Source organism: Roseburia sp. AF22-2LB (assembly GCF_003461125.1).
Classification (GTDB): domain Bacteria; phylum Bacillota; class Clostridia; order Lachnospirales; family Lachnospiraceae; genus Roseburia_C; species Roseburia_C amylophila.
The window spans coordinates 115,343-163,608 of record NZ_QTWM01000008.1 but is presented as its reverse complement, the minus strand read 5'-3'; the positions used below and the strand labels follow the sequence as shown (position 1 = coordinate 163,608).

Genomic DNA, 48,266 nt, shown 5'->3' with positions numbered 1-48,266 from the left:
CTTATGTTGACCAAGAAAAACATAGATTTTCTGTAGTGACTTGAACTCCTAAGCGCTAGTTGTGGGTTCAATTCCCGCCGGGAACATCGATTTTTTGCAACAATGATCGTAAAAATTCATTGTTGCATTTTTATTTTATGGTGCTTGCGAGCACCGAAAAAAAATAAAAATGAGTAATTGGAGCACCGAAAAGACAAAACGGGCACCGAGAACTAAATCTATCCAAGCACCCAATGGAGATAACTAAAGTGTAGGATAAGATTTAGGTTGTCAATGAATGTAAAAATGGTTTTCTTGTTTGAAGAGAACAGGCCTGACGAAGCATCGCTCAGATTAGATTAAAAATTCTAGTCTGGGCGATTTTTTTCGTTCAGGGAAAAGGAGGAAGTGTCATTGACAGAACACTGATGATGAACATTGTGAATGATGAAAAACTGAATATAGAAAAGACAATCTTACACCATAAAGAAGGCGTAGACCTTATCCCAGCCAACATTGAATTATCAGCAATAGAGGTGTCTTTGGTAAATGCCATGAGCAGGGAACTGATTCTGAGATCTATGGTAGACAGGCTGAGAGAATTTTATGATTTCATCATTATTGATTGTATGCCTTCGCTTGGAATGATGACAATTAATGCATTGGCATGTGCAGATTCTGTATTGATACCGGTGCAGGCAGCATACCTTCCGGTCAAAGGTTTACAGCAGCTGATCAAGACAATAGGAAGAGTAGAGCTTCTGCATCATCCGGAACTTCGGGGAAGTATAAATATAGAAGAACGATATTGTGTGGAGTAAGAAATCTATGCAGTATCGTTTTTTTCGTTTCTTGTGAAAAAATTTGTAGTTATTTGTAAGAATTTGTCGAGAAGTGCCATGTATATAATGTAGGGAGGTTTTAACATGACTAAAGACGAAGAAATCAGAATGATAAATGAAAAACTGGATTTTTATGTAATGGGAGGTCGGAGTACATGAAAGAACTGTTACATGAACTGCAAAGTCAAGTTTCAGTCTTGCAAAATCTCTGGAAACCCATCTCGTACAGTTGAATAATGAAAGGGGATGTGCTACTATTGTATAAAGATGTCAATCACGGCAGCTTATTTAACGGATAAACTAGGGGGAGCTTTATATGGCCACACAAAAGCAACAAGGTATTAAAAAGCAACTGACGAAAGGATTTGTGAAAGTAGCAATAATCGGTGCGATTGCGGCAGTTATTGGAATCGTAGTACTACTGATCGCAGCGATACAGTATGAAAAGGCATTGAGCCGATACGGATTTACACAGGGAGATATCGGTAAAGCGGTCGCGGCATTTTCGGAGAGCCGGAGCGCATTACGTGCAGTAGTAGGCTATGATGACAAAGCAGTGATAGACAAGCAGATCGAACTGCATGACCAGAAAAAGGAAGCGTTTGAGGCTTACATAGATGAATTGAACCGCTCAATCAAATTCACCGAAGGCAGGGATGCCTATAATAAAATATTGCAGGAACTGGACGGGTACTGGGAATTGGATGCACAGGTATTGGAACTGGCTACTTCCGATGACGAGGACGGATATCTGAAGGCGCAGGATCTGGATATCGGAGAGCTGACCGCACAGTACGAACGGATATACGCGGAGTTTGTAGACTTGATGAATCTGTGCGTCGAAAAAGGAGATCAGGCGGAGGTAGATCTGCGTCATATGGAGCGTTTTATGCTGATCGCGATTCTGGTTATCGTAGTGACCTCTTTCTGGAGTTCTGTGGTATTAGGCAAGAAAATGGCAGGAAATATCGAAGAACCGATGATAGCGCTGGCAGATCGACTTCAGACTTTTGCACAGGGAGATCTGAATAGTGCATTCCCGGACAGAAACACGGAAGATGAGATATCCTATATGATACAGGTCGCAAAAGGCATGGCTGCTGACCTGAATCTGATCATTACGGATGCAGGAGAATTATTGGGACAGATGGCGGAGGGTAATTATGCCATCGGTACTAAGATCGAAGAGAAATATGTAGGACAGTTTGTGGCACTGAAAGATGCCATGCGTAAGATGAACCGACAGATGAACAGTACCTTACAGCAGGTAGAAGAGGCCGCTAAGCAGGTATCTGCCGGATCGGAGAATCTTGCACAATCTGCCCAGGCGTTGGCAGAAGGAGCAACAGAGCAGGCAGGATCTGTGGAAGAACTGACGGCAACCATTACGAATATCACAGATGCCGTGTCACGTACAGCCGGCGAACTGCAGAGGACGACGGAAAAGGCTGAGAATTATGCACAGCAGGCGGATGCAGGGCATACGCAGATGAGGTCATTGATGGAGGAAATGGAGCGAATCAATGAAACATCTAAAAAGATACAGAATATTATTGCTGACATTGAAGATATTGCGAGTCAGACGAACCTGTTGTCTCTGAATGCGGCAATTGAGGCGGCCAGAGCAGGAGAAGCCGGACGGGGATTTGCAGTGGTGGCAGAACAGATCCGTAAACTGGCCGAACAGAGTGCACAGTCGGCAGTAGATACCAGAAGCCTGATCGAGGGATCGCTGCAGGAGATCGAGAATGGCAACCAGGCAGTGGAGGTAGCAGCGGAATCTCTGGAGCAGATCGTTACGGGAGTCAAGGAGATTGCGACAGATGCAAAACGATTGAGTGAAGAGTCTGCTGCGCAGGCACAGGCGATGCAACAGGCAGAACTTGGTGTGAATCAGATATCGGAAGTAGTGCAGTCGAACTCTGCGGGAGCAGAGGAATCGTCTGCTACCAGTGAGGAATTATCCGCACAGGCATATACATTAAACGATCTGGTAGGAAAGTTTACACTACGTCGGGATTAATTGCTAATTAAAAAATGAAATAAATACCGGTCTTAATAATCCGTAAATAGTGGAGAATTAAGATCGGTATTTTTTATAACATAAAACTTTCATTATAACTGAAATTTTCATTTCCGTATTATCTATTAGAATTGTAATGGTAGATATAGGAGGTTATATAAAAAATGTAATGAAGAAGAATCTGATAAATAAGTTTGCACCATTTCATGCATATGAAGGAACAGAAGATATTGATTTTGCTAAAGAATTGCATATAGTATCTGATAATATATTCATAAAATATAAAGGTAATGCATTTACTAATTCTGGACTTGATATATTGCTGAAAAAACACAATATTGAATATGTTGAAGTTGTGGGTGTAGATGGTGGGGCTTGCGTTGCACTGACAGCATTAGGTGCTATAAAAAATGGATATAAAGTAATCGTGAATGAAGCTGCAATCGGAACTATTGACTCCTACGCAACGTAATAGTTTACGATATGTTTATCGAGAGGAGGAAATGACAATGATGACAGTGAATGAGGTAAGTAAATTAACAGGAGTGAGTATACGCACTCTGCAGTATTATGATACCATTGGTCTCTTAAAACCTATTGAATATACAGAGTCAGGTTATAGGTTGTATGACGATACATCCTTGGAAAGGCTGCAACAAATTTTACTGTTTAAAGAATTGGAATTTCCGCTTAAGGAGATTAAAAAGATAATTGATGCCCCTAACTTTGACAGGAATAAAGCATTAGAGCAGCAGATTGAATTGCTTACTATGAAAAAAGAGCATCTTGAAAATCTTATTAGTTTCGCTCGAGGAATAAAAGGAATAGGAGTGAAATATATGGATTTTAAAGTATTTGATACAACAAAGATTGATGAGTATTCTAAACGAGCAAAAGAACAATGGGGACAAACCTCTGAGTATAAGGAGTTTGAAGAGAAAACAAAGAACTGGACGAAAGACGATGAAGCTACTGTTGCAAATGAGTTTATGCAATTATTTGTTGAATTCGGACAAATGAAAGAAATGGACCCAGAAGATGAACAGGTGCAGTTGCAGGTAAGGAAACTTCAGGATTACATTACAGATCATTTTTATACATGTTCTGATAAGATTTTATGCGGTCTTGGAAGAATGTATGCCGGTGGAGGAGAACTTACGGAAAATATTGATGATGTTGGAGGAGTTGGCACAGCAGAGTTTGCAAGTAATGCTATTGATATATTTTATATGAGTAGAAGGTAACTTCCTGTTTTTAAAGCTGTACATGAAAATGTATGGCTTTATTTTATAAAAACACATTGATAATTATCTATGTATATGTTAATCTAGACATATAGATAAATATCAATGCGAGGTAAATGAAATGGAACTAACAAATGTTGCATTAATCTGCAAGGCACTTGGAGATTCAAACAGATTAGAAATAGTGCAAATGTTGTCAGATGGCGAAAAATGTGGATGCAGGCTCTTGGAAAAATTTGAAATTACACAGCCAACCCTGTCTCATCATATGAAGATACTGGTGGAATGTGGATTGGTGAATGATCGCAAAGAAGGTAAATGGCATCATTACTCTTTGAATTGTGATACTTTATTAGAATTCAAGAATTTTATTGGCAGTTTGACATGTGGGTTATTCTATGCATGATCATCGATGTATCCATAGGACATTTTTTCCCGATGATACCCAATATATTAAATGAGTTTGAATATGCAGGGATATCTATTCCTATGGCTGTATTAATCTGGATTATGATTTATCCAATGATGATTACTATTGACATTAGTGCTGATATTTATGTTTCAGTCGGAAGTTATTCTGAAAAATCCTATACACATAATACTGATTGCAATACCTTTGATAATTCAGACATTTTTGATCTTTGGAATCGCATACGTAGCGTGTTATCTGTTAAAACTGCCACACAATATTGCAACACCTGCAGGAATGATAGGAGCATCTGATTTCTTTGAACTTGCGGTGGCAGTGGCGATTGCATTGTTTGGAACAACAAGTGAGGCTGCACTTGCTACTACTGTGGGTGTCTTAACAGAAGTTCCGGTAATGCTTATGCTTGTAAGAATTGCAAATAAGACGAAAGGAAGGTTTCTATGACAGTAAGAGAAAAAGCAGAACTGATTGTAAAAGATATAAAGAAAGAACAGGGAACAAATCCGGTTGTTATTTTTAAGCAGATTGCAGAGAAGGAATATATCAGCATTCATGGACCGGAACACCATATATTAGATGGTGCAAGTTTGCTAGTAGCCTACAAAAACGCAGGTGGAGAGATAGACTTAGAACAGGCATTGGACAGGCTGATGTCAGAAGGACTTCGGATGCCGGGAGCAATGTGCGGTTTATGGGGAATATGCGGAGCAATTACATCCATTGGCGCTGCACTTGCAATCATCGACGGAACAGGTCCGCTTTCAACAGATGGAACATGGGGAAATCATATGCAGTTTACCTCGAAAGCAATCGGAGAATTAGGAGCCATAAACGGACCAAGGTGCTGCAAGAGAGATGCAATGATAGCATTTAAGAATGGTATTGATTATGTGAATGCTCATTATGGAGTAACATTGCAATACGAACAAATGCAATGTGGATTCACAGATTTTAATGAGCAGTGTATAAAGGAGAGGTGTCCATTTCATGAGTAATGTAAAAGTGGCATTTATTTGTGTCCATAATTCCTGCCGAAGTCAGATTGCTGAGGCTTTTGGAAGACATCTGGCATCAGATGTGTTTCAAAGTTATTCGGCGGGTACAGAAACAAAACCACAGATTAACCAAGATGCTGTCCGTATTATGAAGGAATTATATAATATAGATATGGAAGCAGATGGACAGTTCAGTAAGCTGGTTAGTGATATTCCAAATCCGGATATTGCAATATCAATGGGGTGTAATGTGGGATGTCCATTTATAGGAAGACCGTTTGATGATAACTGGGGACTTGAAGATCCAACAGGAAAAAGTGATGAGGAATTTAAGATAGTCATTGAAAAAATCAGAAAAGATATTTTGAAATTAAAAAATGGATTGGATAAGAGGTAGACAGCATCAGATTCAAGTTTGCAGAACTAATAGAGAAGTAACATATAAAACAATAAATATGGTCAAAAAATCATCGACATCCAACCTACAGCACGTTATAATATAGCTAATCTAATAAGAAAATTATAACATTACTCTATAATGGTATTGCAAGACTGGTCAATATGGGAGCAGATATGGAAAATCTGTTTATGGCAGTAATTTACTATAGAACTGGACTGCTGTTTATGGTTATTGGAAATTATTTGCCAAAAGTGAAACAGAATAATACCATAGGAATAAGAGTTGTATGGTCTTTAATGGATGAAGAAAACTGGAATGCAACACATAGATTCAGCGGCAAATTATGGATGGCATCAGGTATTTTATGTATGATTTGTGGACTTTTTGGGGAAAGCATGGCTGCACTGGTTGTGTATATTATAAGTATTATGGCAGCTGCAATCATTAGCATTCTCTACTCCTACCTTTTTTATAAGAAAAAGCTGGCAACCGGAGAAGGCTTAAAAATTCAGTATAATAAAAAAAAAAGTGTGATATATCTGATCATCGCAATTTCCGTTATTGTGTTTACTATATGGACTTTGTTTTGGGGAAGCATTCAGATTCGTTGTAATGATCGTGATTTTAACATTGAAGCAAAAGGATGGAATGATTATACAGGGGAGTATTCGCAAATTGACAGCATTTCTTATGAAGAAAATGTATTGCAGAACGATAAAGATTACAGAACTAATGGTTTTGGAAACCTGAAGTATGCTATGGGAAACTTCAAAAACGATATCTTCGGAGATTATATCCGCTACACTCATGCCTCCTGCCATTCATATGTTGTCGTGAACATAGATGGAAAAATATTAGTTGTAAATGGGGAAAATGACGCAGAGACAAGGGAAATCTATCAGAGAATAAGTGAGAAGGTGTCAAAGGAAAGAAAATAGTTGTCGGAAACGCTGAGAAGAAATTATTCTCATCGTATCTTATCTCCTTATCGTTCAATCAATTATTTGCTACAAAAATCAGAAGCATTTCAATCAGTTCACCATGTCACTTTTATTTTGTGTTATACTGTTTTATATAATTTTTTTGGTCTCCGCTGCCGCTTCGGTCGGCACAGAGCAGAGGTCCACCGGACCTCTTGTGCCCTTGTATTTTCCCTTATCAGAGTTCGTAAACACTGGTGGGACGATATAACACAAGGGAAACAATAAGGGAAAGCTCACCTGCGACAAATCCAGTGTTTTCAATGGTTTGCGGAGAATTTATTATAATACTTATGAAAACCATCAGATCAGTGCAGTAGATATGCATGTAGAAAATCTGGATAGTGATAAAATGATTTGTTATCCAGTAATTCAAGGAGAAAGAATCAACTATCAAAATAAATAATGTTTTGAAATCAGGGATGAGGTAGAAAGGAAAGTTCCATGACAAAAGATGAAGTAAAAAAACTTAGGATGGACAGTCCGGAATCACTACAGTTTTTAAATAATGCTACAAAATTTTATAATTTAATGATGATGTATCGTTGTGCTATTCGGGAGATACAAACTAAACTTGAGGTTTTGGATGATGAATTTTCAGTTGAGAACAATCGAAATCCTATTTCTTTTATAAAAACAAGAATTAAGAAGCCCAATAGTATTTACGATAAACTGCAGAAGATGGGATATGAATTTACAACAGAAAATATACAGACATATCTCAATGATGTAGCAGGCGTTCGAATAGTTTGTGCGTTTATTGACGATATTTATATGATATCAGATTTGATTACCCAACAGGATGATATTAAAGTTATTGAAATAAAAGATTATATAAAAAATCCAAAATCGAATGGTTATCGAAGCTATCATATGATTGTTGAAATACCAGTATTTTTTGCTAAGGGTAAAACACCTATGCGTGTAGAATTACAGATTCGAACCAATGGTATGGATTTCTGGGCAACATTGGAACATCAACTTCGCTATAAAAAAGGAATTGAAGAAATGCCTGGCTATGATGAGATAAGTGAAGAATTACTTCATTCTGCAAGAGCTATCATTGAAGCAGATAATGAAATGCAGAGAATAAAAGACAAAATTGGTATGTTTCACGAAATTTAGGGAGAAAACTGAGCAAGTAGGAAGGTGGAATATATATGAAACAAGATACTTTAGAAGGCAAAGCAAAAACAAAAAATGGGGTAAAACGGCTGTGTTTTTCCATAATCTGCATTCTTCTGGAAGTGATTTTTATTATTACTATCGTAACACGCTTGAATGAATATGCAGAAATCATAAATTTATTTACAAGGATTTTGAGTGGGATCTTGGTTTTGGGATTGTACGCATCAAATAAGACATCCTCTATGAAAATGCCTTGGGTCATCTTAATTCTAATTTTCCCAATTATGGGTGTAGGCCTGTATTTGTTGATTGGTTTGAATGGTGGCACACATAAAATGCGTGAGCGATATGCAGAAATTGATAGCAAATTGTTACCAATGCTTCCGGACAGTCAGGAGTGTTTGAGCAGAATAAAAGAAACAATTCCGAAAGCAGGAAATATAGCAAGTTACATACAAAGAAATTCGCAGTATCCAATCTATCAGAATACGGATATTGTGTATTTTGATGAAGCAGTGAAAGGATTAGAGGCACAGCTTAAGGATTTGGAGAAAGCACAGAAGTTTATCTTTATGGAATATCATGCGATAGAAGACGCTGAAGCATGGCATAAGATTCAAGATGTTCTGGAAGAGCGAGTAAAAGCAGGTGTGGAAGTTAGAGTATTCTACGATGATATGGGTTCTATAGGCTTTATTAACACAGATTTTGTGAAAAAGATGGAGGCAATAGGAATTCATTGCCGTGTATTCAATCCGTTTATGCCAGGTTTAAATCTGTTTTTGAACAATCGTGATCATAGAAAAATAACAGTTATTGATGGAAAAGTCGGATTTACAGGTGGATATAATCTAGCAAACGAATATTTTAATTACACACACCCGTATGGACAGTGGAAAGATACAGGTATTCGTTTAGAAGGAGATGCTGTTCAGTCGCTTACGGTGACATTTTTGGAAATGTGGAATGCAGTAAGTGATAAGGATGCTAATGATTCTGATTTTAGGAAATACCTTTTCCAATATGATTATGCGGCACAGCAAACTGGGTTTGTTCAACCTTATGCAGACAGCCCTATGGATAATGAGCAAGTAGGAGAAGAAGTTTATATCAGTATGATAAATAAAGCTGAAAAATATTGTTGGTTTATGACTCCATATCTAATCATAACAGATGAAATGACGCATGCGTTATGCTTGGCTGCTAAGCGAGGGGTAGACGTAAGAATTATCACACCTGGTATCCCTGATAAAAAATTCATTTATAATATAACTCGTTCTTTTTATCATGGATTAGTTAAACATGGTGTTCGTGTTTATGAGTGGACTCCTGGTTTCTGTCATGCAAAAATGAGTGTGGCAGATGACTGTATGGCAACTTGTGGAACAATTAATCTGGATTATCGAAGTTTATATCACCATTTTGAAAACGGCTGTTTTATGGTAGATTGTCAGGCAGTTGTGGAAATAAAAAATGATCTGATAAGAACGATGGGAGAATGTCGTGATGTGACAGACCAATATCAAACCGGACGAAGTGCATATTTGCGACTGGGACAATTATTTATGAGATTATTTGCTGGATTGCTATAAGAATCTGATGAAACGACCTTTCAAAAAACAGTTGATTTAGAAGTTAACTGTTTTTGAAAGGTCGTTTTTGTTATATCTAACAGTCTGTTGTACAAAGAAGATTTTGCATGGATGAAAAAAACAAACCTTGTTGAGGTTAAATTGAGATTGACTTTGTATTGTATAAGTATGAAAAAAAGGAATCAGGTGATGTACAATGAAAAAGCATAAAATATGTAAAATCCTTCTTGTTATACTGACAATTTTTTTATGTGTGGCTTTTTATGAATTGCTCGGAATCTGCGTTGCATATAAAAAGCAGCCGGAAGTGTCCAATACAACCAAAAAAGAAACAAAAAATGGGTCATGGAACGAATGCAGTGAAAATACAGAACGGGCAGTAATCATAGAAAAGAATCCAGAAGCGCTTTTACAAAGAGTGCGTTTGATCAAGAATGCAAAAAAGGAAATTATTCTTTCTACTTTTGCATTTCAATCCGATGAAAGTGGAAAATTGATTTTAGGAGCACTGCATGATGCGGCAGACAGAGGTGTACATATTCGTCTGTTAGTAGATGGAATGGAGAGCTGGATTGATATGGAAGGAAATCCGTATTTCTATGGATTATCTTCCCATGAGAATGTTGAAATTAAACTATATAATAAGGCCAATCCGTTGAAACCGTGGAAAATGATGGGTAGAATGCATGATAAATATTTGATTGCAGATGGAAAGAGATATATTCTTGGGGGAAGAAATACATACAATTATTTCCTGGGTGATTTTCCGGGACATAAGAACTATGACAGAGACGTGTTAGTGGTTTGCGATGAACCTGAGAAAGAAAATTCAGTTAACCAGTTGTCAGAGTATTTTGAAACCATATGGAATCAGGAAGACAGTGGTTATTTTCATAACAATAAAAAACTGGCAAATAGAAAATCTGTAAAGAACGCAGTTTTAGAGCTGCAGAACGGCTATCAGAAATATTTTGAAGAGAATAAGGAAAGAATCTGCGATACCGATTACACGGACGAAACTTTTGAGACAGAAAAGATTGCATTAGTGTCAAATCCTATCCACACAGGTCCCAAAGAACCAGTAGTGTGGTATCAGTTGGGAGAACTAATGAAAAATGCAAAAGAGCGCGTGAAAATTCATACACCATATATTATCTGCAATGATATGATGTATAATACATGGAAAGAGATTGCGGAGAGAGTTCCGGAATTTTCTATCATGACCAATTCGGTTGCCAACAATGGAAATCCGTTTGGTTCTGCTGATTATGCGAGAAACAGAAACAGAATTTTAAATACAGGAATTGATATCTGGGAGTATGAAGGCGGCTATTCATACCACGGAAAAAGTATTCTGATTGACGATGATCTGTCTGTAATCGGTTCCTTTAATATGGACATGAGAAGTACATATCTGGATACGGAACTGATGCTTGTAATACGCAGTAAAGATATTAATAAACAGTTGGAAGAGGGCATGATGGAATATGAAAAAGTGTCCCGTCAGATATTAGAAGGCGGAACTTATAATGATCCATATCATGTAGAGCCAATCGAATTAACAAAGAAACGTCAGAGAAAAATATTTTTAGTACAGCATCTGCTTGGATGGGCAAGGTATCTGTTTTAATAAGGAGGAAGGAAAACGTGTTTCAAATATTGATTGTAGAAGATGATAAAGAATTAAGCCAGCTATTCCAAAAAGTGCTTGAGAAGAATGGATATCAAGTCAAAAGTGCATCGGATGGAGCACAGGCATTAGAAATATTGGATAAGGAATATATTGATCTGATCATTTCTGATATTATGATGCCGGTTATGGATGGTTATGAACTGGTGTCAGAACTTCGTTCAGCAGGATATCAGATACCGGTACTTATGATCACTGCGAAAGGTTCCTTTGATGATATGCGCCAGGGATTTCTTTCGGGAAGTGACGATTATATGGTAAAACCGGTAAATGTGAATGAAATGGTTTTAAGAGTCGGAGCACTGCTTCGCCGTGCACAGATACTGAATGAACACAAAATTGTGATCGGTTCAACAGAGTTTGATTATGATGCAATGACGGTTACAACTGATAAGGAAAGTCTTGTTTTGCCTAAAAAAGAATTCCTGCTTTTATATAAGCTTGCAGCTTCGCCAGGCAGAACATTTACAAAACAACAGTTGATGGATGAAGTATGGGGATACGAGACGGAGGCAGACCCACATACGATAGAGGTACATATAGGAAGAATCAGAGAGCGTTTTAAAGATAACCCTGATTTTGAAATCGTAACAATGCGTGGAATTGGATACAAGGTGGTGAAAAAATAATGAAACAAAAGAAAGAAAAAGGATTGCGGATCCGATCCTGTCTGACTGGTGCAATCTGGCTGGCACTTGTATTTTCAACAGTCATATCTGCTTTATTATTTGCTTTTTTGAATCATTTTTTTAATCTGCCGGACAGCATACCTGTGCTTGGCTGGCTTTTGATTTTCAATACATTGATTGCAGGGCTGATCACTTCTTTTATCAATGCAAAGTTACTGGAACCAATTACCAGACTTAGTAAAGCAATGAAGGAAGTTTCTCGGGGAGATTTTGAACAGCATTTGGAAACGAACAGCCGTATAGCAGAAGTTGGAGAATCTTATCAAAGTTTTAACGTTATGACAAAAGAACTTCGTGCAACAGAGGTGCTGCAGATGGATTTTGTATCTAATGTTTCTCATGAGTTTAAGACCCCGATTAATGCCATTGAAGGATATACAATGCTGCTTCAGGGAGAAGAACTGTCTCCGGATCAAGAGGAATATGTAGAAAAAATCTTATTTAACACCCAAAGACTTTCCGGATTGGTTGGTAATATTTTGCTGTTATCCAAGTTAGAGAATCAGAATATACCAATGAAAAAAACAGAATATCGTCTGGATGAACAGATCCGCCAGGCATTTCTTTCATTGGAAACAAAATGGACAGAAAAAGAAATTGGTTTTCAGGTAGAATTGGAGGAAGTTAAATATACTGGGAATGAAGGACTTTTTATGCATATCTGGATAAATCTTTTGGATAATGCGATTAAGTTCAGCCCTTCAAAGGGGACAATTACGATGTTTCTGAAACAAGAACAGGATTCTGTTAAGTTCATTCTGGAAGATGAAGGACCGGGAATAGAGGATGATGTAAAATCCAGAATATTTGACAAGTTCTATCAGGTAGATGGATCTCATAAAGCAGAAGGAAATGGCCTAGGTCTTGCACTTGTAAAACGGATTGTAGATAGTGCCGGAGGAACAATCAAAGCAGAAAACCGTGAATATGGTGGATGCAGATTTGTTGTAGAGCTTCCAATACAGAAAGATGAGGCCATATAAGTTTAAGAAAAACAGATAGAGGAGGAATTACATGACATTTTATCAGGAATTGCAGTTAAATCAGGCAGGTTCTAAAAACCTGTTGAAAAAGAGTGAAACACGAAAAGAAAAATTATATCATATGTGGGTATATCTGGTGAAGATAGCTGTTACAATGGCATTTTGTTTTTTATTTGTTACTATTTTCAGTATCTTATTTGGAAATGAGAATAGCATTGTAGGTGTAGTAGTCTTATTATGCCTTATGGTATTTCGGAATGCGGATCTGGGGATCCACACCGGACAATCTACGATGCTTTTGGCTTTGTTCTTTGTAATTATGACTGTATGTCCGCATTTAGCAAATCAGTTTTCACCGGTATTGGGAATGCTGTTAAATATTGCGGCACTGGCTGTGTTGATTCTGTTCGGATGCCATAATCCATTCATGTTTAATCAATCTACATTGGTTCTTGGGTATCTGCTGCTATATGGTTATGATGTTACGGGAAAAAGCTATCAGATGCGATTAGTCGGAATGGCTTTAGGTGCAGCACTTACCTGCTTCGTATTTTATCGAAATCATAAAAACAGAACTTATAAAAGAAATCTGAAAGATCTGATACAAGAATTTGATATCACTTCTTCCAGAACAAAATGGCAGATATGTCAGATTTTATGCGTACCGATTGTCCTTTGTATTGCAGAACTTTGTAATATGCCACGTGCAATGTGGGCTGGTATTGCGGCTATGTCAGCAATTTTGCCGTTTGTGGAAGACATGCAATACAGAGTCCGTAAAAGGATTGTCGGAAATATTGTAGGTGTTATATGCTTCACCGTATTATATTTTCTGCTTCCATCATCCATCTATGCTTATATAGGAATTCTTGGTGGAATTGGTGTAGGATTTTCAGCGCAATACGGCTGGCAGGCTGTATTTAATACCTTTGGCGCTCTCGCAATTGCTGCGGAAAGTTATGGATTAAAAGGAGCGGTTAGTCTTAGAGTGATTCAAAATGTTTTTGGTGTTGTGTTTGCTTTAGCATTTTGTGTTATATTTTATTGGTTTATGTCTAAAAAAAAGGAAAGTGCGCTATAATGATGGTCATATTGGTCGCTCTGTATATTATCCAGAATACCAGGACTCTTAAGGGAGAGACTGTATAAGCAATTTTATATTGCAATGACTAGAAAAATATTTAGGAGAAGATAGATATAAACAGTAAGTCAAACACACAAACTATGGAGTCTTTAGTCGGTTTAATAAAATTTTAGATAGAAAATAAATCATTCAATGTCATTTAGATAAGGTTTTTTATGACAAAAAGACAGATTGCTTATCTGCCTTATAATGCAGTATAATGGTAACGAGATTTATGCAACCCGATACATGAAATCCTTATTTCTCTTTGGACGGAGGTGGATAGGATATTTTCGATTGTACCTGACAGGTGTCAGATACTTTTGTATGAGAAGCATGGTCTCTGTTTCGTTACCACCATGTTTGAGATATGCCCTGCATATGTTTACTGCATTTGAAACGGATTTACTCTGCATCTGGAGCATAAACTGAATATACTCGCGGAAAGAAAGTTTGCGGTTCCTGGTAAAATCACTTTCCGGATTATGGCAGAACATGGAGTGAATTTCATCAAGTTCTGTGATGCAGTTGTCGAGTGTGGATTTTAAATTAGATAAGAAAAAATCAGCCATAATGAGCCTCCTTGAAATATGTTTATAATCAAGGCTTACGCAACATATATTGGCTTACTTGTCAACTGTTTTTTGTAATATTTTTAAAGTTTTTAGGCATAAAAACAGTGGCTTTCTATGACAGAAAACCACTGAAATGATGCTTAACTGAATGGCATTGCTTTATCACCACTTTGAAAATGGTTGTTTTATGGCGGATAGTCAGACAGTTTTGGATATAAGAGATGATCTTGGAGCAACAATGAATGAATGCAGGGAAGTGACCGAAAAATACCGCACAGGACGGAGTGCATATTTACGGATCGGACAGTTGTTTATGAGATTGTTTGCAGGACTATTATAGCAGAAAGAAGAGGTGTTCGATATGTGTACAGCAGCAACTTACAAAACAAAAGATTTTTATATGGGCAGAACGCTTGATTATGAATTTTCCTATGGGGAACAGATTACGATAACGCCAAGAAATTACGAATTTGATTTCCGGTTTGCCGGGAAGATAAAAAGCCATTATGCTTTGATCGGAATGGCATTTGTTGCAGAAGGTTATCCGCTTTATTATGATGCTGTTAATGAAAAAGGCCTTGGAATGGCAGGTCTTAATTTTGTCGGCAATGCGGCATATGAAGAGGCTTTGCCGGAAGATGAAACAGAAGTCAGCCAGGTGGCACAGTTCGAGTTCATCCCATGGATCCTTACACAGTGTGCTACTGTAGCAGAGGCGAGAGAGAAGCTGGCAGCAATGAGACTGACAGGTACAGCATTCAGTGAACAGCTGCCGACAGCACAGCTTCACTGGATCATTGCAGACAAAGACTCCTGTATCGTTGTTGAGTCTATGAAGGATGGGCTGCATGTATATGATAATCCGGTAGGAGTGCTTACCAATAATCCACCATTCCCGAGTCAGATGTTTGCACTTAATAATTATGCCGGAGTATCCAGAAAACAGCCGGAGAGTACTTTTGCAGGAGTATTACAGCTTGATGCATATAGCAGAGGAATGGGTGGAATGGGAATACCTGGAGATCTTTCCAGCCAGTCAAGATTTGTGAAAGTTGCCTTTACAAAATTAAATTCGATCTCCGGTGAAGAAGAGGATGAGAGTGTAAGCCAGTTCTTCCATATCTTAGGATCCGTAGATCAGCAGCGTGGATGCTGTGAGGTGACAGAAGGCAAATATGAGATCACGATATACACGTCCTGTTGTAATACAGCAAAAGGTATTTATTATTATACGACTTATGATAATCATCAGATCACAGCGGTTGACATGCATGCGGAAAATCTGGATTCAGATCAGCTGATCTGTTATCCGCTTCTGTCCAAGGGCGAAGTCAGATGGCAGAATAAATAATACGAAAATGCACGGAGAAAGCATAACGCAGAACAACAGGAGGAAAGACCATGAAAGAAGTTAAAACACCGAAAAAACCACTGGCATATTATTATGGGATTGTGTTAATAGTGCTGATCGTATTTAATCTGGTTGTCACACCAATCCTTATGGAGCATCAGGTGAAGGAAACGGATTATGGCACTTTTATGAGCATGATCGAGAAGAAGAATATTGGTGAAGTAGAAGTTAAGGACAATCAGATCATCTTTACAGATAAAGATCAAAAAAATATTTATAAAACAGGTCTGATGAACGATCCAAACCTGACGGACAGGCTATATGAATGTGGAGCAGTATTCGCAAAAGATATCGATAAGCAGATGTCACCGATCATCAGCTTCCTGCTGACCGGGGTTTTGCCATTGATCCTTTTTATCGCACTGGGAAATTATATGGCGAAGAAACTGATGGAGCATGCCGGAGGAAAAAATTCGATGGCTTTTGGAATGGGAAAAAGCAATGCGAAGATTTATGTGCAATCCAGTGAGGGAATCCGTTTTTCAGATGTTGCAGGAGAAGATGAGGCGAAAGAAAACCTTTCAGAGATTGTTGATTATCTTCACAATCCGAAGAAGTATACCGATGTAGGTGCGTCTATGCCAAAAGGTGTTCTTCTTGTAGGACCTCCGGGAACCGGCAAAACAATGCTTGCAAAAGCAGTGGCGGGTGAATCAAATGTACCATTTTTCTCAATGTCCGGATCAGAATTCGTTGAGATGTTTGTCGGTATGGGAGCTTCCAAAGTTCGAGATCTTTTCGGACAGGCAAAGGAAAAGGCACCATGTATCGTGTTTATTGATGAAATTGATGCCATTGGTAAAAAGCGTGACGGACAAATGGGCGGAAATGATGAGAGGGAGCAGACCTTAAACCAGCTTCTTACAGAGATGGACGGATTTGAAGGAAATAATGGTGTCATCATTCTTGCTGCAACGAACCGTCCGGAGTCGTTAGATCCGGCACTTACACGTCCGGGACGTTTTGACAGGCGTGTGCCGGTTGAACTGCCGGATCTTGCAGGCCGTGAAGCAATTTTAAAGGTTCATGCAAAGAAGATAAAAGCATCTGATGATGTTGACCTGCATACGATTGCACGTATGGCATCCGGTGCATCCGGTGCGGAGCTTGCCAATATTATAAATGAAGCAGCATTACGTGCTGTCCGTAGTGGAAGGACCGTTGTAAATGAATCTGATCTCGAAGAAAGTATAGAAGTGGTTATTGCAGGATATCAGAAGAAGAATGCGGTTCTTTCAGATCAGGAGAAGAAGGTTGTTGCATATCATGAGATAGGACACGCTCTGGTAGCTGCATTGCAGAGTCATTCAGCACCGGTCCAGAAGATTACGATCATCCCGCGTACCTCAGGTGCACTCGGCTACACTATGCAGGTTGAGCAGGGTGATAAATATCTGATGACGAAAAAAGAACTTGAGAATAAGATTGCTACATTTACAGGCGGACGTGCGGCAGAGGAGATCGTATTTGGTGAGATCACGACCGGAGCCTCCAATGATATCGAACAGGCAACAAAAATTGCAAGAGCGATGATCACCCGCTACGGCATGACAGATGAATTCGACATGGTGGCAATGGAAACCGTGACCAACCAGTATCTTGGCGACGATACGTCTCTTTCCTGTTCTGCAGATACCCAGAAGGAAATTGATGAAAAAGTCGTGCAGCTCGTAAAAGCAGAGCATGAAAAAGCAAGAAAAATCCTTGCTGAAAACAGGGAAAAACTGGACGAACTGGCTATGTACCTGTATGAGAAGGAAACAATTACAGGTGACGAATTTATGAATATTTTAGATAGAAAATAATGTAGTTAATTAGATAACCAATTCCACCCAAATATGATGAACAATTTTGGAATGAATTGTATTCATTTTTACAGAAACATTCTAACGAAGAGTATATTCTCATAGGAGATTTTAATACTATCAATAATAGAAACATGGAAGAGTTTAGAAAGATATTATATAATGCATATGATATTTGGTATCAAAAAGGAAACAGAGAACCTTTATCATGTATGCAGAGCCTTTTATCTCATCTGCTTTAGCTTTAGCTGCTTTCACAATAGCAAGTTCAGGATCATCCTTTTTAGGACGACCCTTGCCACATGGATTATCTTTTTTGACCTGCTTATATTCGCTGTAGGCATCATGCCAGATATTTTTTCTGACTTCATCGAGAACTGTCATAGCCCACTCGACTACGTGAAAGGAATCAACACAACGGGCGCAGTCAGGAGTGTATTCATTTACACACTCTGTGATCCATTTGGCACCATCACCTGTAACAACCTTGATGCTGGATAGCTGCTCTGGAGTAAGCTGTTTATAAAACTCCATGGCCTTCCGATGCCCATACCACTGTGTTGGTATCGTGATTAACAATTACTGTAATGTACTTGTGCCCCTTTTTGTAACTGGTTTCGTCAATGCCGATATTAACCAGACCATCAAGTCTTCTTGAGCGCTCCGGTTCTAAATCATGAAGAGCACGATTGACACAGCGGCCTACAGTTTCCCAGCCCCCTCCAAGTGGTTGGTCTGCTGGAATGTTTGTCATAAACAGGACATGACTTGTGACAGAAAGGGCAGTCATTCTCATGCCATTTATTAGGTCTGGCTTTGATACGGATGTGTTTCACGCCATCCTCATCAGAGTAAAGATTAAAATTTTCTATCAAGAGAATAAAGCATTGACAAAATTTTGTGGGGTGGGGTAGAATGATGCTAGAAAATTCCAAAACATAACGCATTGGTGCCTTTCGCAGAAAGAAGAAAAATAAACATGAAAAAGAGAAAGAACTTGGGAAAAAAGTTAGTAACAATGTTAGTGTCTGTAGGCTTTTTTGCAGTTTTGATTACAGTCTTGAATTTAATGGCATTACAAGCTATTCGAGGAAAGAATAATGTGCTTATAGAACAGTTTGAACAATATGAAGAAGCAGTGGAAAATAATGATACCGCGGTTTTTGAAACAGCAAAAGGAGAAGTGGCAGAAGCCATCAGACATATCAACTACAGAATAAATGGAAGCATCATTTTTGATCTTGCACTTGTGGTAGCTGATATTATTGTAATCGTACTTCTTTCGATTGTTATTAATAAGTCCATTGTTCGTCCAGCAAAAAGAGCAAAGAATGATTTGGATGATATCATTTTAGGTATAGAATCAGGACAGGGTAATCTTACGTTAAGAGTATTTGATGAAACCAGTGATGAAATTGGTCAGCTTGCAAATGGTGTCAACCATTTTATTGAAACATTACAAAATCTTATGGTAAAGATTCAGAGTGTATCAAAAGATATGAAAAAATCTTCCTATCTTGTACAAAATGAGGCGGAATCTTCAAATATGAGTGCATCCAATGTGAGTGCAACATCGGAAGAACTTGCAGCATCCATGGAAGAGGTATCTGCTTCTCTATATGATTTAGCCCAAGGATGTAATAATCTGCTAAAGAAAATGGAAGGCATGAATGAGGATGCTAAGAACTCTGCAATGAAGATGCATGAAGTGAAGCTTACTGCAGAAAATAGCTATAAAGAAGCGATTGCATCAAAAGAAAAAACAGTAGAAACATTTGATGGCATTCAAAAGGATGTCGCGGAGGCAGTAGAAGCATCTAAGTCTGTAAATGAAATTGCAAAACTTACAGAAAATATCTTAAATATCGCAGCACAGACAAATCTTCTAGCACTTAATGCATCGATTGAAGCAGCAAGAGCAGGGGAAGCAGGCAGGGGCTTTGCCGTTGTTGCAGATGAAATCAGACAGCTTGCAGATAGTTCACGTGAGACAGCAAACAATATTCAGGAAATCAGTGGAAAAGTTATTGAGGCAGTAAACAATCTGTCTGGAAATGCAACGGAAATGATTCGTTTTGTAGATGAAAAGGTAGCACTTGATTATGACAACTTTGTAAAAATTATTGGAAATTATGATGCTGATTCTGATCAGGCAAGTAATACATTTAACGAGTTTGCAGTTAAGTCAAAAGATAGCTTAGGTACAATGAATGATATGAATGAAGGTATCAATAACATTTCTATAGCGATTGAAGAATCTGCAAAAGGTGTTACAAACGTAGCACAAGAGATATCACAACTTGTAACAGCAATTTCAGCAATTACAGTGCAGGCGGACGAAAATAAGAACCTTTCGGAAGATTTATCGGATGAAGTAGCAAAATTTGAAAAAGTTTAACTAACAGATTTTTATTATGAGAAGAACTGTATTAGGTAAATAACCCGCACTAACTAAAAATGAATGCTAGAATAAGCACAAAGGCATAGCCCCATTACGGGTTCTATGCCTTTGCGTTTTCCGGAAGATTGTCATTAACTGCATCAAATTCAAGATTCTGTTCCCGGCACCATTCGACAGCATTCGAGATTCATTGAAATGCTGAAATATTATCCATTGGCAATGCCAAAGATTTATGTCAGCTTGTTTTGAGACTGTAAATATTATTATGAAGAGCCGTATGCGGGAAAGCCGCACGTACGGTTCTGTGAGGGGCTTACATTGTGAGGTGTAAGTCTACTCGACTGCTAAAGGAGGTGGTAAATATGTGGTGGTCTATTGGTGGTGGAATTATAATCTTTGCGTTAGGTATGTTTATCTTCTTAAAGCCGGGCTTAATATGGAAATTAACAGAAGAATGGAAATCTTATCGTGCAGATGAACCATCTGAGTTTTACTTGAAAACCACAAAAATAGGTGGTATTCTATTTGCCCTATTTGGAATTATTATGATTATGCTTCCGGTTATTTTGGAGTAATAAATTCAAGTTTGCAGAACTAATAGAGAAGTAACATATAAAACAATAAATATGGTCAAAAAATTATCGACATCCGACCTACAGCACGTTATAATATAGCTAATCTAATAAGAAAACCAAGTGATCATTGTTACGAAGCTGAATCGTAATGGTGGCCAACCGAGTGAACTCGATGGAACGGAATGGTTACATCCTCCGGGTGCTCCGAGTACCGGACGAGCACTGAAAGGTGCTTTACAGAGATGAAAACAGGCCTGACGAAGCATCACTCAGATTAGATTAAAAATTCTAGTCTGGGTGATTTTTTTCGTTCAGGGAAAAGGAGAAAATGTCATTGACATAAAAGACGGATAACAGAGATTCGGATATTTTTGTCAATCGGTAAGCTGCAGAGGAAGTTATCTATAGACAAGCCAGGATTATCACGTTAAGATATAGAAAAAGTAAGTAATACGAAAGAAGAAAACAGAATATGTAAAGGAGAAAATGAATGGAATACTCTGCAATTATCCATGATATGGACAAAAGATTCTGCTATGCAATAGATAAGGATTTATTTGTGATACGCATCCAGGTAAAAAGAGATGATATAAAGGAAATAATTCTTCATTATGAAGATAAGTATATACCAATGGAATGGAAGGATACGCGAAAGACAATTCCAATGAAGAAGGTTGCGACCTCACAGTTTCAGGATTATTATGAAGCGCAGATACAGATGCATTTGATATGTCTCCGTTATTTTTTTGAATTTACGGACATGCAGGGGGAAAAAGTATATTACGGCAATTATGAGTTTAGTAAGGAATGTATTACAAACAGAGACAGAATGTTTGACTGCCCGCAGAATCTACGGGAGGAAGAAATGTTTGTGGTGCCAAAGTGGGCAGAAAATAAGGTCGTATATCAGATTTTTCCGTCCCGTTTTGCATCATCACAGCCGGTAGACAAGGAAGTATGGTATAAAGCACCAGTTACGTCTATGGATAATCTGCATGGTGATCTCAGAGGAATTATAGAACATCTGGATTATATCCATAGTCTTGGAATTGATGTTTTATATATGACACCAATCTTTAAATCAAATTCAAGCCATAAATACGATACCATTGATTATTATCAGATTGATCCCTCATTTGGAACAGCAGAGGATCTTAAAGAGCTGGTACAAAAAGCACATGAATATGGAATGAAAGTGGTTATGGATGCGGTGTTTAACCATACAGGAAAGGAATTTTTTGCATTCGAAGATATTTTAGAAAAAGGAAATAAGTCTAAATATCTGGACTGGTATTTTATTGATGAATTTCCACTTAAAAGTGAAAGGGGAGAGATTCCAAATTTCAAATGCTTTGGTTATTATGGTGGAATGCCAAAATTAAATCTGAAAAATCCTGAAGTTGAAAAATTTATTACAGATGTTGCATGCTATTGGATCAGGGAATGCGATATAGACGGATGGAGAATGGATGTAGGAGATGAAATCAGTCATTTTTTCTGGAAGAATTTTAGAAAGGCAGTTAAGGCAGTAAAGAAAGATATGCTGATAATTGGAGAAATCTGGCATTATGCAGGAGATTTTCTTGAAGGAGATGAATGGGATACGGTCATGAATTATCCGTTTTATCTGAATATGATAGATCTGCTTGCAGATGAAAAGATTACGGTCAGCCAGTTTATACAGAATCTTGGATATTTGAAAGGACGCTTAAATAAGAAATGTTATCCTCTTATGTGGAATCTGATAGACAGCCATGATACAGCAAGATTTTTACATTTATGTAAGAATAATAAGAAAAAGCAGCATTTGGCAGCAGCTTTTCAATTGTTATTGCCGGGAATGCCAATGATTTATTATGGAGATGAGTATGCGATGCCGGGAGCAAACGATCCGGATTGCAGACGTGGCATGTACTGGGATGAAGAATACCAGGATAAAGAGATGTTTGAATGGTATAAACAGCTGTTGCAGGTTCGAAAAAAATATAAATGTATCGTAGAAGGTGAATTGATTGAGGCAATCACAAGGGATGAGGAAGAAACCATTGTTCTGATTAGAAAAAATGGTGAGGAGACCATGGCATTGATTTTTAACTGCAGCAGCAGTGAGAAGAGATTTAATGAGTATGAGGGAAAATATAATTTGCTTGGAGAAGAACTGTTTGACGGAAAAGTTGAGGGACTTGATGCCGTAGTAATAGTGCTTTAAAATAGTTACAGAGGAAGAAAATCATGTCAAAAGATGAATATTTAATTACAGATGCACCCCTTAAAGCACTGACTGTTTTTGCAATGCCAATGATTTTCGGAAGCTTTTTTCAACAAGTCTACAATATGGCTGATTCAATCATTGTGGGTCAGTTTGTTGGATCTTCTGCCCTTGCGGCTGTTGGTGCCTGTGCTGCCCTTACGAATGTATTCATTTGTATAGCACTTGGTGCAGGTGTAGGTGCAGGTGTACTTGTGAGCCGTTATTTTGGTGCCAGAGATTATAGTAAAATGAAAACAATCGTATCAACATCATTGATTAGTTTTCTGGTTCTTAGCATACTTCTGGGAGTTACTGGCTTTTGTTTTTCACGTTCCATGATGGACTTATTACAGACACCCGCTGATATACTGGAGGAAGCAGTACTATATCTTCGTGTTTATTTTGTGGGATTTCCGTTTCTGTTTATGTACAACATTCTTTCAACGATGTTTACTTCAATCGGTGAATCAAAGATTCCATTATGCCTTTTGATTTTTTCTTCTGTTCTGAATATTATGATGGATCTTTGGATGGTAGCAGGCCTTGGTCTGGGTGTGTTCGGTGCAGCCCTAGCCACGCTTATTGCACAAGGCATTTCGGCAGTATTTTCGTTTTTAATCTTTTTATACCGGATACGCCAGTATAAGAGTCCGGCTCGCTGGTTTGACGGGAGGGAATTACATTCCATGCTCCGCATTGCTGTACCGTCGGTCCTCCAGCAGTCAACAGTGTCAATTGGTATGATGATTGTACAGGCGGTTGTAAATCCGTTTGGTACACAGGCTCTTGCAGGTTATGCGGCAACGATGAGGGTAGAGAATGTTTTTTCACTGATATTTGTGTCCATAGGCAATGCAGTCTCTCCGTATGTTTCCCAGAATCTTGGCGCAAAGAAAATTGGGCGTATCAAAAAAGGATACCACGCTGCACTGGTGTTAGATTTATGTTTTGCAGTCCTTGCTTTTATAGTCATTGAAACACTGCATACACAGATTTCTTCATTATTTCTGGGTAAAGATGGAACAGCGCTGGCATATCAGGTGTCTGGAGATTATATGAGATGGCTCGGCTTCTTTTTCATTTTCATGGGTATCAAGATGGCAACAGACGGAGTTCTTCGGGGACTTGGAATCATGCGTCCATTTCTCATTGCAAATATGGTAAATCTTGCAATTCGTCTGTCAGTTGCTTTGATACTCGCACCGCGTTTTGGCATTGCATTTGTCTGGCTTGCTGTACCGGCTGGCTGGCTTGCAAATTTTCTGATTTCTTATGTGGCACTCAGAAAATCATGGCCAGACGATAAGATGGCTTTTGCTGCTATAGAAGATGGTGCGGCCGTTTTTTTAGAACAATACTGTAAAAAAAAATGACGAAAAACCAAAGTAGGAAGTGTTAAATTTTATAAGAAAAATAGAATCTGAAAATTAGAACTGAAAAATCATTGACTTTTGAAAAAATTCTGATATAACAAGGTCTGGAAAAAAAGAGAAATATAATAAAGAGAAAGGAAATAAGAATCAATGTTTTCACAAAAAGATAAAATGAAAGGGAAATTAGAAAACATGCATCTGCAGGAAAGGATAAACTATGGCTACAGAAAAGTCATTATTATGATGTTAATTTCAGGCTTGCTTTCTATAGTGGTCATAGGTGTTTTATTTGCTAATATGGTACATTATATAGAAAATGTTACTGTAGCAGATCAGGCAGTAAAAATATGTAGAATTAATGTGAATGCGGCAGCAAGAAATATCAGGGAAATGGCATTAGATGATGATACTTCTTCATATGTCAGTTATGAGAAAACAGTAGAAAAGCTGCTGAAAGAAGTTGATTCTGAACTGAAAAATTTAAAGGGAACCGGAATTATTCCTGACTCAGATTATGAGGAATATTCATCAGCCCTTTCGGATTGGGGAAATATTGGTTATTCCATTATAGAAGAAATTAAAAGTGGTGATAAGGAAGAAGCAGTTGATGAAATCATGAATGATTGCACACCTGCATTAAATAAAGCGGTGGAAATCGCAATAAAATTAGATGATATAACAGACCAGGAGAGCAGCAGGGCTGCCAGAACTACATTTATTTTTGCTGCAGCAGGAATTGTATGTATTATAGTGTGTTTAATTTTTGCATGGACACTGACAAAGAAAACAGGTAAAAAAGTCCTGGATACAATTCTTGAACCTTTACGGGCAGTTGAGGATGTCGCAAAGGAACTGACAGAAGGAAATTTACACAGTACGCTGGATTATCGTTCAGAAGACGAGATTGGAAGACTGGCACACAGTATGCGTAAATCAATCCGTATCCTGGGAAGCTATGTAGACGATATTGACCGTGCAATGAAATTGTTTGCAGCAGGAAATTTTGATGTTAAACCGGAAGTAGAGTGGCGGGGAGATTTTGTCGGAATTTTAAATTCTTTTATGCAATTTGAAAAAAGTATAGGAGAAACGATTAGAGGAATTCAAAATGTTTCCAATGAAGTTTCAAATGCAGCAGACCAGGTAGCATCAAGTTCTAATGATCTTGCAGATGGAGCTACAAATCAGGCGGCAGTAGTAGAGGAACTGACAGCAACAGTTGCAGGTGTATTTGAACAGGTAGAAAATAATTCAAAATCTGCAAAAGAAATTAGTGGAAGGGTGGATGAGCTTGGAAATGCCATTTTAGAAAGTAATGGTAAGATGCATGAAATGGTTGATTCCATGAATGAAATTAGTGAAGCATCAAAAGAAATTGACAAAATTATTGCAACAATTAATGAAATTGCTTCCCAAACAAATCTGCTTGCATTGAATGCTTCTATCGAAGCAGCAAGGGCAGGAGAAGCCGGAAAAGGATTTGCAGTTGTAGCAAATCAGGTAAATTCGTTAGCGGATCAGAGTGCCCAGGCAGCGAAAGAATCTGCAATGTTGATTGAAACCTCTGTGAAGGCAGTAGAAAAGGGTATGGTGATTGCAGGACAGACTGCGGCGCAATTGGAAGATGTTGCAGAGAACTCTAAAATAATTACAGAAGAAGTTACAAATATTGCGGAAACGTTAGAAACACAGACAACAGAAATCCAGCAGATTAATGAAGGAATTGAACAAATTAATGATGTTGTACAGACCAATTCTGCAACATCTGAGGAATGTGCAGCTGCCAGCCAGGAGATGAGCAGCGAATCAGAAAATCTGCGTGAAATGATTCGTAAATTTAAATTGGCAGAATCAGAAAAAACAGTATAATACGATAATGATTTCCAGCTATAATTTCTACCACAGAATAGAAAGTTTATCAGTATAAAAATTTTATAAGAAAGGCACTTATACTATGGATACAAACATACGCAGACTGCTCAAGGAAATAGGAGCAGAAGATTTAATAGAAGTATTTGCACCATGTATGGATGACTATCTTTATATTATAGATTTACAGAAAAATACCCTTATCATTTCACAGGCAGCGGTGAAGCGTTTTAAGATGCCGGGCAATTCATTTGATAATGCTGCCGACAGTGTCCGCTATTTTGTATATGAAGAAGACCGCCCGATGATTAGGGAACATTTACAGCGGATTGCGGATGGAAACGAAAAAAATCACAATCTGCATTACAGATGGCTTGATAAAGAAGGGATGCCGGTATGGATTAACTGCCGTGGAAAGGTAATCAATGATAACGATGGAAAACCTCATTATCTTATAGGCTGTGTAAACGAAATTGGAAATATACAGTGGGCAGATAATGTCAGCGGACTTTTGGGTGAAAGAGAAATGCATTCCTTTGTTTCTTCCCATATAAAAGACAGCTCGTCAGTATTTTTAATACATATAGGGATTGATGGATTTAATGCGATTAATGGTACATTAGGCGTAGATTATGGAAATTATGTGTTGAAAAGTGTTGCTGACGGTATCAAGGAATGTCTTTCTGATAACCAGCAGCTGTACCATCTTGTTGCAGATGAGTATATGATTGTTGATCTGGAAAGCCATACAAGAGATGATGTTATGCTATTGCAGAAGGAAATATGTAAAAAAATAGAAGATTTTATTATTTCTGAAAAATATAAGGTGGTTTTTACAGTATCTACCGGAATTATTCATGCAACGAAGCTTTTAAAATATTATGACGAGTATCGTAAAATAGCGGTTTTCTCTTTAAAACAGGCAAAATCCATGGGAGGAAACGGAGTATATTTTTTTGAAAAAGAAGATTATAAGTTATTTTTAAAAAAAGAGAAAATAAAAAGTGCACTTCGAGGTGCCGTGACAAATGAATTTGAAGGATTTGAAGTATACTATCAGCCGATTATAGATTGTTCCTTGGGAAATATAATTGGTGCGGAAGCGCTTATGAGGTTTTCCATGTATTCAGGTGGAAAAAAAGAAAGTATCTCGCCTGTGGAATTTATACCATTACTGGAAGAAACCGGGCTTATTATTCCGGCTGGAAGATTTGTATTAAATGAAGCTGCGGCAATGTGCCATGAAATGCGGCAGTATATACCGGGATTTAAGGTTAATGTAAATATATCTTATATTCAGATGATGAAAAGTGATATCTGGAAGGACATACTTTCGTCTATAGAACAATATAATCTTCCGCCGGAGAGCCTGTGTGCGGAACTGACAGAAAGCGGATATACGGATATGACACCGTATTTTTATACGCTTCGGAAGAAATTCGAAGAGAAAAAAATACAGTTTATTCTGGATGATTTTGGCACAGGTTTTTCGAATCTACATTGTATTGTAAACATGAATCCTAATTATGTGAAACTGGATAATCATTTTACAGCAAAAGCTATGAGTCAAACAAGGGATTTTGAGCTGTTAAAAAAAATAGTTGAACTGGTACATAGTGTAGATATCAAAATATGTATAGAAGGTATAGAAAAAGAAGAGTGGTATCAAAAGCTGAAAGAAATACATGCTGATTATCTGCAGGGCTATCTTTTTGGCAGACCATGTGATAAAAATCAGTTTTTAAATCAGTTCATATGTAAAGGTATCAACTAGCAAACTATCTTAATTTTCATTTCTATTTTGGAAAAGGCTTCTTGAAGGAAAATTCTACCTGTGATAAAATAAAATTAATTATACTTACAGGGAAAGTAAGTAGCCGGCTGCAGGACATATCCAGGGAACTGCCAGTATAGTGGCAGGTTTTTACGGTTTGCTCCTGCTATTTAGCGAAAAATAAAAAATCATGGAGGATTTTTACAATGGAAGAAGCAAAGCAGAACATCAAACAAAAGAAGGATTCTTACAATCTGAGAATTGTGACGGCTGTACTGGTATTAACAGTGCTGGTTTTAGGGGAATTATATGTGATGATTAACTATCCGTCCAATTATGTGGCATTGATTGTACTTACAGTTGTAGCACTGGCTGATATTTATATTCTGATTGCCAGTGCAATCCAGAAAAATTATAAGAAAGAGATTGACCAGTACGAACAGTATGATAATCTGTTTAAGTCAGAAAAAGCTTCTTATCTTGTAACCCGCAAATCTTTTGAAGATATTGCGGATCAGCTTGATCGTATCGAAGAGGCAGCCGGTTCACCGACAAAGGACATCATAGATGCACAGAAATCCATTGCCAAAGTTACCATAAGCCGTAACAAAGAAAATTCCGATGCATTGATGAATTCCAACGACAAATTATTAGAGCAGATATTTAATCTTTCCGACCGTCTGGATAATCTTGAGAAGAACGTGTTAGAGCAGCAGCGTATCATAGTTGAGAATGCCAATAAAGACCTTCTGCTAAAACAGCAGGAAATGGCAGCTTTCGTGAAAGAAATGGAATTATCCATCCACAATACCATATTAGCTGAAGTTGGAAAAATAAATGGTGCGCCAGCTGTTGCTTATACAGCAGCGCCGGTACAGCCATCATCAGCCGCACCAGTTGAGGAAGTAACACCGGAAGAACCGGAAGCACCAATCGACGAAGTGATGCCGGAAGAACCGAAAGCACCAATCGACGAAGTGATGCCGGAAGAACCGGAAGCCCCAATCAATGAAGTGATGCCGGAGGAACCGGCAACAGAACCGGAGACAGCTGCAGAGGATATGCCGGATTTAGCAGAAGATGATTTATTAAATATAGATGCTTTATTCGGAAATGACGAAGCAGCTGAAACTACAAAAGAAGTAGCAGAAGAAACCGGATCTGCAGAAGAAAACAATGAACCGGAACCAGAAGAACCAGTTGGTTTTGATGATACACTTGGATTTGCAGATGAAGAACCGGAAGAACCTGCATTTACAGAAGAAATGGTAAATACCATTGATGAACCGGTTATGGAAATGAATTCCGACCCGAATCATATGATGACACCGGAAGAGATTGCAGCTTTGATTGCAAATGCAGATTCAGCAGCTGAAGAAGCACCAGTTGTAACAGAAGATGCTATTTCAGAAGAATCTGAGCCGATAACGGAAGAGGAACCTGTGTCAGAACCGGTTGTGGAAGAACCGGCAGCAGAGCCTGTTATCGAGGCAAATTCTGCCCCGAATCATATGATGACACCGGAAGAAATTGCGGCATTATTTGCTAATATGTAATTTACAAAATTTTTAAAAAAAATAAAAAATTACTTGCAATTCGATAAATTCTATTATATAATAGTCCTTGCGTTAAGCAATGCGCCACTAGCTCAGCTGGCAGAGCACCTGACTCTTAATCAGGGTGTCCAGGGTTCGAACCCCTGGTGGCGCATGTAAAGTACCGATTTTGTGGACGTGGAGCCATGGGGTTGGTGCTTTTTTTTGTTATAAAAAATCCGTAAGAAGCTGCCCGTGGCAGGTTCTGTAGATGTAAATAAGGAATGATGAAGATATCGTTTATTTGTTCAGTATATTTTTTACTTCTTTCAAAGACCTTTGAATTGTAGTAAATTTAGTATGCAGGGCAGGCTTACGGTAGGAAAAAAGCAAAGCCTTTCTGGAAAAGCAGTTTGATTTGAATTTCATGAGGCATACCCTTTTTTAGATATTATATGCAAAAGGATATAGAAAAATATATAAATATAGAGGAAATCATTTGGAAAAGAAAATTCTGATTGCCTGTGCAATGCAGCAGGATGAAATTGAAAAGTACAGAAAACAATTAAATATAACATATCCTGTTGTATATCTGCAACGTGGATTGCATAGAAACCCGTCTGTATTAAGAAATCTGCTGCAGCAGGAGATTGACAGGCACCAGGATGTGGATATAATCCTGATCACCTATGGATTGTGCGGGCGGGGCACGGAAGGGATTGTGAGCTGGAATACCGAGCTTGTAATGCCACGTTTCCACGACTGCATCCACCAGCTTTTGGAGAATCATGTGGATAAGAATTCTCTTTATGCGACAAGAGCGTGGACAATTGACAAGGAGTCCATTGGAGGCCAGTGCAGTACCGTTCTTGCTGCTTATGGCAGAGAACGGGGGATGGAAGTTTTAGATACAATCTATGGCGGTTATGAGAAGATTACTTTAATAGATACGCAAAGCTATGATATAAAGAAAACCAAAGATGGACTGAAAAGACCTGCAGAACTTCTAAATAAGAAGCTGGCGGTGGAGCCATCCGACTGCAATATTATAAGAAAGCTTTTATCTGGAAAATGGGATTGTAATTTCGTTCATCTTGAAAAAGGAGAGCGTGTCACAGAAAGACACTTTATATAAGAAAACCGACGCCCTGACTTAGAATAAAATCTAATATCAGGAAGCCGGTTTTATGCTGTATGCTCTGCAGTTTATTATTTTTTCATTTCGTCCATATAGACAGCAATTTTTTTATCCATACCAATAATATGGTTGGATAACCAGCCCAGCAGGAACTGGATCAGTTCCAGAAGATAAGTCTGCTGGTTATTGTCCATATCGTCAAGTTCTGAGAGGTCAATTTCTACCAGGCGTTCAACGAAAGCAGTGTGGGCACGCTTCTGGGCAGCCAGTTCCGGATAGTGCATCTTCTCCATCAGCATTTCCTCATCAGCAAAATGAAATTGTGTATAATCCTTTAATTCCACTAAAAGCCGCATAATTTCATCATATTTGTCATGCAGCAGATCGTTTTGAATCAGGTCATTGGTCTCTTTTATAATCTCAAAGAGACGGCGGTGCTCTTTATCTACAAGGTCAATGCCGGTCTTGTATTTGTCCGTAAAGGCAAATGGGTCTTCGGAAGTCCCTTCAACTGCGGACATTTTTCCAATCATCATATCACTGCTTAAGATATGGTGGTACAGCCAGCGTACCAGATAGGAAAGCAGTTCTTCGAAAGATGCTCTGGCAGCCTCTTTTGAGGACTTATCTAAAATAAAGGAATTGATTTTCTCAGCAAATTCAGCATGTTCCTTTTTCTGAAGAGGAAGCTCCGGGTCATGAATCTGTTCCATATAAGCCTCTTCATGGGCGAAATGTGTATTCGCATAATCCTTCAGATGAAGAAGCAGGCTCTGGGCAATTCCGGAAATATCTTCGGTTGTTTTAACAAGGGAAAGAGCATCATTTATCATCTGGAATAATTTGCGGTGTTCCTCATCTATTTGTGGAATATGAATCATACAATCTTCTGTGAATTCGTACATGGTATACATCTCCTTACATTGTATCAATGATTTGTGCTACGATGTATTATAAACCCTCAGAAGATAAGCCACAATAAAAAAAGAAAAATTTATAAAAATTTCACTGATAAACCAACTCCGGATGCTCAGGCAAATGGTTCATCTCATGGGTCATGCATCCGGCAGTGTCCGTGCACTGGCACTATCGGAAAGGTCATAAAGGAATATTTCTGGAAGTAATCAGCTTGCAGATAGGATTTCCCCTGGAAGAGAATTTCTCTTCGTATTCGGTCATAATATTGCCTTCGTTCATGGCAGTATCATGGTGTAAATCCCTTGTAAATGCGTCCAGATTCCAGCCTGCAGCATCGATTTCTTCTAAGGAGAAGTCAAAAAGTCCTACGTTATCGGTCTTAAACTCAATCTGTCCGTCATCTTTTAAGACTTTGTCATAGCGCTCTAAGAACTGGCGGGAGGTCAGTCTTCTTTTGGCATGGCGGTCCTTTGGCCATGGGTCGGAGAAATTGAGATAAATGCGGTCTAACTCGCCCTTTTCGAAGAAGTCCGGCAGAAGTGCCGCATCTTCACACAGAAGGCGTAAGTTTGGCAGTGGATTTTCTTCCAATTTCTGGAGTCCGCGATACAATACGCTTTCGTAACGTTCCATGCCAAGATAGTTGATATCCGGATTCCGGGCAGCTAAGTCCATGATAAAGCGTCCCTTGCCCATGCCGATTTCAATGCGGATCGGGTGGTCATTTCCAAATATTTCATTCCAGTGTCCTTTATGGGAAGCGGCATCCTTGATACAGAGGTCACTGGCTTCTACAGCCGGCGCAGCCGCCGGGATATTGCGAAGTCTCATAATATGAAATCCTTTCTACTTATATATATCTTTCGAAAACAATTTATCATATTTATGGTTTAAAAGAAAGAGAATTGTGAATATTAATGGAAAGGTATTGCACCATGGAAATGGATTGATATATACTTAAAGGTAAGAATGATTTAGGAGCAGCAGAAAATGAAAAAGAAAAAGAGAATATTAAGTTTCGGACTGGCAGTGTGCTGTTTTGTCGGCTTATTGGGTATAAACACACAAAAGGTAAAGGCGGCAGAGTACTGGCCCCAGGACCCGGAAACCGAATCACCCAATGCGATTGTGATGGAAGAGAGCACAGGAACGGTTCTTTATGATAAGAATTCCACGGAGCAGCATTGTCCGGCAAGTATCACGAAGATTATGACCACGCTTCTGGCACTGGAAAATTGTTCGCTGGATGAGACAGTAACATTTTCCAAAGAGGCGGTTTATAACACCCATGGTTCCGGAATCTCCAGGGATGTGGGAGAGCAGATGACCATGGAGGAATGCCTTTATGCAGTCATGCTGGAGTCTGCCAATGAATGTGCCTATGCGGTAGCGGAGCATGTAGGCGGAACCGTTGAGAATTTCGTTCAGATGATGAATGACAAAGCGGCAGAGTTAGGTTGTGTGAATACACATTTTAACAATCCACACGGACTATCTGAGGGAGAGGATGCAACCCTTCACTACACCTGCTGTTATGATATGGCACTGATTGCAAAGGCGGCTTACCAGAATGAGACTTTCCGTGCGATTACAGCAACAAAGACCTATCAGATTCCACCAACCAACAAGCATGATGAGATCACCTATCTGCAGAATCATAATGAAATGATTCATGCCTTTAAAACCAGAGGACAGTATCTATATGAATACTGTGTAGGTGGTAAGACCGGATACACCACAGCGGCAAACAGTACGCTGGTTACCTTTGCAGAAAAGGACGATATGACACTTATCTGTGTCATTATGAATGCCCAGTCGCCAGCGCAGTGGACAGACAGTATTGCATTGTATAATTATTATTTTGAGAACTTTTCGCTATATAATGTAGCTCAGAATGAGACAAGGCTTGAAAATGGAGAAATGGATACAGGAATGCTCAATACCAATTCCTCCTTTGTAAAGATAGATCCGGCGGGAAATATCGTTCTGCCAAAGAGTGCAGAATTCAGTGAAGCTGCGCCGGCAGTAAGCTATGATAATACTTCGGATGATGTGTTGGCAAATATCAGATATACATTTGCAGGACATGATGTAGGCGGTGCGGATATTGTTTCCACCGGAGTAAAAGCAGATACGTTCTCTTTTGATAATGTAAAATCAGAAGAGATTTCTACGGAAGCAGGAACCAGGACCACTACGAAGCATAAGTTCCAGATAAACATCTTGAAAGTGTTATTGGGAATTCTCGGTATCGCAGCCCTTGTGGTCATAGCATTTCTGATTCGGAGATTTGCGGATAATTTCTATATTATCAGACACAAATATTTCTCAAAGAGCAGACCGGATAAGCGTTACAAAACTATAAAGAGAAACTATCGCAGCAAGAGAAGACGGCACAGAAGAAGAAAATAGTCTCGAAAATTGCTATAGAACAACTGAAAAAGACAAGAATAAAAAGAAACGACAATATTTAAATTTAAATATTGTCGTTTTACGTTATCTTGGACATTAAAGTTAGGACGAGATATATTCTGATAATTTGTGGATAAATCCATTATTATTCTGTTATCGTAGCAGAGTTATCCACACTATTTGGATAATTATCATCAATTTGTGGATAACAGAGTCTGGAGGTAGGAAAGGATACGGCTGCGCTCCCTGGTGTAGATAATGATACCATTATAAGCCTTTACCATAGTATCATAATGTCCCTTTAAGCTGATGGAAGAACTTAAAGTATACATCAGATAATCGGCAAGCTCGGTTGGTACTTCAATCAGTACCGGTTCGGATTCCTCCAGACTTTTTAAAGAAGCTTCACTGGATTGCAGCAGGCGGCTGATTTCTTTGTCCTGCTCAAATTGCTCGGATGTTTTATTTACAATAAAGTAACCTCTCTCATCCCGGGGCATATCCATTGCCTTGATGGCACGCTGCACCTGTTTGGTCAGTGCATCGGAAGCGGGGTACAGGGACTGGAAATATCCCATAAAATCTGAAGCTTGCCGGAAATGTTCATTGCAGCCCTTTTCTAATACTTCTGTGACCAGAATACGTTTGATAATCTTCTGGCAGGTTTCCCGGGAAGGGTTTTTTCGGGTAGTATTTTCTGTTTGCATAAATACCTCATTTATCAAAAACAAGCGTATATTCGAATAGACATATGCGACATTAAATATTGTTCCAAATAAATTATACGACAAGAAAATAACTTTTACAACGACAAATTAAAAAAATGGGACAAATTGCAACAGAAATTGACAAGCGGCAAAAATTAACTTATACTAGAAGAAAAATGCGAAGGAGCGATATCTATGAATGCGAAGCAGAAAGAGCAGACCATTGAAGAGATAAAGAAGCTTTTAGAAGAAAATAATGGCATTGTGAAAGCCGAAAAATTATATCCTTTGGGATTGACCTATAAAAGTATTCAGGGACTGGTGAAAGCCGGCATACTTGACCATGTAAAGAGTGGATATTATTCCATGGGGTATGAAGAGAAGCCGCAGGAAGAAATTATTCTGGGACTGTTTCCGGATGGGATCTTATGTATGGACAGCGCCCTTTACTATTACGGTTATATTGAGAAGCGTCCTTATGAATGGAGTATTGCCATCAGCAAGAATACTTCGAAGTCAAGGTTCCGCATGGAATACCCGGTGGTGAAACCATATTATACAGAGCCGGAAGTCATGGAGCTTGGTGTAACGGCCATTCCTTTTGCCGGTGGCGAGATGAAGATTTATGAAAAAGAGCGTCTTATCTGTGACTGCCTCAAGTACGAGGAACGTCTGGAGCGGGAGGATTTAAAGAAGGCGCTGCTGGCATTTATCAATGAGCCAAAGAAAGATATTGCAAAATTAATGGAATATGCCAGAGCCCGCAAGGTTGTGGCAAAGATTCAGAGCAGAATTGGAGTGTGGCTGTAGTGGCAGAGTGCATACTGAGAGAATCATTGATCCGGCAGAGAAGTGAGGACTTGCAAATCCCTTTTGTGGACCTGCTTCCTTCTGCAGTAACCGAGTATTTTCTATATCAGATAAGTAAATCAACATTTGCAGAGAAGCTTTATCTTAGAAATGGCAGCAGCCTCGGTGTGGAGAATTACCGCCGGAAGAGAGTCTTTTCCCTTTCCTATTATTATCAGGTGGTAAAGGATGAGCATTTAACGGAAATGCAGTTAGGGCAGCTCATGAAAGAGGTGTTAAGCCGGAAGCCGGAGTATGTCTATCAGATAGAGAAAGAAAGGGCGGGAAGCTATCAAATAGAGGTGCTGGCAAAATCAAAGGAGCATGAAGTTCCCATTACCCTGCGTTTTCAGGAGCTTCGGGACGAGCAGATGCAGCCTGCCCATGGAGAATTGCCATTTTTCTTACAGGAGAATACGGTAATAAAGTTTCTGCAATATCCTTATGAGCAGGTTGTGGCAGAGAATTTTGTGGAAATTTTAGAGAAAATGGAATTAATCAACGACCTGTCCTGCTATGAAGAAATTTATGGAATCTTAAAGAAAGAGGCGTTAGATGGCAGAAAGGTTGAGCAGCAGATTATTGAAATTGGAACAAAGAGAGAGCTGGCCTTTGGAAAAGACCGGCTGGATACCGTCCTTCACTATAAGGATTATACTTATATGAAGCGGAAATGGGCGGCATACTTAAAGCGGGAGCGAAAAAAAGAGCCGGACTGGGCGGAAGTGATGACTCTTTTGGAAGCCTTCTTTCCACCAGTCTGGCGTGCAATTATCAAAGATGAAATTTTTATCGGAGACTGGATGCCGGAGCTTTGCCGTTTCCTGTAGATACTTAATGGCTATAGTCGCGGATCAGCGTCTTTAAGAAGCCAAGAAGTGACTTTGGCTTGCGGAAGTCAAAGCAAGGAACTTCTTCGCATTTGTAACCGAAATCACTGGCGATGGCAACAAGACCGGAAAGGGGATGCAGCGGAGTCTCATTTAACTCACTGCTCAAAAGCTCGATTTTAAAGCAGTCTTCATCTTCTAAATCGCAGGTGAGGATGAGGTCTACATTTGTAATATTGGAAAAATCTTTTTCTGAATCAAAGATGGCAGCCTTAATGCCATCTTTTTTTAATGCCTCCAATAGCTGGATGCAGAAGGTCTTTTTATCAATAATGGAATCCCCCACCAGCGATACCACGGGAATAAAAGAAGCAATATTGCCTGTTGCCGGAAGCTCCAGATTGCTGTCTTCATCAAAAAGCTCTCCCCGTTCGGAAAGCAGCTTTAAGGCATGATAATAATGGGTGCGGGTATTGATGTTAAAAAATTGTTCATTCAGTGGAACCGGACATATATTTGCCAGCTCGTTTTCCGGGATATAGCCGGCATTGCATTTCTCATGAAGCCGGTTAAAGGAATATTGGTGAAAGAGCATGGCTTTTCCCACCTGCGGAATGCAGCTTTTAGAATAGACTGCGGAAAGAGTCTCCAACTGGTCATTGGCGCGCTCAATCGCCCAGATAGGATGCTCCTGTGGCTGTGACAGCAGGTAAAGCCCCAGTGCCGGTTCTACAAAAGGTGTATCTACGGAAATGAAGAAGGCACGTTCCTCAGAAATCATGGAAAGTGCGCTGAAGATACCGGACAGCGGACCGGCATTTCCATAGATGTCTCCAATGGTTGTCACCGGAAGATTCAGATGCGCATAATCATTTTTCTGCTGGACAGAAAGGTAGATTTTCGGAAAATCCGGCTGAAATTTCCGGACCAGATATTCAATCAGGCAGCAGTCCCCAAAAGGGAGCAAAGCCTTGTCCGTTCCAATTCTTGTACTTTTCCCACCACATAGTATAACCAGTGCATGACTCATAACATTTACCTCATGTAACATTTTACCTTCTCAAAAGTTCTTCCATCATAACATAAATCAGTCTGACTGTAAAACAAACATATCATTTCGCATATGTACCCGTTCAATTTCATTACGGCGGTAGGTCTGAATCAGATAGTGATTTTTCCGGTCAAAGACCAGGGAAATTTTTTTTGTAAATGTGGAAGTTCCCGGTGCATATTCGATGATGTGCCGGGATGCACGGTACTGTTTCTTTATTTTCCAGATGTCCATAAGACCGATTCCGCTGCCGCCACTGTCCTTGTGGGTGGTGTGCCGGGTCTGACCAAAGTCCTCAAAGAGCTGCACATCAAAGGCATTCCCACTGTCAGAAATCTCCAGGGTGGAAGTATCTTCGTCATGGCAAAGGCAGACAGAAAGACTGCGCACCTCATTATCACCAATGGCAATCATGGCATTTTCCAGCAAATCCGCCAGAAGGTGGGAAAGGTCTTCCCCGGAAATGATATCTTCCGTCATTTTTACAATATTGCCTGTGATATGCATGGAAAAGTTGATATTTTGTGCCAGGGCACGCTGCTGCATATAGGTAAAAAGCGCATCTAAAACACAGACCCCGGTCACCGGAAGAGCGTGTTCATCATGGCGGTAGGAGTTCAGCGTACCTTTCCGATCCTGTGCCATGGTCTTTAACCCGCTGGCAAGCTGTTCGCCCTTCTTTCTGGTATCACCGTCTGTGGTTCCAGCTTCTAAATATTCGCAGACAGCAAGTTCCATTGCCGGAATCAGCTTGTTATCTTTATGAATAATCTTAGCCAGGGCATCATTATTTTCCTCTAATTTCCGGATGCGGTTATCTTTCTCAATGAGTTCATTTTGTAAAGCCTTAAGCTCCGCCTGCCGCAGCTTCTCCCGGTAGTCACGGGTAATCCGGAACCGCCACCAGCAATAAAGCAGAAGTCCAATCAGGAAAAGGGCAATGAGGAGAAAGAGGAACTGCATGTCAGGAATTGAATCATAAAAGCTGATTATGGTAACAATGAGCAGAATAAAACAGCTTAAGATAAAACCTGTGGCAGAAGAGCCGATTTGATAGAGAAATGGCATGCCACGGCGGAGCCTTTTGATTTTGAAAAGAAGGAATATTAAGAGCAATTCAAGAAGTCCACCTGAAATTTGAATCAGAGCATATGGCAGGTTGTAATTTCCATAAAAGAAGGGTAATAGTGCGAATCCTATAAGAACACCTGAAATTGCAAGAAAAATGAAATTTACACTAAGAGAAATGGTAAAGGATAGCAGACTTAATGTAAGCTGTATCTTAGTTACCAAAGTAAGTATAAAAGCATTTAAAAGGACAAAGACAGGGATTGCAAATAGAGGCAGACATGCATTGATAAAATTAAATAGGAAAGCTTCACCAATGAATATAAAAGAAAGAAGAATAGCATATTTCTTTTGCGAAAGTTTAAAATTTAATAATTTAAAATATAAATAGTAGCAACATAAAAGGTCAAAGAACCAACGAATTATATTTTGAATCATACAATACCTCATATAAATGTATTAAAAATCATATAAAAACCAACCCGATTTTAAACCTAAGAAATGTTCCGAATTTTTCTATAATCTCCTTACATTTTTGAAAAGGAGGAATAGAAATGGATTGGTTATTAGATTTTATCAAGCAGTTTATCAAACATTAACGTCCATCCGTAATCTTTTCCGCGTAAAAGTAAATGAACTCCTTAATGGTAGGCATTCCGCGGTCAGGATTAATGTGGGCAGTGTAGCAGTTAAGAAGAGTTTCGGTGTCATTGGAATTCCATGCGCGGTTAATGGCATTCTGCATGGCACGTTCCACACTGGAATTACTCTTCTTATACTTGTTACCAAGAATCTGGGAAATGTTTGTGGTCGGTCCATCAATTGTTATCATAATGGCATCGGTCAGATATTTGTAACCAACAACCTTTGGACTGATACCAATGAGCTCCAGTTCCCGGTGGATTCTGCGGATAAGTCCCTGCTCTAAATCTTTTTGATTATCTTTCATATAAGAAGTATTGGATGTGGATTCTGTCATTTCAATCATAGGAAGAAGCTGTTCGAGAAAATCAACAGCAGATTCCGGAGAATACGAATCTTCATATTTGCCGATAATAAAATCAGCACCAAGTCTTCGGGCAGATTCCAGTGTGATTTTGCTGGAGTTGTAAGTGGTAACAAGAATATAAGGCTTTTTCTCTAAGCCCAGTTTATTTAAGTCAGAGAGGAAAAACAGTCCGTTTCCGCCGCCATGATGCAATTCCAGATCAAGAATAACAGCGTCAGGAAGCGTATTCTGTACATATTGAATGCCAACATAAGAATTATTGGTGACGCCGGCTAAATCCATATTATCTTTGGATGCAATATAGTTTGAAATACGATTGCAGGTGTCCATATCATCTTCGATCAATAAAATGTGGAGCGTTTTTTCCATGTATAAGTCCTCCTGATTTACTCATATATCGTTTCAATAAAATAACATTTCACAAGGCATCTTTAAAATTAAGCTTATTATATCTCAAAAACCCCTTTAAAACAACAAAAAACAATACAAACCAACGAAAACCAACAACAAAAGCGTAAAGTTTGTGTTGGAAAAAAGTGGTAAACTACCCAGTAAGGAGTATCGATAAAAAATTTGAGTTGTGTAAAGTTATCATATAGATTCGGGTGGCTGCTTTCAAAGCGGTCACCCGAAAGTCGTTTCTGGCGGGAAAAATCCCTTGTCTTTTCCCCTTTCAAGCCGTACTATAGAAATAGGTATATCAATTAGAAAATCAGCCATTATTCAAAGAGTATGAAACCATAATAACAGACCAGGTGAACCATGACATATATAAAAGACGAATTATGTAAATTGGCATCCTCTGATATGTATCCCCTTCATATGCCGGGACATAAGCGGAGACTGGATTGTGACATCAATCCTTATACATATGACATTACAGAAATAGATGGATTTGATAATCTACATGCCGCAGAAGGAATCATAAAGGAAGCCGAGGAGCGGGCAGCCGCATTATGGGGCGCAAAGAGTTCTTTCTTTCTGGTAAATGGAAGTACCTGCGGTATTTTAGCAGCACTCAGTGCCGCATTACCGAAAAAGGGACATCTTCTGATGGCACGAAACAGCCATAAGGCAGCATATCATGCAGCATATTTAAGAGAGTTACAGGTGACATATCTCTATCCGGTCTTTACAGAATTCGGGATACAGGGTGGAATACTGCCGGAGCAGGTAGAAGCTGCATTAGAAGCGGATGAAAGTATTGAGGCTGTGTTTCTTACATCACCAACCTATGATGGAATCGTATCAGATATAGAAAAAATAGCAGAAATTGCCCATCAGCATGGGATTCCGCTGATTGTGGACGAAGCTCATGGTGCGCATCTTGGCTTTCATCCGTATTTCCCAAAATCAGCTATTACGCTGGGAGCAGATGTGGTAATCCAGAGCCTGCATAAGACGCTTCCGGCACCTACACAGACTGCAATTCTGCATTGGAATTCTTCTTATATAAAGAAGGAACGGTTGGAGTGGTTCTTAAATATCTATGAAACCAGTTCTCCATCCTACTTATTCTTGGCCAGTATAGATGAATGTGTGCGTCTGCTGACGGAAGAGAAAGAGAAGTATTTTGATGCATATGAGAAGCATCTGAAAGACTTTTATGAAAAAGCATCCCATTTTTCTAATGTGGAAGTCATGGGAGAAGTGGATTTAAAAGAGACAGAAGGCTTTGCCAAAGACCCGTCGAAGCTGGTACTCCGTGCCACGAAAGCCGGACTTTCCGGGGAAGAGCTGTATCAGCTGCTCAGGGAGAAATACCATTTGCAGTTAGAGATGTGTCAGGGAGATTATGCGCTGGCAATGACCAGTATTTTTGACAGCGAGGAAGGTTTTGACCGGCTGTATGCGGCACTGGAAGAAATTGATAAAAAAGAAGCCGTAGCAAGAAGAACAATAACGCCGCAGTTTCTGACCGAAGCCTATGCAAAGCGGACGGTCCGCATATCCATTGCAGAAGCGCTGGATGCAAAGACAGCGGAAATGGGGATGAAGGAAAGTGTTGGCAAGACGGCAGGAGCATTTGTCTATCTTTATCCGCCGGGTATCCCGATGTTGGTGCCGGGAGAAGAGATTTCCAAAGAGGCGGTGGCAGTGATAAAAACCTGCCGGGAGAATGCATTTCGTATTCATGGCGTGACTGAGGACGGAAAGATAAAAGTTGTCATTTCCTGAAAATTATTTTATACTAGAAAACAGACGGCAAAACCGTAGAAACAGGAGATTTACACATGGGAAAGATTTTCTGCCTGATGGGCAAGAGCTCAACAGGAAAAGATACCATATATAAGATGCTGCGGGATGAGAAAGCGTTGCAGCTTCAGACGATTGTACCATATACTACCCGGCCGATCCGTGCCGGCGAGGCGGAGGGCGTAGAGTATCATTTTATTGATGAACAAAGGCTTTTGAAGCTCGAAAAAGAAGGAAAAGTCATAGAGCAGCGCGCATATGATACTATATACGGAATCTGGCGCTATGCCACAATTGCAGACGGGCAGGTCAATCTGTCGGAGCACAGTTATCTTCTAATTGGCACCCTTGCCGTGTATACACAGCTTTGTGCCTATTATGGAAAAGACGCAATCGTACCGATATATATAGAAGTAGAAGATGGTTTACGCCTGCAGCGGGCATTGGACCGGGAGCGGATGCAGGATAAGCCAAAGTATACAGAGCTTTGCAGGAGATTTCTTGCAGATGATGCGGATTTTGCAGAAGAAGCATTGGAAAAGGCAGGAATTACCAGACATTTTGAGAATGATAATCTGCAAAAGACAGTAGAGGAAATTGCAGCTTTTGTGCTATCATATAATGGATAGGTGATAAAATGGAGATTAGAGTAAACGACACTGCACCGGTGAATCAGACCACCGGAACCACGCCGGTAGACACCGGAGACGGCAGCTTTAAATTTACATTGACCAGTGCAATCGAAGAGCAGGAGCTTCAGCAGCGGTTGAACAGCCTCTTAGATGACATTACCAAGCAGGGTAATCTTATTGCACAGCATATGGACATCCGGGACATGAAGAAATACCGCGGACTGGTGAAGGATTTCTTAAATGAAGTCGTAACCCGTTCCCATAAATTTTCCAGAGAGAACTTTCTCGACCGGAAAGGCCGTCATCGTGTCTATGGAATCGTCAAGTTGGTGGATAAGAACTTAGACGAACTGGCAGAAGAGCTGGTGAAGGATGAGTCGGACCACATTACCATATTGGATAAAATCGGGGAAATTGCAGGCTTATTGCTGGATATTTTCACGTAAAAACAGGGCAGCCTAAGACAGCAGGAAGCTTCAGGAGAAAGGAGCGCACATGGCAGGATTTGCAGAAATCATTGGACATGAACAGATTATAGAGCATTTACAGAATGCAATAAAAATGGATAAAATATCCCATGCATATATATTGAACGGACCGGACAAATCCGGCAAGAAAATGCTGGCGGAGGCATTTGCCCAGACCCTGCAGTGTGAGAAGCACGGCATTGAGCCCTGCATGGAGTGCCACTCCTGTAAGCAGGCAGTGAACCACAACCAGCCGGACATCATTTATGTCACACATGAGAAGCCGAATACGCTTTCCGTTGCAGATATCCGCAGCCAGCTTGTAAATGATGTAGATGTGAAGCCATACAGCAGCAGATATAAGATTTATATTGTAGATGAAGCAGAGAAAATGAACCAGCAGGCGCAGAATGCACTGTTAAAAACCATCGAAGAGCCGCCGGCATATGCGGTTATCATTCTGCTGACTACCAATGCGGATGCATTTTTACCGACGATTCTTTCCCGGTGTGTGGTATTGAACCTTAAGGTAGTTTCCGATGATAAAATCAAAAAATATCTGATGGAGCACTGTAAAGTGCCGGATTATCAGGCGGATGTGTGTGTGGCATTTGCCCAGGGAAATGTGGGAAAGGCAATGGCGTTGGCATCTTCGGATGATTTTCAGGAGCTGAAAGCTGCAGCCGTGCAGTTATTAAAGCGAATCCATGAGATTGAGCTTTATGAATTTAAGGAAGCCATCAAACAGATTAACGAATATAAAATGGAAATCAACGATTATCTTGATATCATGATGATCTGGTTTCGGGACATTTTATTATATAAAGCAACAACAGATGTAAATGGACTGATATTTAAGGATGAAGTCTATGACATAAAGAAGCAGGCAAGCAAGAGTTCCTACAGTGGAATTGAAGCAATATTAGAAGCGTTGGAAAAGGCAAAGGTGCGCCTTACGGCAAATGTCAACTTTGACCTTGTGATGGAATTGTTGCTGCTGACAATAAAGGAGAATTAGAATGACAAAAGTAGTTGGAGTCAGATTCCGCAGAGCCGGAAAGATATATTATTTTGACCCGGGTAAAGCAAAGATGGCGGCAGGCAGCCATGTTATCGTGGAGACTGCCCGTGGCATAGAGTACGGAACTGTGCTGATTGCCCCGAAAGAGGTAGACGATAAAGCAGTGGTTCAGCCATTGAAGCCGGTCATCCGCGTGGCAACACCGGAGGACGATAAGACTGAGCAGAGAAATAAAGAGAAAGAAAAAGAAGCATACAAAATCTGTTTTGAGAAAATTGCAAAGCATAAGCTTGAAATGAAGCTGGTAGAAGCAGAGTATACCTTTGATAACAATAAGCTTCTGTTTTACTTTACCGCAGACGGACGAATTGATTTCCGTGAACTGGTAAAGGATCTGGCAGCAGTATTCCGTACCAGAATTGAGCTGCGCCAGATTGGAGTGAGAGACGAGACCAAGATTTTAGGCGGAATTGGAATCTGCGGAAGAGAATTATGCTGTAAATCCTATCTGGCTGATTTTGCTCCGGTATCCATTAAGATGGCAAAGGAGCAGAACCTGTCCTTAAATCCGACTAAGATTTCCGGTGTATGTGGCAGACTGATGTGCTGTCTGAAAAATGAGGCTGAAACATACGAATATTTAAACAGCCGTCTTCCGAATGTGGGTGATACCGTTACCACAATTGATGGATGTAAAGGTGAAGTACAGAGCATTAACGTATTGCGTCAGCTGGTGAAGGTCTTAATCGAAGTAAATGATGAGAAAGAACTTCGGGAATATAAGGTAAAAGAGCTGAAGTTCAAGCCAAGAAGACGCAGAGACAATATCAAACTTTCTCCGGAAGAGATGAAAGAGCTGGAAGCCTTAGAGGATAAGGGAGGAAAGTCTAAGATTAATGACGTCAAGTAATGAGATTCAATTAAAACCGGATGAGCGTGTGGACGAGCTGAATCGCAAGGGTTATCGTATCATTCAGGATACGAAGCAGTTCTGCTTTGGAATGGATGCGGTACTCTTAAGTGCTTTTGTAAAGGTAAAGCCGAAACAGAGAGTGTTAGACCTTGGAACCGGAACGGGAGTGATTCCCATCCTATTAGAGGCAAAGACTTCCGGAGAGCATTTTACCGGGCTTGAGATTCAGCCGGACAGTGCCGACATGGCAAGACGAAGTGTTGCGTTAAATGGATTGACGGATAAAATCGATATCGTAACAGGAGATATAAAAGATGCCTCGAAGATCTTTGGGGCATCTTCTTTTGATATTATAACCACAAATCCGCCTTATATGATAGGACAGCACGGTCTTACGAATCCGGAGGAAGCAAAGGCAATTGCCCGTCATGAAATATTGTGCAATCTTACGGATATTATGAGGGAGAGTGCGAGAATACTAAAGCCGGGGGGACATTTTTTTATGGTACACCGTCCGTTTCGTCTGACGGAAATCATCTGTTGTATGCATGAGCATCGCATCGAGCCAAAGCGGATGCGGCTGGTATATCCATATGCAGACCGGGAGCCGAACATGGTACTTATCGAAGGCTGCAGAGGCGGGCGTTCCCGTATGACGGTGGAGAAGCCGCTGATTGTATACAAGGAACCGAATGTATACACCGATGAAATATATGAGATTTATGATTTGTAATGAAAGAAAGGAAAGACATATGTTTAATGAGATAACAATTGGACCGTTGACACTTCATACGTATGGACTGATGATTGGACTTGGATTTTTAGCCGCATATGCGATGTGTTATTACCGTGGGAAAAAGATGAAAATGGAAAAAAGCGGAGATATCCTTTATGGAATCTTCTGGTGTGCCATCATCGGCGGACTGGTGGGAACCAGATTGCTTTATTATATTGTAGAGATTCCGGAGATTATCAAAGACCCATCCATTCTCTGGAACTTTAAAAACGGTTATGTAGTATATGGAGGAATTATCGGAGGAATCTTAGTATCCTGGCTTTACTGCAGGATAAAGAAGGTATCTTTCATCGAATACTTTGACCTTGTTATGCCGGCAGTAGCACTGGCACAGGGCTTTGGAAGAATCGGATGTTTCTTTGCAGGCTGTTGTTACGGAAAAGCAACAGACAGCTGGTTTGGAATTACCTTTACTCATTCCGACTATGCTCCAAATGGAGTCAAGCTGATACCGACACAGCTTATTTCATCTGCAGGAGACTTCATGATTTGCCTGATGCTGCTTGCTTATGCAAAGCGTAAGCCGAAAAAAGGCAGAGTGGCATCCTTATATTTAATGTTCTATGGAATCGGAAGATTTGGTGTGGAATTTTTAAGAAGTGATTACCGCGGAAGCGTAGGATTCCTTTCTACTTCCCAGTTTATTTCCATTGGTATTGTGGCAGCAGGCATCATACTCTATCAGATGTTGCCGCGCATTTATGAAAATGCGAAGAAAGCGGAGTAAGAAGATATATAATACCACTTAAATAAAAGAGGATAGATTATGGCAGGAAAACTGTATCTGTGTGCAACACCCATTGGAAATTTAGAGGACATCACATTCCGGGTATTGCGTACCTTAAAGGAAGTAGATTTAATCGCGGCAGAGGATACGAGAAATTCCATTAAGCTCTTAAATCATTTTGAGATTAAGACACCGATGACCAGCTACCATGAATATAACAAAATTGAAAAGGCATACAAGCTGGTAGAGAAATTACAGGAAGGCAAAAATATTGCCCTGGTAACAGATGCTGGAACACCGGGTATTTCTGATCCGGGAGAAGAACTGGTCCGTATCTGTTATGAAAATGGCATCGAAGTAACATCCCTTCCGGGACCGGCAGCCTGCATTACTGCATTGACCATGTCTGGACTTCCCACCAGACGATTTGCCTTTGAGGCATTTCTTCCAAGAGATAAAAAAGAACGTGCCAGAGTCTTGGAGGAACTGGCTCAGGAGAGCCGAACCATGATAGTATACGAAGCTCCACACCACCTTCTCAAGACCTTAAAGGAGCTTTATGAGGTTCTTGGAAACCGTGAATTAACGGTTTGCAAGGAGTTGACCAAGCGATATGAGAACGCGACAAAAACGACATTCGAAGATGTCATAAGATTCTATGAGGACAACGAACCAAAAGGAGAGTACGTTTTAGTTATTTCCGGAAAGACATTTGAGACAAAGGAACAGGAAGCAAGAGAAGCCTGGGAGAGCCTTTCCATCGAGGAACATATGGCACATTATGAGGCTTCCGGCATGGAACGAAAGGAAGCCATGAAGCAGGTGGCAAAGGACCGCGGCATCAGTAAGCGGGATGTCTATCAGGCATTGTTAAAAGAATAGGAAGAATAACAGGAAACCAATATAAGGGACAATGGACAGAGAGCAGCCATTGTCCCATTTTTGTGTAATATGAAAATAATCCACTTTTTTAAAAAGCTTTCGACTATTTTTTATAAAAAGTCAATGATACGATAAATAATATCAACCAGATAATGGAGAAAGTGTCGGGAAAAGGGTGACTTTAAAAGGGAAGAAAAGGAGGATTATGTATGCACAAAAGAGATCAGAAAGAAAAAAAGGAACTGCCTTTTTACAAGACGATTGCGATGAAACTGATTTTGGGATTTCTGGTTCCGGTAGCCGGAATCGTTATACTGGGGCTGGTTTCCTATAACAAATCTTCATACGCAATTGTAAGCAAGTATAAAGAATCGGTCGAGCAGACCATAAATATGATGCAGCAGTGCATCGGGCTTGCAGTATCTAGTGAGGAAGATGAATTCAAGCGGTATCTTACGGATACAGAGATGCAGAAATACATTTCCGGAATGTATACAGATTCAGAGGAAAAGAGCCAGAAGAAAAAGGTTACAGATGAAGTAAATACAAAGACAGTGGTAGACGAGAAAGTCAGTGGAATTGTTTTTCTGGCAGAGGGTGGAAAAAGTATTTCCGATAATACAAATCCGGTAAACAGTGCCGGATATTCGGAATATGTAGAAACACAACAGGGACAGAAAATGGCAGCAGATTCCACTGACTGGCTGATATTCGGGCAGGATAAAGAAGCGGATGAAGTACTTGGATTAGATAGCAGTACCTATAGCATCCGTCTTGTAAAAAATTATAATGCACAAAAGGGTGCAATTCTTATTGATATGGACGCTTCCTATCTGCGGAAAGTCATGGAATCCTTAAATCCGGGAACCGGCGGTTATACGGTGCTGGTGACCAGTGACGGACAGGAATTTTATGGACAGGAAGACAATATTCCGGATAGTACCATGATATATGACACCGGATTTTATAAGGAGGCACTTTCT

General features: G+C 39.6%; 43 protein-coding genes, 1 tRNA gene and 5 pseudogenes (1 of these 49 cut by a window edge). 41 read left to right on the top strand and 8 right to left on the bottom strand.

What is annotated here, in order from left to right; all coding sequences use genetic code 11:
- Nucleotides 1-401: 401 nt before the first annotated feature.
- The 17 genes and pseudogenes from DWX96_RS11940 to DWX96_RS11855 form a co-directional block, all read left to right on the top strand.
- A pseudogene (locus DWX96_RS11940) lies at nt 402-758 on the top strand (ParA family protein); the annotation flags it as partial.
- A 379-nt stretch (nt 759-1,137) separates the two neighbouring features.
- Entirely contained in the window at nt 1,138-2,844 is a 1,707-nt protein-coding gene (locus DWX96_RS11935; protein ID WP_117699365.1) for a methyl-accepting chemotaxis protein, read from the top strand.
- A 136-nt stretch (nt 2,845-2,980) separates the two neighbouring features.
- Nucleotides 2,981-3,316, top strand: coding sequence for a cysteine hydrolase family protein (locus DWX96_RS11930; protein ID WP_117842336.1), 336 nt, complete (start codon nt 2,981-2,983; stop codon nt 3,314-3,316).
- A 37-nt stretch (nt 3,317-3,353) separates the two neighbouring features.
- Nucleotides 3,354-4,088 (top strand): MerR family transcriptional regulator, encoded by a 735-nt coding sequence (locus DWX96_RS11925; protein ID WP_117699019.1) that lies wholly within the window; start codon nt 3,354-3,356, stop codon nt 4,086-4,088.
- A gap of 121 nt (nt 4,089-4,209) precedes the next feature.
- The gene (locus DWX96_RS11920) at nt 4,210-4,494 is read left to right on the top strand and encodes an ArsR/SmtB family transcription factor (protein ID WP_117699020.1); all 285 of its coding nucleotides are present in this window, start codon (nt 4,210-4,212) and stop codon (nt 4,492-4,494) included.
- A gap of 228 nt (nt 4,495-4,722) precedes the next feature.
- Entirely contained in the window at nt 4,723-4,962 is a 240-nt protein-coding gene (locus DWX96_RS14980) for a hypothetical protein (protein ID WP_330416233.1), read from the top strand.
- The gene (locus DWX96_RS11910; RefSeq protein ID WP_015526525.1) at nt 4,959-5,513 is read left to right on the top strand and encodes a DUF5714 domain-containing protein; all 555 of its coding nucleotides are present in this window, start codon (nt 4,959-4,961) and stop codon (nt 5,511-5,513) included. The genes DWX96_RS14980 and DWX96_RS11910 overlap by 4 nt, the downstream gene beginning before the upstream one ends.
- Nucleotides 5,506-5,910, top strand: a complete 405-nt coding sequence (locus DWX96_RS11905; protein ID WP_117699022.1) for an arsenate reductase ArsC — start codon at nt 5,506-5,508, stop codon at nt 5,908-5,910. The genes DWX96_RS11910 and DWX96_RS11905 overlap by 8 nt, the downstream gene beginning before the upstream one ends.
- A 176-nt stretch (nt 5,911-6,086) precedes the next feature.
- Nucleotides 6,087-6,851, top strand: coding sequence for an SdpI family protein (locus DWX96_RS11900; RefSeq protein ID WP_242988791.1), 765 nt, complete (start codon nt 6,087-6,089; stop codon nt 6,849-6,851).
- Between the two features lie 322 nt (nt 6,852-7,173).
- Nucleotides 7,174-7,299: pseudogene (locus tag DWX96_RS11890) on the top strand (choloylglycine hydrolase); the annotation flags it as partial.
- A gap of 38 nt (nt 7,300-7,337) precedes the next feature.
- Entirely contained in the window at nt 7,338-8,018 is a 681-nt protein-coding gene (locus DWX96_RS11885; RefSeq protein ID WP_118057500.1) for a GTP pyrophosphokinase, read from the top strand.
- 35 nt (nt 8,019-8,053) lie between these two features.
- A complete protein-coding gene (cls, locus tag DWX96_RS11880; protein ID WP_118057501.1) occupies nt 8,054-9,613 on the top strand; it encodes a cardiolipin synthase in 1,560 nt (519 codons plus the stop codon).
- Between the two features lie 196 nt (nt 9,614-9,809).
- On the top strand, nt 9,810-11,243 hold the full coding sequence (locus DWX96_RS11875; protein ID WP_118057502.1) for a phospholipase D family protein: 1,434 nt from the start codon (nt 9,810-9,812) through the stop codon (nt 11,241-11,243).
- Nucleotides 11,222-11,932: a response regulator transcription factor gene (locus DWX96_RS11870; protein ID WP_117699027.1), complete on the top strand. Its 711-nt coding sequence runs from the start codon at nt 11,222-11,224 to the stop codon at nt 11,930-11,932. Before DWX96_RS11875 ends, DWX96_RS11870 begins: the two co-directional genes overlap by 22 nt.
- The gene (locus DWX96_RS11865) at nt 11,932-12,975 is read left to right on the top strand and encodes a HAMP domain-containing sensor histidine kinase (protein WP_118057503.1); all 1,044 of its coding nucleotides are present in this window, start codon (nt 11,932-11,934) and stop codon (nt 12,973-12,975) included. The genes DWX96_RS11870 and DWX96_RS11865 overlap by 1 nt, the downstream gene beginning before the upstream one ends.
- 31 nt (nt 12,976-13,006) lie before the next feature.
- Nucleotides 13,007-14,056, top strand: coding sequence for an FUSC family protein (locus DWX96_RS11860; protein WP_118057504.1), 1,050 nt, complete (start codon nt 13,007-13,009; stop codon nt 14,054-14,056).
- A pseudogene (locus DWX96_RS11855) lies at nt 14,041-14,124 on the top strand (CDP-alcohol phosphatidyltransferase family protein); the annotation flags it as partial. The gene DWX96_RS11860 and the pseudogene DWX96_RS11855, both read left to right, overlap by 16 nt.
- A 207-nt stretch (nt 14,125-14,331) precedes the next feature.
- Here the strand turns inward: DWX96_RS11855 and DWX96_RS11850 are convergent.
- Nucleotides 14,332-14,670 (bottom strand): hypothetical protein, encoded by a 339-nt coding sequence (locus tag DWX96_RS11850; RefSeq protein ID WP_118057505.1) that lies wholly within the window; start codon nt 14,668-14,670, stop codon nt 14,332-14,334.
- A 160-nt stretch (nt 14,671-14,830) separates the two neighbouring features.
- On the opposite strand from DWX96_RS11850, the pseudogene DWX96_RS14825 reads away from it, so the two are divergent.
- From DWX96_RS14825 to ftsH, 3 genes and pseudogenes are all read left to right on the top strand, one after another.
- Nucleotides 14,831-15,013, top strand: a pseudogene (locus DWX96_RS14825) (hypothetical protein); the annotation flags it as partial.
- Between the two features lie 21 nt (nt 15,014-15,034).
- Entirely contained in the window at nt 15,035-16,024 is a 990-nt protein-coding gene (bsh, locus tag DWX96_RS11840) for a choloylglycine hydrolase (RefSeq protein WP_008396540.1), read from the top strand.
- Between the two features lie 50 nt (nt 16,025-16,074).
- Nucleotides 16,075-17,889, top strand: a complete 1,815-nt coding sequence (ftsH, locus tag DWX96_RS11835; protein ID WP_118057506.1) for an ATP-dependent zinc metalloprotease FtsH — start codon at nt 16,075-16,077, stop codon at nt 17,887-17,889.
- 144 nt (nt 17,890-18,033) lie between these two features.
- On the opposite strand, the pseudogene DWX96_RS14820 reads toward ftsH, so the two are convergent.
- A pseudogene (locus DWX96_RS14820) lies at nt 18,034-18,643 on the bottom strand (ISL3 family transposase).
- Between the two features lie 243 nt (nt 18,644-18,886).
- Between DWX96_RS14820 and DWX96_RS11820 the strand changes: the two are divergent.
- The 9 genes from DWX96_RS11820 to DWX96_RS11780 all read left to right on the top strand — a co-directional run bounded on the left by DWX96_RS11820 (nt 18,887) and on the right by DWX96_RS11780 (nt 30,802).
- Nucleotides 18,887-20,287 carry a methyl-accepting chemotaxis protein gene (locus DWX96_RS11820; protein WP_242988790.1) on the top strand — a complete coding sequence of 467 codons (1,401 nt, stop codon included), beginning with the start codon at nt 18,887-18,889 and terminating at the stop codon, nt 20,285-20,287.
- 365 nt (nt 20,288-20,652) lie between these two features.
- Entirely contained in the window at nt 20,653-20,865 is a 213-nt protein-coding gene (locus tag DWX96_RS11815) for a DUF6199 family natural product biosynthesis protein (RefSeq protein ID WP_015517695.1), read from the top strand.
- Between the two features lie 490 nt (nt 20,866-21,355).
- The gene (locus tag DWX96_RS11810; protein ID WP_118057509.1) at nt 21,356-23,074 is read left to right on the top strand and encodes a glycoside hydrolase family 13 protein; all 1,719 of its coding nucleotides are present in this window, start codon (nt 21,356-21,358) and stop codon (nt 23,072-23,074) included.
- 23 nt (nt 23,075-23,097) lie between these two features.
- On the top strand, nt 23,098-24,489 hold the full coding sequence (locus DWX96_RS11805) for an MATE family efflux transporter (RefSeq protein WP_118057510.1): 1,392 nt from the start codon (nt 23,098-23,100) through the stop codon (nt 24,487-24,489).
- A 150-nt stretch (nt 24,490-24,639) separates the two neighbouring features.
- On the top strand, nt 24,640-26,358 hold the full coding sequence (locus DWX96_RS11800; RefSeq protein ID WP_118057511.1) for a methyl-accepting chemotaxis protein: 1,719 nt from the start codon (nt 24,640-24,642) through the stop codon (nt 26,356-26,358).
- 85 nt (nt 26,359-26,443) lie between these two features.
- Complete coding sequence (locus DWX96_RS11795; protein WP_118057512.1) at nt 26,444-28,132, top strand: EAL domain-containing protein; 1,689 nt, start codon at nt 26,444-26,446, stop codon at nt 28,130-28,132.
- 206 nt (nt 28,133-28,338) lie between these two features.
- Nucleotides 28,339-29,688 carry a hypothetical protein gene (locus tag DWX96_RS11790; protein WP_118057513.1) on the top strand — a complete coding sequence of 450 codons (1,350 nt, stop codon included), beginning with the start codon at nt 28,339-28,341 and terminating at the stop codon, nt 29,686-29,688.
- 81 nt (nt 29,689-29,769) lie between these two features.
- Nucleotides 29,770-29,842 (top strand) — tRNA-Lys (locus tag DWX96_RS11785).
- A 324-nt stretch (nt 29,843-30,166) separates the two neighbouring features.
- Entirely contained in the window at nt 30,167-30,802 is a 636-nt protein-coding gene (locus DWX96_RS11780; protein WP_118057514.1) for a DUF1638 domain-containing protein, read from the top strand.
- A gap of 74 nt (nt 30,803-30,876) precedes the next feature.
- Here DWX96_RS11780 and DWX96_RS11775 read toward each other — a convergent pair whose 3' ends face one another.
- Nucleotides 30,877-31,710: a bacteriohemerythrin gene (locus tag DWX96_RS11775; RefSeq protein ID WP_118057515.1), complete on the bottom strand. Its 834-nt coding sequence runs from the start codon at nt 31,708-31,710 to the stop codon at nt 30,877-30,879.
- Nucleotides 31,711-31,903: 193 nt separating this feature from the next.
- The gene (gene trmB / locus DWX96_RS11770; RefSeq protein ID WP_117699115.1) at nt 31,904-32,554 is read right to left on the bottom strand and encodes a tRNA (guanosine(46)-N7)-methyltransferase TrmB; all 651 of its coding nucleotides are present in this window, start codon (nt 32,552-32,554) and stop codon (nt 31,904-31,906) included.
- A gap of 159 nt (nt 32,555-32,713) precedes the next feature.
- On the opposite strand from trmB, the gene DWX96_RS11765 reads away from it, so the two are divergent.
- A complete protein-coding gene (locus DWX96_RS11765; protein ID WP_118057516.1) occupies nt 32,714-34,135 on the top strand; it encodes a D-alanyl-D-alanine carboxypeptidase family protein in 1,422 nt (473 codons plus the stop codon).
- 194 nt (nt 34,136-34,329) lie between these two features.
- Here DWX96_RS11765 and DWX96_RS11760 read toward each other — a convergent pair whose 3' ends face one another.
- The gene (locus tag DWX96_RS11760) at nt 34,330-34,842 is read right to left on the bottom strand and encodes a hypothetical protein (protein ID WP_117699117.1); all 513 of its coding nucleotides are present in this window, start codon (nt 34,840-34,842) and stop codon (nt 34,330-34,332) included.
- Nucleotides 34,843-35,037: 195 nt separating this feature from the next.
- Between DWX96_RS11760 and DWX96_RS11755 the strand changes: the two genes are divergently transcribed.
- Nucleotides 35,038-35,652, top strand: a complete 615-nt coding sequence (locus DWX96_RS11755; protein ID WP_117699118.1) for a type IV toxin-antitoxin system AbiEi family antitoxin domain-containing protein — start codon at nt 35,038-35,040, stop codon at nt 35,650-35,652.
- Nucleotides 35,652-36,521, top strand: a complete 870-nt coding sequence (locus DWX96_RS11750) for a hypothetical protein (protein ID WP_147337985.1) — start codon at nt 35,652-35,654, stop codon at nt 36,519-36,521. Before DWX96_RS11755 ends, DWX96_RS11750 begins: the two co-directional genes overlap by 1 nt.
- A 4-nt stretch (nt 36,522-36,525) precedes the next feature.
- Here the strand turns inward: DWX96_RS11750 and mobA are convergent, their stop codons facing one another.
- From mobA to DWX96_RS11735, 3 genes are all read right to left on the bottom strand, one after another.
- Complete coding sequence (gene mobA / locus DWX96_RS11745; protein ID WP_242986267.1) at nt 36,526-37,572, bottom strand: molybdenum cofactor guanylyltransferase; 1,047 nt, start codon at nt 37,570-37,572, stop codon at nt 36,526-36,528.
- Between the two features lie 36 nt (nt 37,573-37,608).
- Entirely contained in the window at nt 37,609-38,640 is a 1,032-nt protein-coding gene (locus DWX96_RS11740) for an ATP-binding protein (protein ID WP_158564617.1), read from the bottom strand.
- A 595-nt stretch (nt 38,641-39,235) separates the two neighbouring features.
- On the bottom strand, nt 39,236-40,018 hold the full coding sequence (locus DWX96_RS11735) for a sporulation initiation factor Spo0A C-terminal domain-containing protein (RefSeq protein ID WP_117697945.1): 783 nt from the start codon (nt 40,016-40,018) through the stop codon (nt 39,236-39,238).
- Between the two features lie 393 nt (nt 40,019-40,411).
- Between DWX96_RS11735 and DWX96_RS11730 the strand changes: the two genes are divergently transcribed.
- The 9 genes from DWX96_RS11730 to DWX96_RS11690 all read left to right on the top strand — a co-directional run.
- Entirely contained in the window at nt 40,412-41,827 is a 1,416-nt protein-coding gene (locus DWX96_RS11730; RefSeq protein ID WP_118057519.1) for an aminotransferase class I/II-fold pyridoxal phosphate-dependent enzyme, read from the top strand.
- A 56-nt stretch (nt 41,828-41,883) separates the two neighbouring features.
- Complete coding sequence (locus DWX96_RS11725) at nt 41,884-42,474, top strand: guanylate kinase (RefSeq protein WP_117842276.1); 591 nt, start codon at nt 41,884-41,886, stop codon at nt 42,472-42,474.
- Nucleotides 42,475-42,482: 8 nt separating this feature from the next.
- Nucleotides 42,483-42,923 carry a YaaR family protein gene (locus DWX96_RS11720; protein ID WP_022244281.1) on the top strand — a complete coding sequence of 147 codons (441 nt, stop codon included), beginning with the start codon at nt 42,483-42,485 and terminating at the stop codon, nt 42,921-42,923.
- Between the two features lie 49 nt (nt 42,924-42,972).
- Complete coding sequence (locus DWX96_RS11715) at nt 42,973-43,962, top strand: DNA polymerase III subunit (RefSeq protein WP_117697941.1); 990 nt, start codon at nt 42,973-42,975, stop codon at nt 43,960-43,962.
- Nucleotide 43,963: 1 nt separating this feature from the next.
- Complete coding sequence (locus tag DWX96_RS11710) at nt 43,964-44,875, top strand: PSP1 domain-containing protein (protein ID WP_117842275.1); 912 nt, start codon at nt 43,964-43,966, stop codon at nt 44,873-44,875.
- Nucleotides 44,862-45,611, top strand: coding sequence for a tRNA1(Val) (adenine(37)-N6)-methyltransferase (locus DWX96_RS11705; RefSeq protein WP_118057520.1), 750 nt, complete (start codon nt 44,862-44,864; stop codon nt 45,609-45,611). The genes DWX96_RS11710 and DWX96_RS11705 overlap by 14 nt, the downstream gene beginning before the upstream one ends.
- A 19-nt stretch (nt 45,612-45,630) precedes the next feature.
- Nucleotides 45,631-46,401, top strand: coding sequence for a prolipoprotein diacylglyceryl transferase (locus DWX96_RS11700; RefSeq protein ID WP_118057582.1), 771 nt, complete (start codon nt 45,631-45,633; stop codon nt 46,399-46,401).
- 39 nt (nt 46,402-46,440) lie between these two features.
- Entirely contained in the window at nt 46,441-47,283 is an 843-nt protein-coding gene (gene rsmI, locus DWX96_RS11695) for a 16S rRNA (cytidine(1402)-2'-O)-methyltransferase (protein ID WP_118057521.1), read from the top strand.
- A gap of 209 nt (nt 47,284-47,492) precedes the next feature.
- Nucleotides 47,493-48,266: the beginning of a methyl-accepting chemotaxis protein gene (locus DWX96_RS11690; protein WP_117842272.1), read on the top strand. It continues 1,287 nt past the right edge of the window; 774 of the gene's 2,061 nt are visible here — the first part of the coding sequence; its start codon is at nt 47,493-47,495; the stop codon falls past the right edge of the window.

What these genes read in the sequence shown, in the direction of transcription:
- DWX96_RS11865 (WP_118057503.1), top strand. Translation starts at nt 11,932, where the DNA reads ATGAAACAAAAGAAAGAAAAAGGATTGCGGATCCGATCCTGTCTGACT.
- bsh (WP_008396540.1), top strand. Translation starts at nt 15,035, where the DNA reads ATGTGTACAGCAGCAACTTACAAAACAAAAGATTTTTATATGGGCAGA.
- DWX96_RS11935 (WP_117699365.1), top strand. Translation starts at nt 1,138, where the DNA reads ATGGCCACACAAAAGCAACAAGGTATTAAAAAGCAACTGACGAAAGGA.
- DWX96_RS11720 (WP_022244281.1), top strand. Translation starts at nt 42,483, where the DNA reads ATGGAGATTAGAGTAAACGACACTGCACCGGTGAATCAGACCACCGGA.
- DWX96_RS11815 (WP_015517695.1), top strand. Translation starts at nt 20,653, where the DNA reads ATGTGGTGGTCTATTGGTGGTGGAATTATAATCTTTGCGTTAGGTATG.
- DWX96_RS11765 (WP_118057516.1), top strand. Translation starts at nt 32,714, where the DNA reads ATGAAAAAGAAAAAGAGAATATTAAGTTTCGGACTGGCAGTGTGCTGT.
- DWX96_RS11730 (WP_118057519.1), top strand. Translation starts at nt 40,412, where the DNA reads ATGACATATATAAAAGACGAATTATGTAAATTGGCATCCTCTGATATG.
- DWX96_RS11705 (WP_118057520.1), top strand. Translation starts at nt 44,862, where the DNA reads ATGACGTCAAGTAATGAGATTCAATTAAAACCGGATGAGCGTGTGGAC.
- DWX96_RS11800 (WP_118057511.1), top strand. Translation starts at nt 24,640, where the DNA reads ATGTTTTCACAAAAAGATAAAATGAAAGGGAAATTAGAAAACATGCAT.
- DWX96_RS11735 (WP_117697945.1), bottom strand. Translation starts at nt 40,018, where the DNA reads ATGGAAAAAACGCTCCACATTTTATTGATCGAAGATGATATGGACACC.
- DWX96_RS11740 (WP_158564617.1), bottom strand. Translation starts at nt 38,640, where the DNA reads ATGCCATTTCTCTATCAAATCGGCTCTTCTGCCACAGGTTTTATCTTA.
- DWX96_RS11875 (WP_118057502.1), top strand. Translation starts at nt 9,810, where the DNA reads ATGAAAAAGCATAAAATATGTAAAATCCTTCTTGTTATACTGACAATT.
- DWX96_RS11885 (WP_118057500.1), top strand. Translation starts at nt 7,338, where the DNA reads ATGACAAAAGATGAAGTAAAAAAACTTAGGATGGACAGTCCGGAATCA.
- DWX96_RS11790 (WP_118057513.1), top strand. Translation starts at nt 28,339, where the DNA reads ATGGAAGAAGCAAAGCAGAACATCAAACAAAAGAAGGATTCTTACAAT.
- DWX96_RS11760 (WP_117699117.1), bottom strand. Translation starts at nt 34,842, where the DNA reads ATGCAAACAGAAAATACTACCCGAAAAAACCCTTCCCGGGAAACCTGC.
- DWX96_RS11910 (WP_015526525.1), top strand. Translation starts at nt 4,959, where the DNA reads ATGACAGTAAGAGAAAAAGCAGAACTGATTGTAAAAGATATAAAGAAA.
- DWX96_RS11710 (WP_117842275.1), top strand. Translation starts at nt 43,964, where the DNA reads ATGACAAAAGTAGTTGGAGTCAGATTCCGCAGAGCCGGAAAGATATAT.
- DWX96_RS11920 (WP_117699020.1), top strand. Translation starts at nt 4,210, where the DNA reads ATGGAACTAACAAATGTTGCATTAATCTGCAAGGCACTTGGAGATTCA.
- ftsH (WP_118057506.1), top strand. Translation starts at nt 16,075, where the DNA reads ATGAAAGAAGTTAAAACACCGAAAAAACCACTGGCATATTATTATGGG.
- rsmI (WP_118057521.1), top strand. Translation starts at nt 46,441, where the DNA reads ATGGCAGGAAAACTGTATCTGTGTGCAACACCCATTGGAAATTTAGAG.
- DWX96_RS11805 (WP_118057510.1), top strand. Translation starts at nt 23,098, where the DNA reads ATGTCAAAAGATGAATATTTAATTACAGATGCACCCCTTAAAGCACTG.
- DWX96_RS11900 (WP_242988791.1), top strand. Translation starts at nt 6,087, where the DNA reads ATGGAAAATCTGTTTATGGCAGTAATTTACTATAGAACTGGACTGCTG.
- trmB (WP_117699115.1), bottom strand. Translation starts at nt 32,554, where the DNA reads ATGAGACTTCGCAATATCCCGGCGGCTGCGCCGGCTGTAGAAGCCAGT.
- DWX96_RS11775 (WP_118057515.1), bottom strand. Translation starts at nt 31,710, where the DNA reads ATGTACGAATTCACAGAAGATTGTATGATTCATATTCCACAAATAGAT.
- DWX96_RS11725 (WP_117842276.1), top strand. Translation starts at nt 41,884, where the DNA reads ATGGGAAAGATTTTCTGCCTGATGGGCAAGAGCTCAACAGGAAAAGAT.
- DWX96_RS11850 (WP_118057505.1), bottom strand. Translation starts at nt 14,670, where the DNA reads ATGGCTGATTTTTTCTTATCTAATTTAAAATCCACACTCGACAACTGC.
- DWX96_RS11700 (WP_118057582.1), top strand. Translation starts at nt 45,631, where the DNA reads ATGTTTAATGAGATAACAATTGGACCGTTGACACTTCATACGTATGGA.
- DWX96_RS11810 (WP_118057509.1), top strand. Translation starts at nt 21,356, where the DNA reads ATGGAATACTCTGCAATTATCCATGATATGGACAAAAGATTCTGCTAT.
- DWX96_RS11870 (WP_117699027.1), top strand. Translation starts at nt 11,222, where the DNA reads ATGGGCAAGGTATCTGTTTTAATAAGGAGGAAGGAAAACGTGTTTCAA.
- DWX96_RS11755 (WP_117699118.1), top strand. Translation starts at nt 35,038, where the DNA reads ATGAATGCGAAGCAGAAAGAGCAGACCATTGAAGAGATAAAGAAGCTT.
- mobA (WP_242986267.1), bottom strand. Translation starts at nt 37,572, where the DNA reads ATGTTACATGAGGTAAATGTTATGAGTCATGCACTGGTTATACTATGT.
- DWX96_RS11715 (WP_117697941.1), top strand. Translation starts at nt 42,973, where the DNA reads ATGGCAGGATTTGCAGAAATCATTGGACATGAACAGATTATAGAGCAT.
- DWX96_RS11860 (WP_118057504.1), top strand. Translation starts at nt 13,007, where the DNA reads ATGACATTTTATCAGGAATTGCAGTTAAATCAGGCAGGTTCTAAAAAC.
- DWX96_RS11795 (WP_118057512.1), top strand. Translation starts at nt 26,444, where the DNA reads ATGGATACAAACATACGCAGACTGCTCAAGGAAATAGGAGCAGAAGAT.
- DWX96_RS11930 (WP_117842336.1), top strand. Translation starts at nt 2,981, where the DNA reads ATGGTAGATATAGGAGGTTATATAAAAAATGTAATGAAGAAGAATCTG.
- DWX96_RS11905 (WP_117699022.1), top strand. Translation starts at nt 5,506, where the DNA reads ATGAGTAATGTAAAAGTGGCATTTATTTGTGTCCATAATTCCTGCCGA.
- cls (WP_118057501.1), top strand. Translation starts at nt 8,054, where the DNA reads ATGAAACAAGATACTTTAGAAGGCAAAGCAAAAACAAAAAATGGGGTA.
- DWX96_RS11925 (WP_117699019.1), top strand. Translation starts at nt 3,354, where the DNA reads ATGATGACAGTGAATGAGGTAAGTAAATTAACAGGAGTGAGTATACGC.